Raw genomic sequence first — 42,473 nt, 5'->3', positions numbered from 1 at the left:
GGACATCGACGCGTTCCTCGACGAGTCGATCCGCCGGGGTGACCACCTCGTCAACCCGGCGCTCTTCCCGATGACCGTGCACAACTCCGCCGCCGAGCCCCACCCGCATCGACCCTCCGATTTCCAGTACAGCCCTCACCACACACATCGCCAGGACGGTGCAGATGGACGACCACATCCTCGAGATGCGTCACATCACCAAGACGTTCCCCGGGGTGGCGGCGCTCCAGGACGTCTCCCTCGCCGTACGCCGGGGGGAGATCCACGCCATCTGCGGCGAGAACGGCGCCGGCAAGTCCACCCTGATGAAGGTGCTGTCGGGCGTCTATCCGTCCGGCAGCTACGACGGCGAGATCCTCTTCGACGGCGCACCGGCGAACTTTCGCGGCATCCGGGACAGCGAGGACCGGGGCATCGTCATCATCCACCAGGAACTCGCCCTGGTGCCGTACCTGTCGATCGCCGAGAACATCTTCCTCGGCAACGAGCGTCGGGGCCGTAGCGGCCTGATCGACTGGAACCGCACCAACGCCGAGGCCGCGGAGTTGCTCGCCTCGGTCGGGCTGCCGGAGAACCCGGTGACCCCGGTGGTGCAGCTCGGCGTCGGCAAGCAGCAGCTGGTCGAGATCGCCAAGGCGATCTCGAAGAAGGTCCGGCTGCTCATCCTGGACGAGCCGACCGCCGCGCTCAACGACATCGACTCGGCGCACCTGCTCGACCTGATGCGACGGCTGCGCGACCAGGGCATCACCTGCATCATGATCTCGCACAAGCTCAACGAGATCACGGCCATCGCCGACTCGACCACCGTGCTGCGCGACGGCCGGACCGTGGAACGGCTGGAGATGGCCTCCGGCGAGGTGACCCAGGAGCGGATCATCCGTGGCATGGTCGGCCGCGACCTGGACAGCTTCTATCCCGACCGGGTCTCGTCGCCGGGCGCGGAGGTGCTGCGGATCGAGGACTGGTCGGTGCGGCACCCGACGCAGGACCGGCTGGTCGTCCAGAACGCCGCCCTGAACGTGCGCGCCGGCGAGGTGGTCGGCATCGCCGGGCTGATGGGCGCCGGGCGGACCGAACTGGCGATGAGCGTCTTCGGCCGGTCGTACGGCCGGGACATCTCCGGCCGACTGGTCATGCACGGCCGCGAGGTCCGGGCACGGTCCGTCGCGGAGGCGATCCGCAACGGCATCGCGTACGCCACCGAGGACCGCAAACGGTACGGCCTGAACCTCATCGACGACATCCGGCACAACGTCTCGGCGGCGGGGTTGCGTAAGCTCGCCCACCTCGGCTGGGTGCACGACAACGAGGAGACCAAGGTCGCCGAGGCCAGCCGGCGCGACATGCACATCAAGGCGCCGAGCGTGATGTCGGTGGTGGGCAAGCTCTCCGGTGGCAACCAGCAGAAGGTCGTGCTGTCGAAGTGGCTCTTCACCGACCCGGACGTGCTGATCCTGGACGAGCCGACGCGGGGCATCGACGTCGGCGCGAAGTTCGAGATCTACACGATCGTCAACCAGTTGGTCGCCGCCGGTAAAGCGGTGATCATCATCAGCTCGGAGCTGCCCGAGCTGCTCGGCATGTGCGACCGCATCTACACGATGTCGGCAGGGCGGATCACCGGCATGGTGCCGGTCGGCGAGGCCACCCAGGAGAAGCTCATGGAACTCATGGCGAAGGACAAGGAAACCGTCGGATGACCAGCACCAAGCCCTCCTCGGTGTCGAAGGGCCCGTCGAACGAGAGTGCTCCCGCCGCCGCGCTGCACGTGGGCAGCAGCGACCCTCGTACGCTCATCATGAACAACCTGCGGCAGAGCGGCATCTTCGTCGCCCTCGTCGTCATCGTCGCGCTCTTCGCGTTCCTCACCGACGGACTCTCGCTGAGCCCGGGCAACATCACCAACATCGTCCTGCAGTATTCGTACATCCTGGTGCTCGCGATCGGCATGGTCATCGTGATCATCGGCGGGCACATCGACCTGTCGGTCGGCTCGGTGGTCGCGTTGACCGGCGCGGTCTCCGCCGTGGTGGTGATCCGGCAGGGTCAACCCTGGTGGATGGGCGTGGTGGCCGCGCTGCTGGTCGGACTGGCGGTCGGCGCGTGGCACGGCTTCTGGGTCGCGTACGTCGGCATTCCCGCCTTCATCGTGACCCTGGCCGGCATGCTGCTGTTCCGTGGTCTGACCCTGCGGGTGCTGGACAACATCTCGCTGTCGCCGTTCCCGGCCGAGTACAACAGGATCGCCGCGGGCTTCCTCAACGGACTCATCGGTGGTGACGGGTACGACGCCTTCACACTGCTCATCGGCGCCATCGCGGTGGCCGGTTACGTGGTGAGCTGCTTCCGGACCCGGGTGGCGCGCATCCGCTACCAGCAGCCGGTGGAGTCCTTCGCGCTGTTCGTCGCGCGGATGGCGCTGGTCGGCGCGGTGGTCATGTACTTCGCCTGGCAGCTCGCGCACGCCCGGGGCCTGCCCATCGTGCTGATCATCCTCGCCGCGCTGGTGCTGGTCTACGGCATGCTCACCCGGCGGACGGTCTTCGGCCGGCAGGTGTACGCCATCGGCGGCAACCTGCCCGCGGCGATGCTGTCCGGCGTCAAGGTGAAGACCGTCAACTTCTGGATCTTCGTCAACATGGGCTTCCTGTCGGCCGTGGCCGGCATCATCTTCTCCTCGCGCTCCAACGGCGCACAGCCCGCCGCCGGCAACATGTTCGAACTCGACGCGATCGCAGCGGCCTTCATCGGCGGCGCCGCCGTCACCGGTGGCGTCGGCACGGTCGTCGGCGCGATGGTCGGTGGCCTGATCATGGCGGTGATGAGCAACGGCATGCAGTTGATGGGCGTGGACCAGTCGATGCAGTCGGTGGTGAAGGGCCTGGTGCTGCTCGTCGCCGTCGCCTTCGACGTCTACAACAAGCGGCGTGCCGGCGCGAGCCGTTAGGCCGTGCGTCGACGTCCTCGGCGCGTCCGAGGACGTCGACCCCGGGCTCCGGCGCGGGTCGACCGGTCCACGGTCGACCCGCGCTTGACGTCGTCCCACTGCTTGGACACACTCCCTCCCGTCGGCCGTACGCACCGTCGCTGAAGCCGGAGGTCGGGTTGGTCCAGGAGGAGATCCGTCGGCGCAACGCCGGCACGCTGCTGCGGCACGTGCACCTCGACGGCCCGACGTCGCGCGCCGGGCTGGCCGAGCGGATGGGCGTCAACCGCAGCACCATCATGGCGTTGACCACCGAGCTGAGCCGGGCGGGCCTGGTCCACGAGGAGCTGCCGACCGACACCGGCCGCGCCGGTCGCCCCTCGCTGATGGTCCGGCCCTCGGCCGACCGGTTCTATGTGTTGGCCTTCGACGTGGCGGTGGACCGGCTGGTGGCCGCTCGGGTCGGCCTGGGCGGGGCGATCCTGGACCGCCGCGAGGCGGTTCGCCCGCGCGCCGGGCCGGACCTGCACCGCGTGGTGGCGGTGCTGGCCCGCTTCGGTCGCCAGCTGCACCGTGCCGCGCCGCCGCAGGCGCGATGCGTGGGCATCGGCGCCTCGTACTGCGGGATGATCCGGCCCGGTGACGGGATGGTCCGGTTCGGACCGGACCTGGGCTGGGTGGACCAGGACTTCGGCGCGGAACTCGGCCGCCGCCTCGGGCTGGGCCTGCCGGTCGCGGTCGGCAACGAGGCCCATCTCGGGGCCCAGGCCGAGCAGCGGCGCGGTGCGGGTGTCGGCTTCGACAACCTCGTCTACCTGCACGGTGACGTCGGCGTCGGTGGCGGCATCATCGTCGGCGGGCGGCTGCTCGGTGGCCACGGCGGCTACGGCTGCGAGCTGGGGCACATGGTGGTGAACCCGTACGACGGGCGGCCGTGCGGCTGCGGCTCGTCCGGCTGCCTGGAGGCGGAGGTGGGCGAGCGGGCCCTGCTCGACGTCGCCGGTCGTCCCGCCGAGATGTTCGGCCGGTCGGCCATCCGGTCGGTCGCCGACGACGCCGACCGTGGTGACCCGGCCGCGCGCGAGGCGTTCCGGCGGATCGGGGACTGGCTCGGCATCGGCGTGGCCAACCTGATCAACCTGTTCAACCCCGGCATGGTCGTCTTCGGCGGGATGCTGTGCGACGTGTACCCGGGCGCGGCGGCCCAGGTGCGCAGCCGGATAGCCCGCAACGTGCTGCCGGTCGCCCGGGAGAGCGTGCGCCTGCGTACCGCCGCGCTCGGTGACGACGCGACCCTGGTCGGCGCCGCCGAACTCGGGTTCGCCCCGCTGCTCGACGACCCGTTGGGCATGTGCGCGCCGGTGCCGCACGACACCACCACCGCCGGTCGGTGTACCACGCCGACGACGGCCCGCCGTGAGCCGCCCGCCCGCTGCGGCTGAGCGCCGGGTGGCGGCAACCCGACGCAGCGCCTCGCCTGTCGGGACGTACCCGCTGAGGGGGTCGACGCCGGGCGCGGCGGACCGGGCGGGTGTCGGAGCACCCGCCCGGCCCGTCACCCGGTCGCGCCGGGCGACGGGTCCGCGCCGATGGTCCGGGTCAGGCCCGGCTCCACCGTTGGTTGGCGGCGGTGTGGCAGTTCCAGACCAGGACCGTGGTGCCGTTCGCGGTCCCGTTGTTGTTCACGTCCAGGCAGAGGTTCGGGAACCGGACGCTGCTGACGGTGCCGTTGCCGTTGAAGGTCCACTGCTGGTTGGTGCCCCCGTTGCAGTCCCAGATCTGCACCGGGCTGCCGGCGGTGGCGGTGGTGGAGATGTCCAGGCACTTGCCGAGCACCTGGAGGCTCTGGCCGTTCTGGGTGAAGCTCTGGTTGCTGTTGCTGTGGCAGTCCCAGATCAGCGTGGCGGTGCCGTTGGCGGTGCCGCCGTTGTTGACGTCGAGGCACCGGCCGGAGGACTCGCTGCGTAGCCGGAAGGTGGTCGGCGGGTTGGTCACCCCGCCGCCGCTGACCCGGAAGACCGCCGTGCCGTGCGCCGGCACGCTGGCGGAGATCGCGCCGGTGCTGGTCGAGGTGCCGTTGGTCCAGGCGTCGCGGAGCGTGAACGAGCTGCCGGACTTGCCGATCGCCGCCGCCGTGGTGGACACGGTGGTGGTGGACGATCCCTGGTTGAGCAGGGCCACCGCGACGTCGCCGTTGGCCAGCCGTTTGGCCAGCACCCGGCGGGTGCCGTCGTTGGACACCTGCACGGCCTGCAGGCCGAGCGGGTCCTGGTTGATGGCGATCAGCTGCTGGTTGCGCAGGATGGTCAGGGTCGCCGCGCTGGCGCTGCGGATGTCGTTGCCGGCGATCAGCGGCGACGCCATGATCGACCAGAGCGCGAAGTGGCTGCGCATCTCGGTGTCGTTCATGCCCCCGTTGCCGACCACCATCATGTCCTGGTCGTTGAAGGCGCCCGGTGCGGCGTACGGCGCGAGGGGCACCGTGACGTTGATGATGTTCTGCACGCCCATCGGGTAGCCGTTGGTCTGCCCGGTGTTCCACGAGTTGGTGATGTCCTCGGTGGTCCGCCACATGTTGGCGATGTCGCCCCAGTTGCGCTGCGGGCCGGTCTTCTCGTGGATGCTGTTCGGGTTGATGCTGTAGACGATCGGTCGGCCGGTGGCGGCCAGCGCGTCACGCATCAGGGAGAAGCCCGCGACCTGGTCGTTGATGGTGCCCCACGGGGAGCACCAGTCGTACTTGAGGAAGTCCACGCCCCAGGCGGCGAACTGGCGGGCGTCCTGGTATTCGTGTCCCAGGCTGCCGGTGGAGCCCGGCCACGCGCCGAAGTACTGGGCGCAGGTCTTCTCCCGAGGCACCTGATAGATCCCGAAGAGCAGACCCCGGGCGTGCAGGTAGTCGCCGAGCGCCTTCATGCCGCTGGGGAACCGGCCGGCGTGGGCCCGCAGGTTGCCCTGGGCGTCGCGGTTCGGGTCGAACCAGCAGTCGTCGACGACGACGTACTTGTAGCCGAGGTCGCGCATCCCGGTGGAGACGATCGCGTCGGCCATCTGATGGATCAGGGCCTCGTTGATGTTGCACCCGAAGGTGTTCCAGGTGTTCCAGCCCATCGGTGGCGTACGCGCCACCCCGTTGTTGAGTGCCTGGGCGGGTTTCGGCGAGTGGAGCCCGTCGACGACGACGGCCGTGAGCGTCAACATCAGGACGCTCAGGACGGCCAACCATCGTGGTCGTGCGCGCATGCGGACCTCCTTCAAGGTCATGGGAGCCAACAGGTGTCGTTCGTCGATGACCGACCACGACGTGCCCGTGCGGCGGTGGCGGTACGGGTGCGTGGTGCGTCGCCCGTGGGCGCACCGGTGGTGGCAGGGCACCGGCCGGGCGAGGGTGCGCCGGTGACCGGCGGCAGCGGGCCTGGTCGCCGTCGGCCGTGGCCGCACGGAGTCCTCAGCCGGCCACGCTCAGCATCGATGTCGCGAATGTTATCGCTGACATTCAGTTCTGTAAATCACTTGGGGTGGGGGTCGGAGTGGCTGCGGGAGGTCCGCTGTGCATGCCGTCGACCGCCGTCGGGGTGATCGCGCACGTCAATGGGGAGTTGCGTCTCGCGATCGGGCGGCGTGCACGTGGCCGGGGAGCGCTGACGCCGCCTCGTCTTGATCGTCTGATGAATCCGCGATGTTAACGCTCATTTCGGGGTCCACCGAACGGGTCGGTTTCCGGGACCGGACGGTCCTGCGCCGACTGTCGGGCGGTGGAGTGGGCCGCTCTCCACGTGCCGTCCTGGCGTACGGATGTGCGCAGCTCGTACGCGGCTGCCGGGTGCGCCCGGCGGGGTGTGTCAAGGGCCGGCGTGCGGCGGCCGGTCGCGCCCTCGTCCCGCCCTCCGGTACGGCCCAACCCCGCAGGGCGCGTCGGTGTGGTCCGCGTCCGCTCGCACGCGGGCCCGTGCGCCGATCCACCGGATGCGGCGTGACCTGGGACGGGGGCACCGCCGCGCGCCACCCTTCGGTAACCTGTTGACGGTGGTCTATCCCTCGGTGTACTCCGTTACGGAGCTGTTGCCGGCAGGTGTCTTGACGGCGCAGGATGTGAGCGTTAACACTGAGGTCCGTCATCGGCCGGAGGTGAAGATGAGCGGAGTGGACGAAGCAGGCGACCGGTACGTCGTCGGCGTCGACTACGGCACGCTGTCGGGACGGGCCCTGGTGGTCCGGGTCCGCGACGGTGCCGAGTTGGGGACTGCGGTGCACGAATACCGCAGAGCGGTCATCAGCACCGCCCTACCGGACGGCGGCACCCCGCTGCCGCCCGACTGGGCGTTGCAGGACCCCGAGGACTACCGCGACGTGCTGCGCCACGCCGTTCCGGCGGCGGTGGCCGCTGCCGGGGTCGACCCGGCCGACGTCGTCGGCATCGGCATCGACTTCACCGCCTGCACGGTGCTGCCGACGCTCGCCGACGGCACCCCGCTGTGCGAGGTGCCGGAGCTGCGTCAGCGCCCGCACGCCTGGGTCAAGCTCTGGAAGCACCACGCCGCGCAGCCGCACGCCGACCGGATCAACGCGCTGGCCCACGAGCGGGGGGAACCCTGGATCGGCCGTTACGGCGGCAAGATCTCCGCCGAGTGGCAGTTCGCCAAGGGCCTGCAGATCCTGGAGGAGGACCCGGAGGTCTACCGCCGGGCGGAGCGCTTCGTCGAGGCCGCCGACTGGATCGTGTGGCAACTGTGCGGCGTCGAGACCCGCAACGTCTGCACCGCCGGCTACAAGGGCATCCTCCAGGACGGCAACTACCCGTCGGTGGACTACCTGACCGCGCTCAACCCCGACTTCGGCGACTTCGTGGCCAAACTGGACGGTCCGCTGATGCCGCTGGGCGCGAAGGCGGGCGGGCTCACCGCCACCGCCGCGGCCTGGACCGGGCTGCCGGAGGGCGTCGCGGTCGCCGTCGGCAACGTCGACGCGCACGTGACCGCGGCCTCCGCCCAGGCGATCGAGCCGGGCCGGCTGGTGGCCATCATGGGCACCTCGACCTGCCACGTGGTCAACGGCACCACCCCGGCCGAGGTGGCCGGCATGTGCGGTGTCGTCGATGGTGGCATCAGCGACGGCGCGTGGGGCTACGAGGCCGGGCAGAGCGGGGTCGGCGACATCTTCGGATGGTTCGTCAACCACGCCGCCCCGGCCGGGCTCGACTCGCACGAGCGGCTCACCGAGCTGGCCGCCGCCCAGCCGGTCGGCGCCCACGGCCTGGTCGCGCTGGACTGGTGGAACGGCAACCGGTCGCTGCTGGTCAACCACGACCTGAGCGGGATGATCGTCGGCCTGACCCTGGCCACCCGGCCGGAGGACGTCTACCGCGCGCTGCTCGAAGCGACCGCGTACGGCACCAGGATGATCGTGGAGGCGTTCGTCGGCGCGGGGGTACCCGTCGACGACCTGGTGATCGCCGGTGGGCTCACCTCGAACAAGCTGCTCATGCAGATCTACGCCGACGTCACCAACCGGCCGCTGGGCATCATCGGTTCCGCCCAGGGCCCGGCGCTCGGCTCAGCGATCCACGCCGCCGTCGCCGCCGGGGCGTACGCCTCGGTCCGGGAGGCGGCGCAGACGATGGGCCGCGTGCACGAGGCCGTCTACCAGCCGGACCCGGAGCGGGTACGCGCCTACGACGCCCTCTACGCCGAGTACCGCGCGCTGCACGACCACTTCGGCCGTGGTGCCAACGACGTGATGCTGCGCCTGCGGGCGATCCGCAACGCGGCGGTCGAGTCGACCGGGACGCCGCAGGAGACCGTGGAGGTGCCGGCATGAGCGACGACCTGACCGCCCTGGTGACCGAGTTGCGCGCCAGCGTCGCCCGGCTGCACGGCGAGCTGACCCGCTACGGGTTGGTCGCCTGGACGGCCGGCAACGTCTCCGCCCGCGTGCCGGGCCACGATCTCATGGTCATCAAGCCCAGCGGCGTCGACTACGACGACCTCTCGGCCGAGAACATGGTGCTCTGCGACCTCGACGGCGTACCGGTCGAGGGAGAGTTGTCACCGTCCAGCGACACCGCGGCGCACGCGTACGTCTACCGCGCCATGCCCGAGGTGGGCGGCGTCGTGCACACCCACAGCACGTACGCCACCGCCTGGGCGGCACGCGGCGAGTCGATCCCCTGCCACCTGACCGCGCAGGCCGACGAGTTCGGCGGGGAGATCCCGGTGGGCCCGTTCGCGCTGATCGGCGGCGACGACATCGGCAAGGGCATCGTCAGCACGCTCACCGGGCACCGATCGCCCGCAGTGCTGATGCAGAATCACGGCGTCTTCACCATCGGGCGCAACGCCCGCTCCGCGGTCAAGGCCGCGGTGATGTGCGAGGACGTCGCCCGGACCGCGCACCTGGCGCGCGCGCTCGGGCAACCGGTGCCGATGGCGCAGGCCGACATCGACGCGCTCTACGACCGCTACCAGAACGTCTACGGACAACGCCCCTCGCCTCCGGCGAACTCCTGACCGGTCGCGGGTCCCGGTGACCCGCGATCTGATTCGCACCACCCGCACAGGATCCGCACCACCGACTCAGGCCGCCCGTGCAGCACGGCGGGCGGCGTGGACAACCGCACCCACTCGAGGAGATCCGATGAGGAACATGCGAATGCCGATGGCGCGTCGTCGCGCCATCGCGGTCGCCGCCGCCGTGCTGCTCGCCGGCAGCGTGGCGGCCTGCGGTAACAGCGACACCGGTAGCGACGCCGGTGGCGACGACGGCAAGCTCGTCCTGGGCTTCTCCCAGGTCGGCGCGGAGAGCGGCTGGCGGACCGCCAACACCAACTCCATCAAGGAGTCGGCGGCGGAGGCGGGCATCGAGCTGAAGTTCGACGACGCCCAGCAGAAGCAGGAAAACCAGATCAAGGCGATCCGCAACTACATCCAGCAGAAGGTCGACGTGATCGCCTTCTCGCCGGTGGTGGAGTCCGGTTGGGACACGGTGCTCAAGGAGGCCAAGGACGCCGGCATCCCGGTCATCCTGACCGACCGCGCGGTGGACTCGGCGGACAAGTCGCTGTACAAGACCTTCCTCGGCTCGGACTTCGTCAAGGAGGGTCGTCTCTCCGGTGAGTGGCTGGTCGAGGAGAAGAAGGCCGCGACCGGCGACGTGAACATCGTCGAGCTCCAGGGCACCACCGGCTCGGCGCCGGCCAACGACCGCAAGAAGGGCTTCGCCGAGGCGATCGCCGCCGACCCCAAGCTCAAGGTCATCGCCTCCCAGTCGGGTGACTTCACCCGGGCCGGCGGCAAGCAGGTCATGGAGCAGTTCCTCAAGGCCCACCCGAAGATCGACGTGCTCTTCGCGCACAACGACGACATGGGTCTGGGCGCCCTCGAGGCGATCACCGCGGCCGGCAAGGTGCCCGGCCAGGACATCACCATCATCACCATCGACGCGGTCAAGGACGGCATGCAGGCCCTGGCCGACGGCAAGTTCAACTTCATCGCGGAGTGCAGCCCGCTGCTCGGCCCACAGCTGATGGACCTGGCCAAGAAGGTCAAGGCGGGTGAAGAGGTGCCGCCGCGGATCGAGACCGAGGAGACCACCTTCACCCAGGAGCAGGCCAAGGAGGCCCTGCCCAACCGCAAGTACTGATCGACGCCCGGGGTCGCCGCTGAGGTGGCGACCCCGCAGCGTCGCCCATTTCCCCACGGACTGGGCGCCTGGCCCGACACCCCCGTGCCACGTCCGCCCGGTCGGCCCCACGGCTGACCGGGCGGACGCCACGGGGGCTCCGTGGCCCTTCCGTACCGCGAGAACCCAGAAGAGGATCTGATGGGATGACGGATAGCCGTCCGGTCCTGACGATGACCGGGATCAGCAAGTCCTTTCCCGGGGTGCGCGCACTCCACAACGTCGACTTCCGGCTCTTCCCCGGCGAGGTGCACGCCCTGATGGGCGAGAACGGCGCCGGCAAGTCGACCCTGATCAAAGTGTTGACCGGCGTCTACGGCATCGACGAGGGCACCATCACCCTGGGCGACGAGCAGGTCGCCTTCAGCGGGCCGATGCAGGCCGCCTCGGCCGGCGTCAGCACCGTCTACCAGGAGGTCAACCTCTGCCCCAACCTCTCGGTGGCGGAGAACATCTTCATCGGCCGGGAGCCGCGCCGCTTCGGCGCCGTCCACTGGGGCGAGGTCCGGCGACGGGCCCGGGAATTGCTGACCCGCCTGGATCTCGACATCGACGTCACCGCGCCGGTCGCGAGCTTCTCGCTGGCCGTGCAGCAGATGGTGGCGATCGCCCGGGCGATCGACGTGCAGGCCCGGGTGCTCATCCTCGACGAGCCCACGTCCAGCCTGGACGCCGGTGAGGTGGCACAGCTCTTCCGGATCATGCGGCAGTTGCGCGACGAGGGCATCGCCATCCTCTTCGTCACCCACTTCCTCGACCAGGTCTACGGCATCGCCGACCGGATCACCGTGCTGCGCAACGGCACGCTGGTGGGGGAGTACCCGACCGCCGAGCTGCCGCAGCTCGCGCTGGTGGAGAAGATGATCGGCAAGGAACTCGACGTCCTCGAACGCATCGAGGAGCACCCCCGGCGGGAGCTGGCGGTCCTGGAGGGCGGCACGCCCTTCGTCGAGGTGTCCGACCTCGGGCGCAAGGGCGCGGTGGCCCCGTTCAGCCTGACCATCCACGCCGGCGAGGTGGTCGGCCTGGCCGGCCTGCTCGGCTCCGGCCGTACCGAGGTGGCCCGGCTGTTGTTCGGCGCGGACCGCGCCGACCGGGGCCAGGTGGCGGTCAGCGGCGACGCGACCGGCCTGCGTAACCCGGTGCAGGCCATCGACCACGGCATCGGGTTCTGCTCGGAGAACCGCCGCGCGGAGGGGATCATCGGCGACCTGTCGGTCCGGGAGAACATGATCCTGGCCATGCAGGCGGCCCGTGGCTGGCTGCGGCCCATCCCGCGGCGCCGACAGGACGAACTGGTCGACAAGTACATCAAGGCGTTGAGCATCCGCCCGCCCAACCCCGAGGTGCCGGTGCGCAACCTCTCCGGCGGTAACCAGCAGAAGGTGCTGCTGGCCCGGTGGCTGATCACCGAGCCCCGGCTGCTCATCCTGGACGAGCCGACCCGTGGCATCGACATCGGCGCCAAGGCGGAGATCCAGAAGTTGGTCGTCCAGCTCTCCGACGGCGGAATGGCGGTGCTGTTCATCTCCGCCGAGCTGGAGGAGGTGCTGCGACTCAGCCACAAGATCGCGGTCATGCGGGACCGGGAGATGGTCGCGCACCTGACCAACGACGACACGGTGGACGCCGACCGGGTCATGCAGACCATCGCCAGCGGTACCCAGCGGGATGAGGTGTCGTCATGAGCGAGCGGAGCGAGCGAATCGTCGGGCTCAGTGCGGTGGTGCCTCATGGCGGCACGGAGCGGAGCGGAGTGTCGTCATGAGCGAGCGGATCAAGCCCCTTCTCGGGCACCGGCTGTTCTGGCCGATCGCCGTCCTGGTGGTGATGCTGGCGGCGAACACGATCTATCGCCCCGGCTTCCTGTCGATCGAGATGAACAACGGCCACCTGTACGGCACCCCGATCGACATCCTCCGGTTGAGCGCGCCGCTGATCCTGGTCGCGCTCGGCATGACGCTGGTCATCTCCACCGGCGGCATCGACCTCTCGGTCGGGTCGATCTGCGCCATCAGCGGTGCCATCGCCTGCCTGCACATCAGTCAGGCGCCGGACCAGAACAGCTTCGTCACGGTGGCGACCGCGCTGGCGATGGCGCTCGGGGTGGCGCTGGTCCTCGGTGCCTGGAACGGCGTACTGGTCTCGGTGATCGGTATCCAGCCGATCATCGCCACGCTGATCCTGATGGTGGCCGGTCGCGGACTGGCGCAGCTCATCACCGAGGGCCAGATCATCACGATCAACTCCGGGCCGTACCGGGCGATCGGCCTGGGCCACTTCCTCACCCTGCCGTTGGCGATCTTCATCGCGTTGGGCGCGGCGCTGCTGGTCGCGGCCTTCACCCGCCGTACCGCGCTCGGCATGATCATCGAGTCGGTGGGCGGCAACCGGGAGGCCAGCCGGTTGGCCGGCATCCGGTCGGGCCGGATCGTCTTCCTGGTCTACGTGGTCAGCGCGGCCTGCGCGGCGGTCGCCGGCTTCATGATGACGGCCAACGTGTCCAGTGCCGACGGCAACGCCGCCGGCCTCTGGGTGGAGCTGGACGCCATCCTCGCGGTCGTCATCGGGGGCACCGCGCTGGCCGGCGGGCGGTTCTATCTCAGCGGCACCATTCTCGGGGCGCTGATCATCCAGACGCTCACCACCACGGTGTACGCCATGAACATCTCGCCGCAGACGGCCCTGCTGTTCAAGGCGGTCGTCGTGATCGCGGTCTGCCTCATCCAGGCTCCGGCGTTCCGCGCCAAGTTCAACCGCCGCAAGCGCGGCACCCCACCCCCGCCGGCCCCGACGCCGCAGCGCCAGAAGGAGGAGGCTTCGGCATGAGCAGTACGTCGTTGACCACCGGGCCGAGCTGGGCACGGCTGCCCCGGCGGCACGTGCCGGTGCTGGCCACGCTGGCCCTGCTGCTGGTCATGTACGCCATCGGCGTGTCCCAGTACCGGGCTTTCTCCAACGTCCAGGTCATCTTCAACGTCTTCATCGACAACGGTTTCCTCCTCGTCGTCGCGGTGGGGATGACCTTCGTGATCCTCACCGGCGGCATCGACCTCTCCGTGGGGTCGGTGGTCGCGATGACGGCGATGGTCTCGGCGTGGCTGCTCCAGTCCGGCCTGCCCGCGTTGTTGGTGCTGGTCATCGCGTTGCTCATCGGGCCGGCGCTCGGGTTCCTGATGGGCTGTGCGATCCACTTCTTCGACATCCAGCCGTTCATCGTGACACTCGCCGGGATGTTCTTCGCCCGGGGCATGTGTACGTTCATCAGTGACTCGTCGATCCGTATCACCGACGGTTTCTGGACCACGATGGCGCAGTACCGGATCGGCAATCCGGGCGGCAACTTCGTCTCGGTGAGTGTGCTGGTCGCGTTTGCGGTGGTGCTCATCGGCGCGTACGTGCTGGCGTACACCCGGTTGGGTCGCAACGTGTACGCCATCGGCGGCAACCCGCAGTCGGCGTTGCTGATGGGGCTGCCGGTGGGGCGGACCCGGATCGCGGTCTACACGATCAGTGGCCTGTGTTCGGCGATCGGCGGGATCCTGCTCTCGTTCTACACGCTCTCCGGGGCACCGTTGATCGGGATCGGGATGGAGCTCGACGTGATCGCTGCCGTGGTGATCGGTGGCACGGTGCTCACCGGCGGATCGGGGTACGTCTTCGGCACGGTACTCGGTGTGCTGGTGCTCGGCGTGATCCAGACGCTGATCACTTTCGACGGTAGCCTCAACTCCTGGTGGACCAAGATCGTTATTGGCGGTCTGCTCTTCGCGTTCATCCTGCTCCAGCGCCTCATCGGCATCCGCTACAAGTGACCGCCCCTCTCGCGGAAGGCAACTCCCATGGCAACGCATCCTGAACCCGAGGTCTGGTTCCTCACCGGAAGCCAGGCGATGTACGGCGAGGACACCCTCCGGCAGGTGGCCGAGCAGTCCCGTCAGATCGCCGCACTGCTCGACGACTCGCCGCACATCCCGGCCCGGGTGGTCTGGAAGCCGGTGCTGACCACCAGCGCGGACATCCTGGAGGTCTGTCGGGACGCCGCGGTGCAGGGTGCGGTCGGGGTCATCGCGTGGATGCACACCTTCTCGCCTGCGAAGATGTGGATCTCGGGTCTGGACGCGCTGCGCACACCGTTGCTGCACCTGCACACCCAGGCCAACGTCCGGCTGCCCTGGGACGAGATCGACATGGACTTCATGAACCTGAACCAGGCCGCCCACGGCGACCGGGAGTTCGGCTTCATCCAGACCCGGCTCGGGGTGGCCCGCAAGACCGTCGCCGGTCACGTCAGCGACCCGCGTGTGGTCACCCGCGTCGGCTCGTGGACCCGGGCGGCGATCGGCTGGTCGGCGATGCGTTCGCTGCGCCTGGCGCGGTTCGGCGACAACATGCGCGACGTCGCGGTGACCGAGGGGGACAAGGTCGAGGCGGAGTTGCGCTTCGGCGTCTCGGTGAACACCTACGGGGTCAACGACCTGGTGCGGGTGGTCGACGAGGTCGCCGACGCGCAGATCGACGACCTGGTCAAGGAGTACGACGACACCTTCCGGGTCGCCGCCGAGCTGCGTCCCGGCGGTGAGCGGCACGACTCGCTGCGGTACGCCGCACGGCTGGAACTGGGGATGCGGACCTTCCTGGACGCGGGCGGGTTCCGGGCCTTCACCACGAACTTCGAGGACCTCGGCGGACTGCGTCAACTGCCCGGCATCGCGGTGCAGCGGCTGATGGCCGACGGCTACGGCTTCGGCGGCGAGGGCGACTGGAAGACCTCGGTGCTGGTCCACACGCTCAAGGCGATGTCGGCCGGCGCGCAGGGCGGCACCTCGTTCATGGAGGACTACACCTACGACCTCACGCCGGGCGAGGAGCTGATTCTCGGCGCGCACATGCTGGAGGTGTGCCCGACGATCGCTGCGGACAAGCCGAACGTGGAGATCCACCCGCTCAGCATCGGCGGTCGCGAGGATCCGGTCCGGTTGGTCTTCGACGCCGAGCCGGGACCGGCGGTGGTGCTCGGCCTGGCGGACATGGGGGAGCGGTTCCGCCTGGTCGCCAACGAGGTGGACGTGGTGCCCCCGCCGCACCCGCTGCGGCGGTTGCCGGTGGCCCGGGCGGTCTGGCGGCCCCGCCCGCACCTGGCCGGGTCGGCCGAGGCGTGGATCACCGCCGGCGCCCCGCACCACACCGTGCTCTCGCACGCGGTGGGCGTGGAGGAGCTGCACGACCTCGCCGAGATGAGCCGCACCGAGCTGGTCGTCATCGACGCGAACACCGAGTCTCGCCGGTTCGCCGACGAGTTGCGCTGGAACCAGGCGTACTACCGCCTCGCCCGGGGCTTCTGACCGCGGCATCCGCGGTGCGTCGGTGCCGCCCGTCCGGTGGGCGGCACCGACGCACGCGCCCGGGTCCCCGCATCCCCCGTGGTGCGGGTCGGGTCTAGGTGCGTGCCATCGTGTCCGCCGCCTCGGACAGGACGCGCCGCATGGTCTCGCTGCCGGTGTGCCCCGCGTCCCCGACGACGTGCAGGCGTGCCTCGGGCCACGCCTGCGCGATCTCCCACGGTGTGATCGCCGGTCCGCTCACGTCGTTACGACCGTGCACCAGCACACCCGGGATGCCGGCCAGCTTCGGGACGTTGCGCAGGATCTCGCCGTCGGCGAGGAACGCGCCGTTGCCGAAGTAGTGCGCGCAGATCCGGGTCATGGTGAGCCGCTGTCGTAGCTCCCCGGCGGAGTACTGGCCGGGTCTGCCGTTGTTCTCCTCGGAGATGAGCGCGTCCTCCCACGCGCACCATTCCTCGGCCGCCCGTTCGCGTACCGCCGGGTCCGGGTCGGCGAGGAGTTGGCCGTAGCGCAGCAGGACCGGTTCGATCGGTGGTTGGCTGTCGGTCGGCAGCGCGTAGCCCGGCAGGCCCGCGTGGGCGACGAATCGTTGCCACGCCTCGGGGAAGAACCGCCCGCCTCCCCGGTACAGCCAGTCCACCTCGGACCGTCGGGTCATGGTCACCGCGACGAGCACCATGCCGCGTACCCGATCGGGATGGTGCGTCGCGTACGCCAGCGCGAGCGTCGCGCCCCACGACCCGCCGTACACCACCCAGCGGGCGATGCCGAGGTGCTCGCGCAACCGCTCGATGTCGGCGACGAGATGGGCGGTGGTGTTGGCGCGCAGATCGGTGCTCGGGTCGGCCGCCGACGGTGTGCTGCGCCCGCAGTTGCGCTGGTCGAAGAGCACGACGCGGAACCGCTCCGGGTCGAGCGCCCGGCGGTGCCGGGTCGTGCTGCCGCTGCCGGGACCGCCGTGCAGGACGACGGCGGGGACGCCCTCGGGGTTGCCACTGACCTCCCAGTAGACCTGGTTGCCGTCGCCGACGTCGAGCATCCCGGTGTCGTACGGCTCGATCATGGTGCGCTCCTCACGATCTGACAGCGCTGTTACAGTACCCGCCATGGCAACCCCCGATCCCGGGCCCGGCGTCCTCGGCACGAGACTCGCGACGCTCATGGAGCTGCTCGACGGCGGCATCGGCCAGGTGTACGCCGAGATCGGCCTTCCCGGTCTGCGCGCGCGGTTCGCGCCGGTGCTCCTGGTGGTGGCCGACGACGGGCCGTGCTCGATCCGGGCCGTCGCGACGGCGATCGACGTGACCCATTCGGCGGCCAGCCAGACGGTCGCCGCGATGGCGCGTGCCGGGCTCGTGGAGACGGTCCCCGGCCGCGACGCGCGCACCAGGATGGTCACGCTCACCGACGAGGGGCGGCGGGTCCTGCCGGCGTTGCGGGCCGAGGTCGCCGCCACCACCATGGCGACCCGCGAGCTGGAGACCGAGCTGTCGATGCCGTTGCACGTGCTCGTGGACGAGGCGCTGGCCGCGCTCGCCCGACGCCCGATGCGTGACCGGATCATCGCCGCCGACCCTGGCCTGCTCGGTGTTCGGGGCGGGGGCGCCGGGACGGGCGGTCGCCGCCCGGACGGCCCGCCGGACCCGCCGCCTCGACGGTGATCGGCGCGATCCCTGCCGCCACACCGCCCGGCGTGGACGACACCTCCGCGCCACCCCGTCGGGCGGCGTCCTCGTCGTGTCCGGGTGCGTGATCCGGCCCCGCGCAAGTCGTCGGTGTTACGTCTTGACTAAGGATCTGTTATCGCTCACAGTCGATAGTGAAGACGGACGATATCTGCGGCCGACCGGGCCAGGCGCGTTCCGCTTCGTAGCAAACGATCACGACGCCGCACGTGGGCACGGCGGCGGTTGTTAGCGATCACACCACGCGGGACGCATCTACCCCGCGACCGTCCCCTGTGGTCGCTCCACTCTCTTCTCCCAAGGAGGATCATGGGTACCTTCGAGGTCCCCCGCGTCGTTCCGCGTCGGCGTGGGTGGTTGTCCCGGGCCGTCGCGGCGGTGGCGGCGGTCGTGGTGGGCGGCACGCTGGTGGCGGTGGCACCCTCGCCGGCAGCGGCGGCGACGGTCGACACCAACGCGTGGTACGTGCTGGTCAACCGCAACAGCGGCAAGGCCCTGGACGTCTACAACCTGGCCACGAACGACGGAGCGCGGATCACCCAGTGGACGCGCAACAACGGCAACCAACAGCAGTGGCAGTTCGTCGACTCCGGTGGCGGCTACTACCGGCTGAAGTCCCGGCACTCGGGCAAGGTGCTCGACGTCTACAACTTCTCCACCGCCAACGGCGCGTCCATCGTGCAGTGGAGCGACGGCAACGGCACCAACCAGCAGTTCCGGCTGGCCGACTCCGACGGCGGGTACGTCCGGCTGATCAACCGCAACAGCAACAAGGCGATGGAGGTGCAGAGCGCGTCCACCGCCGACGGCGGCAACATCGTCCAGTACGACGACTGGGGCGGCACCAACCAGCAGTGGCAACTGGTGCGCGTCGGTGACACCGGCAACCCGGGCACCCCCGGCGGCAACTTCACCAACCCGGTGGTCTGGCAGGACTTCGCCGACGTCGACATCATCCGCGTCGGCGACGTCTACTACATGTCCGCCTCGACCATGCACTACTCGCCCGGCGCGCCGGTGCTGCGCTCGTACGACCTGGTGAACTGGGAGTTCGCCGGACACTCCGTGCCCCGGCTGGACTTCGGCACCAAGTACGACATGGCCAGCGGCCAGCACGCGTACGTCGACGGGATCTGGGCCTCGACGCTGAACTACCGACCCAGCAACCGGACGTACTACTGGGCCGGCTGCATCGACTTCGCCCAGACCCACATCTACACCGCCTCCGCCGTGGACGGCACCTGGAGCCGGCACACCACCATCCCCAACTGCTACTACGACGCCGGCATGCTGATCGACGACAACGACACCATGTACGTCGCGTACGGCAACGGCACCATCAGCGTGGCGCAGCTCTCCGCCGACGGGCGTACCCAGGTGCGGGCCCAGCAGGTCTACCAGACGCCGTCGAGCATCGGCACGCTGGAGGGCGCCCGCTTCTACAAGCGCAACGGCGCCTACTACATCTGGCTGACCCGTCCGGCCAACGGCCAGTACGTGCTCAAGTCGACCAACGGTCCGTTCGGCCCGTACGAGCAGCGACAGGTGCTGCTCAACATGCAGGGGCCCATCTCCGGCGGTGGCGTGCCGCACCAGGGCGGACTGGTGCAGACCCAGACCGGTGCCTGGTACTACATGGCGTTCACCGACGCGTACCCGGGCGGCCGGATGCCGACGCTGGCGCCGATCACCTGGACCGCCGACGGCTGGCCGCAGGTGCAGACGGTCAACGGCGCCTGGGGCGTGAACTACCCCAACCCGCTGCCGCTGCGACCGCTCAAGCCGCTCACCGGGGTGGACACGTTCGCCGGTACCCAACTCGGCGTGCAGTGGGAGTGGAACCACAACCCCGATACCAGCCGGTTCTCGGTGAACAACGGACTGCGCCTGCAGACCGCCACCGTCACCAACGACCTCTATCGGGCCCGCAACACCGTCACGCACCGTATCCAGGGGCCCACCTCGACCGCGACGGTCGAGCTGGACTACTCGGCGATGCGCGACGGGGACCGCACCGGCCTGGCCATGCTGCGGGACAACTCGGCCTGGATCGGGGTACGCCGCGACAACGGCGCGACCCGGGTGGTGATGACCAACGGCCTGACCATGGGCAGCAACAACTGGAACACCACGAGCACCGGCACCGAGATCGCCAGTGCCGCGGTCTCCGGCGGCCGGATCTGGCTACGGGCCAACGCGGACATCAGACCCGGCTCCGGGCGGCAGGCGCGCTTCTCGTACAGCACCGACGGGGTCACCTTCGTCTCGCTGGGCAACGCCCTGACGCTCAACAACAACTGGACGTTCTTCATGGGGTACCGGTTCGGCATCTTCAACTTCGCCACCAGCGCTCTGGGTGGTGCGGTGACGGTGCGACGCTTCGAGTTGGCCACGCCCTGACCTCGATGTCAGGTCGCCCTCGGGGCGGGTGCGGCGCGTACCTCCGACCGCGCCGCCCGCCGGTACGGACGGTCACCGCGCTCCGGTGACCGAGGGGGTGGTGCCCGGCGACCGGCCGGGCACCACCCGCGTCCCGGCACAGCACGTCGTACGGGATCCCCGGTGTACGCCGTCGACCGGGTCGGATGCCGAAGCCCTCGGCGCGACGCGGACTCGGCCCACGGCCTGGCACCGATCGGGATCGGCGCTGACGTAGACTGTGCGTGATCGAGCGCTCTCCACTCGGACGGCACGGGCCGGTGTGGGTACCGCGAGAGGGGATCTTTGTACCCTAGCCGTTCCAGTCAGCGTCGACCGGTCTCGGCGCCGACCGACATGCGGGGAGTCTGAGATGGCCGTACGCGATCCTGCGATGACGGACGTGGCTCGCCTCGCTGGTGTCTCGCACCAGACGGTGTCACGAGTGCTCAACGGCCACCCGAACGTCCGCGAACAGACCCGACTGCGGGTCCAGGCGGCCATCGCCGAGCTCGGTTACCGCCCCAACCGGGCGGCGCGCGCGTTGGTCACCGGTCGTTCGCAGGTGATCGGGGTGGTCGCCCAGAACACCACCCTCTACGGTCCGGCATCGCTGCTCACCGCGCTGGAACAGGTCGCCGCCGAGTCCGGCTTCGCGGTCAGCGTGGGCAGCGTGCGGGACCTCGACCACCGGTCCATCTCGGCGGCGGTGGAGCGACACCTGGCCCACCGGGTCGCCGGCATCGTGGTGATCGCGCCGGTGGAGTCGGCCGGCGAGGCGTTGGAGCGCCTGCCGAAGGACGTTCCGCTGGTCACCGTCGACGGTGACCCGCGCCGACCGATGCCGCTGGTGACGGTGGACCAGGCCGCCGGTGCCCGGGCCGCCACCCAGCACCTGCTCGAAGCCGGGCACCGTACGGTGTGGCACGTCTCCGGCCCGTCCGACTGGTTCGACAGCGCGGGCCGGATCGAGGGCTGGCGGGAGGCCCTGCTCGCGGCCGGGGCGGAGATCCCGCCGCTGGTGCCGGCGGACTGGTCCGCCGCCGCCGGTTACCGGTGCGGGCAGATGTTGGCCCGGATGCCCGACGTCACCGCGGTCTTCACCGCCAACGACCACCTCGCGCTCGGCGTGCTGCGGGCGTTGCACGAGCACGGCCGCCGGGTGCCGGACGACATCAGCGTGGTCGGTTTCGACGACGTGCCGGAGGCCGCGTACTTCATCCCGCCGCTGACCACCGTGCGACCGGACTTCGACGCGGTGGCCCGGGCCAGCCTGGAGATGCTGCTCACCCAGATCGAGTCGGCCAGTGGGGGCGCGTTGCGGGAGACCGTCGCGCCGACCCTGGTCTCCCGGCAGAGCGTCGGTAAGCCGCCGGCCCGCTGAGGCGGTCCGGCGCGTACCCATCGGACAGACAGGGTCCGGCCCGGCGATGCCGGACCGGACCCGCTGCCGGTGGGTGGTCAGCTCGCCGTGCAGGTGGGGGTGCCGGACGGGCCCGTTCCGGTGCCCTGGAAGCCGAACTCGGTGCTGCCACCGGCGCCGACCTGACCGTTGTAGCTGACGTTGGCGAAGTTCACCGTGCCGCTGCTGCCGCTGGCCTGGGCGTTCCAGGTGCCGGTGACCGCGGTCCCGCCGGGCAGCGCGACCCGCACCGACCAGCCACGGATCGCGGAGTTGCCGGCGGTGACCTTGACGGTGGCCACGAAGCCGCCGTTCCACGAGTTCAGCGACACCGAGGCGGCGCATCCGCCGCCGGTGGGCGGGGTGGTGGTCGGTGGGGTGGTGGTCGGCGGCGGGGTGGTCGGGTTCGGGGTGACGCTGTTCAGCGCGTTGAGCACCGACTGGTACGCCGGCTTCTTGTTCCCGTTGGCGTCGAACAGCAACGGGTTCTCGTTGCGCCGCCACGAGTCGTTGTCCCGTACGCCCCACACCGTGATGCCGTTGCAGCGGGCCACCGCCAGGCAGGCGCGGGTGACTCGCTCGTAGATGCTCGCCTGGTTGGACCCCTGGGCCACGTCCAACTCGGTGATCTGCACGTCGACGCCCAGGTCGGCGAAGCGTTGCAGGTTGGCCTGGTAGTCGCTGGCCAGACCGGTGCCCAGGTGGGACTGGAAGCCCACGCAGTCGATCGGCACGCCACGGGCCTTGAAGTCGCGCACCATGTTGTAGATGCCGGTCGACTTCGCGTTGACCCCGTCGGTGTTGTAGTCGTTGTAGCAGAGCTTGGCGCCCGGGTCGGCGGCCCGTGCGGTCCGGAACGCGACCTCGATCCAGTCGTTGCCGGTGCGCTGGAGGTTGGAGTCACGCCGGCCGCCGCCACCGCCGTCGGCGAACGCCTCGTTCACCACGTCCCAGGAGTGGATCTGGCCCCGGAAGTGGCCGGCGACCCGGGTGATGTGGTTGGTCATGGCGTTGCGCAGTGCGGTGCCGGAGAGGTTCTGCGCCCAGCCCGGCTGCTGGGCGTGCCAGACCAGGGCGTGTCCGCGTACCGACATGCCGTTGGCGCGGGCGTGCGCGACGAGCCGGTCGGCACCGGTGTAGTTGAAGACGTTCTGCTGCGGTTCGGTGGCGTCCCACTTCATCTCGTTCTCGGCCACGATGGAGTTGAACTCGCGGTTGAGGATCGTGGTGTGCTGGCTGTTCGAGAACATGAACGAGCTGGTGGCGGCGCCGAAGTAGCGACCGCTCTGGGCCGCTGCCGCGCCGAGTGTGCTGGCGGCGGCGTTGGCCGCCGGGGCGACCAGCACGGTGGGAGCGACCAGCGCGGCGCCCGCCGCGAGGGCCAGCAGCAGGGTACGCGGTCGGATCACCGGGCCCCTGTCGTCGGTGGATCTGCGATTCATGACAGACCTCTCTGGTGGTGGTCGGAACGCCTCTCGGTCCGTGTGACGAACGAGCGGCGACCACACCCGGGGGGCGGCCATGGCACGACCCGTCGGGTGCTGGTGTGATCGGTGGTGTTCGCACGCGCGCGGGTGACCCGGCCGTCATGAGCGGGATCGGTGCTGCCTGCGCGGTCCAGGCGGCCCGGTCCACATCAGGTGGCCGGCGCGCGACGCCGTGGCGGCGGACCCGGACAGGTCACCGGCGGATGCTGAGATCGGCTGGCGTGCCCTGCCGGCCGGGTCGGTGACCTCGAAGGAGCGTGCCCTGCACCCCTCGACCGGAAGTTAGCATGTTATCGATAACACGCTCAAGTGACAGTGGTAAATACGCGACGGTCGCCTGTTCGGGCGGCGTCCGCTCGGGCACTGGGCGTGATGCGGGTGAGCACGAGCACAACGAGCGGGCCCGGTGCCGCGGGCGCGGATGGCGCGCCTGCGGCACCGGGCCGCGTACTCGGTGACGGCCGGGTCGCCGTCGGGTGTCGATCAGATCCGGGTGCCACCACCGGTCGACGTCGCCGCGCCCGTGTCGTGGCGTGAGCGGGGCCGCCGACCGACGTCGCTCACTGGCAGCCGAGCCCGTTGAGGGTGAAGCCGGTGGGTGGGTTGTTGGTGCCGCTGTGGGTGGCCTGGAAACCGAAGCTGACGCTCTGGTTGCCGGGGATCGTGGCGTTCCAGGCGACGTTGCGCGCGGTCGCCTGGCTGCCGCTCTGGGTCACCGTGGCGTTCCACGCGCTGGTGACCTGCTGGCCGTTCGGCCAGGTCCACTGCAACGTCCAGCCGTTGACCGGGTTGGGGGTGTTGTTGGTGACGGTCAGCGTGGCGACGAGACCGTTGTTCCACGAGTCGGCCGAGTACTGCACGCGGCAGGTCGTGGCACCCGGCGGCGGGGTGGTCGGCGGCGGAGTGGTGGGTGGCGGGGTCGTGGGCGGTGGAGTGGTGGGCGGCGGCGTGGTCGGGGGCGGCGTGGTGGGCGGGGGGGTGGAGCTCAGGCCGAAGAAGTCGATGGCGACCCGGGCCATGCCCGTCGACGGCAGGGTGTGCCCGGCGCCCTGGATGCTGTACGCCTCGACCTGGACGGTGCCGGAGGAGTTGGCGAACCGGCGTCGGTTCCAGTTGGCCTGCGGGGTGTCCGAGGACGTCGGCGTCTGGCTCAACCCGAAGACGTTGGTCCACTGCTCGACCGCCTCCTGTAGGAGCTGGAACGGGATGAGCGTGTCGTTGGTCCCGTGCCAGAGCTGGATGCGGGGACGCGGACCGCTGTAGCCGGGGTACGCCTGCCGCACCGCGTCGCCCCACTGCTGCGGGGTGCGGTCCATCCGGCCGTTGACGCACTGGCTGTTGGTCGGCGGGAAGTCGGCGGCGTTGGCGAAGCAGTTGAACGGCACGCCCATGAAGGCCGCGCCGGCCTTGAACACGTCCGGGTAGAGGGCGAGCAGGGCCTGGGTGGCCATGCCGCCGGAGGAACTGCCGGTGGCGTAGACCCGCTGCGGGTCGCCGCCGTACTGGCGCTGGGCGTAGCCGACCATCGACATGATGGAGACCGGGTCGCTGCCGCCGTCGCGGCGCTTCGAGGCGGCCGACCACACGTCGAAGCAGTTGCCGAAGCCGGCCTGCTGGGTCGCGGTGGGATAGATGACCAGGAAGCCGTACTGGTCGGCGAGCCGGGCGAACTCGCTGCTGGAATAGAAGCCGGTGCCGGAGCCGCCGCAGCCGTGCATGGCGACCACGATCGGCGGATTGGCCGGCCGGTTGTCCGGCGCGTAGATGTGCATCCGCATGTTGCCCGGGTTGTTGCCGAAGCTGGTCACCTCGACCAGCGACGCGGCGACGGCCGGTGACGGGGACAGGGCCACGCCCGCCACGGCGAGGAGTAACGCGGTGGCCAGGGATGCCAGCAGCCCGGCTCTCGTTCGGGTCATGTTCACCTCCGGTGATAGGGGTCGACGCCGGAACCCGGGCACGGTGGACGTCGGGTCAGCCGACATCGACCGGGGGACGGGGACCGGGCGTCGCGATGCGGGAGGTGCTGCCCTGCGGAGGGGATCCGCTCACCTCGCCGTGACGATGACACTTTCGTGCCGATTCGCGGCTCGCGCGCAAGCCAAAGTATGGAGTCGCGCCGAGAGCGCCAGCAACACGATGAGATTGATCGATATTTTCGGCCGGCTGCTGGTCGTGCCGGGGAGACCCGTCGCCGGGTGGGCGGGCGCGAAACACGCTAGCAACATCAGGGTCATCGATGTTAGCGTTCGCAGGCGGTGGCGATGTGCCGGTGTGGCCATGGTCGATCACCGCCATGTGATCGCCAACATCGCATTGGTCGGATGTCACGGGGTCCGCCGGTTCGTCGGCCGGAGCGGACCGTCGTCACCGACCCGTCATTGATATGACGAATCACCGTCCATGCTGCCCCGTTGCTGGACGAAATCCCGGCAGAAAGCGGATATTGAGGCGTTGACGGTGTGTGCCGACAACGCCTAACGTCTGATGTCTAAGGTGCGTTAGCGCCACCACCCCACACCGTCCGTGTTTTGGAGGGGTCTCCATGTCCCGTCCCCCGATCACCCGTCGTTCGCTGTTGGCCGCCGTCGGCGCGGGTGGGGCTGCCGCCGCTCTCGGCGGCGTCGTTCGCCCACTGCCGTCCCTCGCCGCGATCCCCGGCCCGTCCAACTACTCCGAGACCTGGGCGTCGGTGGGGCAGCATCCCGCCGCGGCTGAGTGGTTCCAGGACGCCAAGTTCGGCATCTACTACCACTGGGGGGCGTTCAGCGTCCCCGCGTACGCCAACGAGTGGTACCCGCGCAACATGTACAACCCCGGCTCGAACGAGAACAACCACCACCGCACGACGTACGGCGATCCGTCGGTCTGGCCGTACCACAACTTCATCAACGGGGCGAACGACCGATCCGGCCGCTTCGTGCAGTTCGCGCCCCGGTTGCGGTCGGCCGGTGGCAACTTCGACCCCGCCGAGTGGGCCCAGTTGTTCGTCGACGCCGGGGCGCGCTTCGCCGGCCCGGTGGCGGAACACCACGACGGCTTCTCGATGTGGAACAGCCAGGTCAACGAGTGGAACTCGGTGGCGCGCGGACCACGCCTGGACCTGCTGCGGCTACACACCGAGGCGATCCGGGCCCGGGGACTCAAGGTCATGGTCGCGATGCACCACGCCTTCAACTTCACCGGCTTCTACCAGTGGGCGCCGCAGCAGTCCGACCCCAGCCTGCGCAAGCTGTACGGGCAGTTGGGCACCGCCGCGCAGGAGCAGCTCTGGTACGACAAGCTCCGCGAGGTGATCGACCAGGCCCGGCCGGACATCATCTGGCAGGACTTCGACCTGCGCCGGATCAGCGACGCGCAGCGACTGCGTTTCCTGGCGTACTACTACAACCGCGCGGTGGCCTGGGACAAGGAGGTCGTCGCCACCTACAAGGACGGCCTGGAACTCGGCGGCGCGGTCTACGACTACGAGCGCGGCGGACCCGCCGAGCTGCGCGAACCCTACTGGCTGACCGACGACAGCATCAGCAGCTCCAGTTGGTGCTACACGGTGGGGATCGGCTACTACTCGCTCAACCAGATGCTGCACTCGCTGATCGACCGGGTCAGCAAGAACGGCAACATGGTGCTCAACATCGCGCCGATGGCGGACGGCACCATCCCCTCCGGCCAGCGCACCATCCTGCTCGGCATCGGCGACTACCTTCGTCGTTTCGGCGAGTCCGTCTACGCCACCCGGGCCTGGACCACCTTCGGTGAGGGACCGACCCGGATGGGCGGCGGCTACTTCGTCGCGCCGGTGGTCGGCACGGCCCAGGACATCCGGTTCACCCGCAGCAAGGACAACCGGGTGCTGTACGCGACCATCCTCGGCTGGCCGGGCAGCTCGGTCACCATCACCACGCTCGCCTCGGGTCGCATCAACCTCAGCTCGCTGGTCGGCGTCCAACTCCTCGGCTCGACCGCCGGCAGCTACGTCAACCTGCCCACGCGTACCCAGGACGCCACCGGACTGCGGATCACCATGCCGTCGGCCGGCGCGCCGTTCAGCGCGTCCGCGTACGTGGTGAAGCTGACCTTCAGTGGGCCGATCCCGACCCTCGGCGGCGGCCCCAGCGTCTCACCCCCGGTCAGCGTCTACGCGCACACCGGCTACGAGGGCGGCGTCAGCCTCTCGGTGGGCAGCTACACGGCGGCCCAGCTCCAGGCGGCCGGCATCGGTCTGCGCACCATCTCGTCGGTCCGGGTCACCGCGGGCCATCAGCTCGTGGGCTACGCCAACGACAACTTCTCGGGCACCAGCTGGACGTTCAGCAGCGACAACAGCGACCTGCGCACCACCGGCAACAACGACGCCATCGCGTCGCTACGGGTGACCTTCAACCCGACCACCTACCAGCGGATCACGAACGTGACCAACGGTCTGGCACTGGACAGCGGCGGCAGCGTCGGTTCCGGCTCACCGCTGAAGCAGTGGAGCTGGGACGGCAGCACCAACCTGCAGTGGCAGCTCGTCGACCTGGGCACCGGCTACCACCGGATCGTCAACCGCACCAACGGCATGGTCATCGACGGTTTCGGCCAGACCGCCAACGGCGCCGCCGCCCAGCAGGCGCCGTGGAACGGCGGCACCAACCAACAGTGGCAGCTCACCGACCAGGGCAACCGGCGGTACCGGATCACCAACCGGACGACCGGGCTGGTGCTCGACGGCGGTGGTCAGGTCGCCTCCGGCTCGACGGTCAAGCAGTGGAGCTGGGACGGCAGCACGAACCTGCTGTGGACCGTGAGCGCGGTCTGATCACACCTTTCCCCGTCGGACGTCTGTCGCCGTGACCCGAGTGGTTGCGGCGACAGACGTCCGACGACACCCCTGACACGGAGGAACCCGCATGACACGGAGAGCACTGCTGAGCGTGGGACTGACCATGCTGCTCGGTGCCTCGGCCACCTTCGCGGCCGGGTGCGGCGACAACGGCGACGGCACCGGCTCGGGAGGCTCGGCGCAGCTCGTCGGCGTCGACTACCCGCGTTCGGACACCGACTTCTGGAACTCCTACATCAAGTACGTGCCGCAGTTCGCCGACGAACTGGGCGTCGAGATCAAGACCACCAACTCGCAGAACGACATCGCCAACCTGATCTCCAACACCCAGGCCTTCATGAGCCAGGGGGTCAAGGGTGTGGTGATGGCACCGCAGGACACCGCCGCCATCGCGCCCACCCTGACGCAGTTGGAGAGTCGGGACATCCCGGTGGTCACCATCGACACCCGACCGGACACCGGCAAGGTGTTCATGGTCGTCCGCGCCGACAACCGCGCGTACGGCATCAAGGCCTGCCAGTTCCTCGGCACCAAGCTCGGCGGCACGGGCAAGGTCGTGATGCTCCAGGGCGGCCTGGACTCGATCAACGGCCGGGACCGCACCGAGGCGTTCAACGAGTGCATGCAGAAGGACTTCCCCGGCATCACCGTCTTCGGCGAGGCCACCGACTGGAAGGCCGACGTGGCGGCGTCGAAGCTGCAGACCCGCTTCGCCTCGGACCCGGACGTCAAGGGCATCTACATGCAGTCCTCGTTCGCGCTGTCCGGCACGTTGCAGATCCTCAAGCAGCGCGGTCTCCAGGTGCCGCCGAGCGACCCGAAGCACGTCTTCGTGGTCTCCAACGACGGCATCCCGGAGGAGCTCAAGAACATCGGCGAGGGCCTGATCGACGCCACCGTCAGCCAGCCCGCCGACCTGTACGCCAAGTACGGGCTGGAGTACGTGAAGGCGGCGATGGACGGCAAGACGTTCCAGCCCGGCCCGACCGACCACGGCAGCACCATCATCCAGGTACGCGACGGCCTGCTGGAGGACCAGCTCCCGGCGCCGCTGGTGACGCTGGACGGTGCGCCGATCGCCGGTGAGCCGACGCTCAAGTTCGACGACGCCTCCCTGTGGGGCAACAACGCATGAGTACCGCCCCGCACCGCGCGGCCGACGGGCCGGCCGGCGACGCCCGGCCCGTCGTCGAGGCGGTGAACATCACCAAGCGGTTCGGATCGACGGTGGCCCTGCTCGACGCGGGCATCGTGGTCCGGCCCGGCGAGACGCACGCTCTGGTCGGACGCAACGGCGCCGGCAAGTCGACGCTGGTCGGCATCCTCACCGGACTACAGGGCGCCGACGGCGGCGCGGTGGCGTTCGACGGTCGGCCCGCCCCGCCGTTGGGTGACCGCGACGCGTGGCGTAAGCGGGTGGCCTGCGTCTACCAGAAGTCCACCATCATCCCCACCCTCACCGTGGCGGAGAACCTGTTCCTCCACCGACACGCCCGGGGCGCGGCCGGTCTGATCCAGTGGTCGAGGCTGCGCCGGCAGGCCGAGGAACTGCTCGCGAACTGGTCGGTCGAGGTCGACGTACGTCAGCCCGCCGCGTCGCTCTCGGTCGAGCAGCGGCAGTTCGTGGAGATCGCCCGGGCGCTCTCCTTCGGTGCCCGGTTCATCATCCTCGACGAACCGACCGCCCAGCTCGACGGCGCGGGCATCAACCGCCTGTTCGCCCGGATCCGGGACCTGCGGGCCCAGGGCGTGACGTTCCTGTTCATCAGCCACCACCTGCAGGAGATCTACGAGATCTGCGACCAGGTGACGGTCTTCCGCGACGCGCGGCACATCCTGACGGCCCCGGTGGCGCAGCTCAGTCGGCCGGAGCTGGTCGCCGCGATGACCGGTGAGGACGTGACGATGCCCGAGGCGGACCACCGCCCGCTCGCGGCCGACGCGCCGGTGCTGCTGTCGGTGCGTGATCTGACCACCGCCTCCGGTGCGCGACTGTCGCTCGATGCCCGGGCGGGTGAGGTGGTCGGCATCGCGGGCGGCGGCGGCAGTGGGAAGGTCGAGGTCGCCGAGGCGATCGTCGGCCTGGCCCGCGCGGCCGGGGGAACCGTCGTGGTGGACGGTCGCACGCTGCGCCCGGGCAGCGTGCCGGACGCCCTCGACGCCGGGGTCGGGCTGGTGCCGCAGGACCGGCACCGGGAGGGGTTGGTGCCGCTGCTGTCCATCGCGGAGAACGTCACGATGACCGTGCCGGACCGGGTCGCGCGACGCGGCCTCATCTCGCCGGCCAGGCGTGACGCGCTGGCTCGCGACACCATCGCCGAACTGGCGATCAAGGCGTCCGGGCCGCAGGTGCCGGTCTCCGATCTGTCCGGCGGCAACCAGCAGAAGGTGGTGATGGGCCGGGCGTTGGCCAGCGCGCCGAAGTTGCTGGTGCTCATCACCCCGACCGCCGGTGTCGACGTCCGGTCCAAGCAGACGCTGCTCGGTGTCGTCGACGAGGTCCGCCGACGCGGGACCACCGTGCTGGTGGTCTCGGACGAACTCGACGACCTGCGGATCTGCGACCGGGTGCTGGTGATGTTCCAGGGCCGGGTGGTCGGCGAGATGGCGTACGGCTGGCGCGACAACGATCTGGTAGCCGCCATGGAAGGGGTGGATCTCCACCATGTCTGAGACGCTCACTCCCACCACACCACCGGCGGCCGCACCACCACCGTCCCGGTCCGCGTCGCGGAGTCTGGCTGTCGCCCGGCTGCGCGACCTGGCGCTGGTGCCGGCGATCATCGCGGTCGCCATCGTCGGGTCGATCGTCAACCCGGTCTTCCTCAGCAGCGACAACATCATCAACGTGCTGCAGAGCATGTCGGAGATCGCCATCGTGGTGCTCGCCCAGACCATCGTGCTGATCACCGGCAAGATGGACCTGTCGCTGGAGTCCACCTTCGGCCTGGCGCCCGGCATCGCCGCGTGGCTGGTCATCGACCCCGCCCTCACCCGGGGTCTCGGGCTCGACGTGGTGCCGGACGCCTGGGCGGTGCCGGTGGTCCTGCTCGTCGGCGCGCTCGTCGGGGCCTTCAACGGTCTGCTCATCGTCCGCTTCGGTCTCAACGGCTTCATCGTCACGCTGGGCATGCTGATCGTCCTGCGCGGTCTGCTCACCGGCATCTCGGGCGGCCAGACCTTCTTCGCGCTGCCGGAGTCGATGACCTATCTGGGTTCCGCGACGTGGGTCGGCGTGCCGGCCTCGATCTGGGTGTCGCTGCTGCTGGTCGCCGTCGGCATCGTGGTCCTCGGCTACACCCGAGCCGGCCGGGCGCTCTACGCCATCGGCGGCAACGCCGACGCCGCCCGGGCGGCGGGCATCCGCACCGACCGGGTGCTGTGGGTCGCCCTCATCGTGGCCAGCGTCCTCGCCGCGCTCGCCGGTCTGCTGATCAGCGGCCGGCTGGCGGCGGTGCCGGCGGCGCAGGGCAGCGGTGCGATCTTCCAGGTCTTCGCGGCGGCGGTGATCGGCGGCGTCAGTCTCAACGGCGGCAAGGGCAGCGTCTTCGGCGCCTTCACCGGCGTCCTGCTGCTGTTCATGATCATCAACGTGCTGACCCTGGCCGGGGTGCCCGCACAGTGGACGAACTTCCTCAACGGCACCGTCATCCTGGTGGCCCTGGTGGTCTCCCGCATCACCGGAGGCAAAGCGCAGACATGAGGCCGGCGGTCCGCCGCACCACAGACCCCGAAGCCGGGCCCGACCCGGCCAGCCGTTCGACCCTCAGGAGTTTCGGTGAGTGAGCGCTTCTCGTCCGTAGAGACCATCGACGTACGGTTCCCCACGTCCCGGCACCGCGACGGGTCGGACGCCATGAACCCCTTCCCGGACTACTCCGCCGCGTACCTGATCCTGCGGACATCGACCGGCGCGGAGGGGCACGGGCTGGTCTTCACCGTGGGGCGGGGCACCGAGATCCAGGTGGCGGCTGTGCAGTCGCTCGCCTCGATGGTGGTCGGTCAGCCGGTCGACGAGGTGCTCGCGGACCCCGGCGCGCTGGCCCGTCGGCTCGTCGGCGACAGCCAGATCCGGTGGCTCGGCCCGGAGAAGGGGGTGGTGCACATGGCGGCCGGCGGACTGGTCAACGCGGTGTGGGATCTCGCCGCCCGCCGAGCGGGCAAGCCGTTGTGGAAGCTGCTCGCCGACCTCGCCCCGGAGCAGCTCGTCGCGCAGGTCGACTTCCGCTACCTGCGCGACGCGCTGACCGAGGACGAGGCGCTGGACCTGCTGCGGGCCGCCGAGGGTGGGCGGGCCTCGCGGGAGCAGCGTCTGCTGGCCGAGGGCTACCCCGCCTACACCACCACCCCGGGCTGGCTGGGCTACGACGACGAGAAGCTCGCCCGGCTCTGCCGGGAGGCGGTCGACGACGGGTACCGGCTGATCAAGCTCAAGGTCGGCGGGAACCTGGCCGACGACGTACGCCGGATGGGCATCGCCCGCCGCGCGGTCGGACCGGACGTCCGCATCGCGGTCGACGCCAACCAGATCTGGGGGGTGCCCGAGGCCATCGGGTGGATGCGGGAGCTGGCGCCGTTCGACCCGTACTGGATCGAGGAGCCGACCTCCCCGGACGACGTGCTCGGGCACGCCGCCGTGCGCAAGGCCCTCGCCCCGGTCAAGGTGGCCACCGGTGAGCACGTGCACAACGCGGTGATGTTCAAGCAACTCCTCCAGGCCGATGCCGTCGACGTGGTGCAGATCGACGCCTGCCGGGTCGCCGGGGTCAACGAGAACCTGGCGATCCTGCTGCTCGCCGCGAAGTTCGGGGTGCCGGTCTGCCCGCACGCCGGTGGCGTGGGGCTGTGCGAACTGGTCCAACACCTGGCCATGTTCGACTTCGTGGCGCTCAGCGGCACCACCGACGACCGGGCGATCGAGTACGTCGACCACCTGCACGAGCACTTCGCCGACCCGGTACGCGTGCATCGCGGACGCTATCTCGCGCCGCGCGTACCGGGCATGAGCGCCGAGATCGTCCCGGCCGCGCTGACCGACTACCGGTTCCCCGACGGCCCGGAGTGGACCACCGCGCCGGTCGTGGCGGGAGCCCCGGCCGCATGATCATCGACGCGCACCACCACCTGTGGCAGCCGGACCACGGCTACCACTGGCTGGACGACCCCGCGCTGGCCGCCATCCGTCGCCCGTTCACCCCGACGGACCTCACCCGCGAGTTGACCGCGACCGGCGTGGACGGCACCGTGCTGGTGGAGGGCGGTCGATGCCACCCCGACGAGGCGGCCGAGTTCCTCGGCCACGCCGCCGACACGCCGCCGATCCTCGGGGTGGTGGCCTGGCTCGACGTCGCGACCGGCGACGTGCCCGCCGCCATCGCGCGTTACCGCCGGCTGCGCGGCGGTGAGCTGCTCGTCGGGGTACGCCCGCAGGTGCAGGGGGAGGCCGACCCCGACTACCTCGACCGGCCCGAGGTGCGGCGGGGTCTCGCCGAGGTGGCCGATGCCGGGCTCGCGTTCGACCTGGTGATCCGGGCCGACCAGTTGCCGGCGGCGGTCCGGGCGGCACGGGCGGTGCCGCAGCTCCGGTTCGTCCTCGACCACCTCGGCAAGCCACGGATCGACGCGGGAGAGGCGGGTCTGCGGGCCTGGCGTGATCCGTTCGCCGCGCTGGCCGCCAACCCGAACGTCACCGCCAAGCTGTCCGGCCTGGTCACCGAGGCCCGACCGGACTGGTCACCGGCCGACCTGAGCCCGTTCGTGGCGGTGGCGATAGCCGAGTTCGGTGCGGATCGTCTGATGTTTGGTTCGGACTGGCCGGTGTGTCTGCTCAGGTCGGACTACCCGGGGGTTCGCCGGGCGTTGGAGGCCGCGTTGCCGCCGCTGTCGGCGCGGGACCGGCAGGAGGTCTTCGCCGGCACCGCCGTGCGGACCTACGGACTGATCCGGCGGTCCGAACCCGCCGGCACGGCCGGGTGACCCGGTCGTGCCGGGATCACGCGTCCGCCGCCTTGGCGGCGAGCACCGTCCGCAGCCACGCCTCGGAGGTGTTCACGTGCATCAGGGCGCTGGCCTGCGCGAGCAGTTGGTCGCGCGACCGCAGCGCGAGATAGATCGCGTGGTGCTCGTCGATCGTCTTGTGGGCGGCGTTGCCCTCTATCAACCCGCGCCACACCCGCGCCCGCAGCGTCCGACTGGAGAGCCCGGCCAGCAGCGACGTGAGGGTCTCGTTCCCGGTGGTCGCGATGACGGTGTGGTGGAAGGCGGTGTCGAACTGGATCAGCTTCTCGGCGTCGTCGGCGGCGGCCCGCATGTCCTCCAGGATCCGGGCGAGCTCGTCGAGGTCGGTGTCGGTCATCCGCAGTGCCGCCAGGCCGGTCGCCACCGGCTCCAGCATCCGGCGGACCTCCATCACCTCCAGCAACGTGTCGTCGCGCAGCAGTTCCACCGCGACGCCGAGGCCCTCCAGCAGCAGGCGCGGGGCGAGGCTGGTGACGTACGTGCCGTCGCCGCGACGCACGTCGAGCACCCGGGCCGACTCGAGCACCTTCACCGCCTCCCGGACCCCGCTGCGCGACAGCCCCATCTGCGCGGCCAACTGCGGCTCCGGTGGCAGCCGTGCGCCCGGCGGCAGCTCACCACTCTGGATCATGCTGCGGATCCTGGCGATCGCGTCGTCGGTCAGTGCCATCCACGCCCCCTTCGGACCGGCCCGCCATGCGGCGTCGACATGGGCCCACCACCGCCTGCGGCAGGCACCGGCAGCCCTCACCACTATAGAGACGTCGGACGTTTGGTGCCCTCGCGGCACCCTCGGCGGCCCAGCGGGGAACCGCTGGCACCGGTGCTCGGTCGGTCCGGCCGAGCGGCCGGCGGGAGTACGACAGCCCACCGGAAAGACCTTCAGGAGGCGGCGTGAACCGCAGTGCGCAGTACGTCGGCGAGCAGACCTTCGTCGTCGAGGAGACCGCCGTGGTGCCGCCCGGCCCCGGCCAGGTACGCCTCGACGTCGCGTACACCGGGATCTGCGGCACGGACCTGCACATCGCGCACGGTGCGATGGACCAGCGGGTGCGCGTACCGGCGGTGATCGGGCACGAGATGTCGGGCCGGGTGGCCGAGGTCGGCGCGGGCGTCGAGGGATTCCGGGTGGGGGACCCGGTCACCGTGATGCCGCTGGACTGGTGCGGTGAGTGTCCGGCCTGCCGTGCCGGGCACATGCACGTCTGCCACCGGCTCGACTTCGTCGGCATCGACTCGCCCGGCGCGATGCAGCGCTCGTGGACCGTACCCGCGCGGCTCCTGGTGCCGCTGCCGGCGGACCTGTCGCTGGTCCACGCCGCGCTCGTCGAACCGACCGCGGTGGCGGTGCACGACGTGCGCCGTTCCCGGCTGGTCGCCGGCGAACACGCGGTGGTCGTCGGCGCCGGGCCGGTCGGACTGCTCATCGCCACGGTCGCCCGGGCCACGGGTGCCGCGGTGACCGTGCTCGAACTCGACCCGCGCCGCCGGGAACTCGCCACCGACCTCGGTCTCACCGCCGTCGACCCGGCGACGGTCGACGTCGCGCGGTACGTCCAGGAGGCGACCGCCGGGGCCGGTGTCGACGTCGTGTTCGAGGTCTCCGGCTCGGCCGCCGGCGTCCGCACCGCGACCGACCTGCTCGCGGTCCGGGGACGGCTCGTCGTGGTCGCCATCCATCCCACCCCCCGCGAGGTGGACCTGCACCGGATCTTCTGGCGCGAGCTGGAGGTGATCGGGGTACGGGTCTACGACCGCACGGACTACGCCGAGGCGGTCCGCCTGGTACACACCGGTCAGGTGCCCGCCGACCGGCTCGTCTCCCGGATCGTGCCGCTGGCCGACGTGGCGCGGGCCTTCGAGGCGCTCGCCGCCGGTGGTGACGTGAAGGTGCTCGTGGACTGTGGAGGAGACGCGTGAACCTGTTCGACCTGAGCGGCCGGTTGGCCGTGGTGACCGGCTGCCGACGCGGCATCGGGCTGGCGATGGCGGAGGCCCTGGCGGCGGCCGGCGCCGATGTGATCGGGGTGAGCGCGTCGCTGGAGGAGACCGGCAGCGAGGTGGCCGACCGGGTGGCGGCGCACGGGCGCGGGTTCGTGCCGTACCGGGCGGACCTGTCCGACCGGGCCGCCGTCCGGGCGCTCGGCGACTGGCTCGTCTCGTACGGCCGGCCCGTCGACATCCTGGTCAACAATGCCGGCACGATCCGTCGTGCGCCGGCCGCCGAGCATTCCGACGCCGACTGGGACCACGTGCTGGAGGTCGACCTGTCGGCACCCTTCGTCCTCGCCCGCGAGGTGGGCCGGGACATGATCCGGCGCGGCAGTGGCAAGATCATATTCACCGCGTCGATGCTCAGTTTCCAGGGCGGCGTGACCGTGCCCGGCTACGCCGCCGCGAAGTCGGCCATCGCCGGACTGACCCGCGCGCTGGCCAACGAGTGGGCATCGCACGGGGTCAACGTCAACGCGATCGCACCGGGCTACATCGGCACGGACAACACCCGGGCGCTGCGGGACCAGCCGGAACGCAACCGGGCGATCCTGGAGCGGATCCCGGCCGGGCGATGGGGGCGCCCCGACGACCTCGCCGGAGCCACCGTCTTCCTGGCCTCCGACGCGGCCGCGTACGTGCACGGCGCCGTCATCCCGGTCGACGGCGGCTGGCTCGCCCGCTGAGTCGGGAGGTCGCCGCACCGGCAACGCATTTACATCTTGCTATGTTATCGCTAACACGTTACTTTTGCCGCAGGAGTGCAGGCTTCGGCCCACTCTCGGCACGCGCACCCGGGTATCGGCGTCCACCGTCCCCACCGGCCGAGCCGGTTCCCGCGACGCCCCCGGTCGGGCCTGTCCGCGCGACAGGATCTCGCGCGCCTGCCGCCCACACCACCACCGGCGGTGCGAACCACCGCCCACGCGTCGTCACGACGCGGAAGGAGATCCTCATGCGCGTGCGAAACACCTCCCCGGGTCGAAGGGGCGTCAGATGGTGAGGCGCAGATCCGTGATCGGGTCGGCCCTGTCGGCGGCACTGCTGGCCCTGACCCTGACCGGCGCGCCCGCGTCGGCCGCACCCACCACCGGTGCCGCCGCGGACGTCGGCACCCTCGCGGCCACCGCCGGATGTGGCCGGGCTCCGGCGCTGGGCAGCGGCACCCACACCATCCAGAGCAACGGCAAGAGTCGCAGCTTCATCCTGCGGGTGCCCGACAACTACCAGAACACCAACCCGTACCGGCTGGTCCTCGGATTCCACTGGTGGGGCGGCACCGCCACCGACGTGGCCACCGGGCAGACCGTGCAGCGTGACGTGTGGTCGTACTACGGGCTCCAGCGGCTGGCCAACAACAGTGCCATTTTCGTCGCGCCGCAGGGCATCGGCAACGGCTGGGCGAACACCGGGGGTGAGGACGTCACCTTCGTCGACGACATGCTGCGGGTGATCGAGCAGGCCCTCTGCGTGGAGACGACGCAGCGCTTCGCGGTCGGCTTCAGCTACGGCGGCGCGATGAGCTACGCCCTGGCGTGTGCCCGGTCGACCGTGTTCCGGGCGGTCGCCGTCTACGGTGCTCCCCGCGAACTCAGCGGATGCAGTGGTGGTACCCAGCCCATCGCCTACTTCGCTGCCCACGGCATCGGCGACAACATCGCCACCGGACGGTCGCTGCGGGACCGGTTCGTCCGCAACAACGGGTGCACCGCGCAGAACCCGCCCGAGCCGACGGCCGGTAGCCTGACCCACCGCACCACCACGTACTCCGGCTGCCGGGCCGGTTACCCGGTGACGTGGGCCGCCTTCGACGGTGGGCACATCGCCGCCCCGCAGGACGGTGCGCCCGGCGACAGCGGTTCGCGCACCTGGCTGCCGGCGGAGACCTGGAACTTCTTCAGCCAGTTCGGGGGCGGCACCCCGCCGCCGGGCAACGGCGGCATACCCACCGGCTGGGCGCGGATCGTCAACGTCGCCACCGGCCTCGCCCTCGACAGCGGCGGATCGGTGCCGGCCCAGTCGATCCTGAAGCAGTGGGGCTACAACGGGAACTCGAACCTGCAGTGGCAGCTCGTGGACCTGGGCGGCGGCTACTACCGGCTGGTCAACCGTACGAACGGCATGGTGGCCGACAGTTGGGGCAACGCGACCAACGGCGCCAACGCGTTGCAGGCGCCGTGGAACGGTCACGTCAACCAGCAGTGGCGGTTGGACGACCTGGGCGGCAGCCGGTATCGGATCGTCAACCGGGGCACCGGCACCGCGCTGGACAGTGGCGGTGACGCCACGGCCGGGGCGCGGGTCAAGCTCTGGGCGCCGGACGCCAGCGCCAACCTGCAATGGACGATCAGCGCGATCTGAGCCGGTAGGGGACCTCCGGACGATCGGGTTCACGGACCGGGGGTGGCGCTCTGCGGGCCACCCCCGGCACGTTCGCCTGGCTTACATCAGATGTGTGTCTGAGCGGGCGCTGCTGTGACAGGTGTCGTGGGCTGGACACTGTTCCCGGTTGACGCCTGTGGTGTGGAAGTTCGACATTGTCCACCTGTGAACGACGCGGTAACCTTCCGGCAATACATCAGATGTCTGACCAGGGGAGGGCTGCCCGTCATGCGACTACCCACCACCGCCGTGTCCGTCGGCGCCCGTATCGACAGGCACCCGGCGCCGAGTCCGGTCCGGTCGTCCGACGCCTCCGTCGTGGCCGAGGGCGCTGATCGAATGGAACGGCTGCTGACCGCGGTGATCGACGAGATCGGTGGTCCCGAGGCTGTCGGGGACGACCGCGCCGGGCCGGTTGACGGGGTCGCCTTCGGTCAGGCGTACCGCGATCTGTCCACCGGTGGGCGCAGGCTGGTGCGATACCTCGGCCTGCATCCGGAGCCCGACTTCGACGCCCACGCGGCGGCCGCGTTGTGCAACCTGACCCTTGTGCAGGCGCGGCGAGGTCTGGGGGAGTTGCGGGAGCGTCATCTGGTCATCCGGTGCGGCGGCCGTTACCGGTTCCCCGACCGATTTGCCGAGCACGTACGGCGACTGTCCCTGATGGAGCCCGCCGTCGATCGCGACGCCGCGCTCGCGCGCCTCGGTGACGCCGCGCGGCGGGCGGCGGGCGGTCGTCGAGCCGAGGTCTGACCGGACCGGATGGTGAGGGGTGTCGTCCCTCTCGAGGGTCGGCACACATACATGTGATGTATCTGCCGGGAGGGTAGTAGGTCGGGTCGGCTCTCCGGTGAGTGGTCCCGGTCGCCGCAGAGCGCCCCGGCGTCGGGCGGCGTTCGCCGCTGGCCCCGTCCTGCCTGCGGGAGTACGTGATCAGGGAGATGTTGCCGGCGGGCGCGACAGGGCATCATCGACCATTGCCTATTTTGTCGCCGCCGGGTAACCTTCGCGAAACACATCAGATGTCTGGCTGTCTCCGTGGCCCTCGGGTTTCGCCCGACACGCCCGCCCGATGTCACCGAGCGGATCCGGCATTTCGACTTTCACCCTGTTCCCGCGCACCGGCGTGACCCCCTCGGGTCACCGGTTGGAGGATCGATGTCAGACCTGACCCGACGGCAGGCTCTCAAGATCGGCGCGGCCGGCGCGGGCGGCGCCCTGCTGCCGCTGCCGTGGACCGCCCTGGCCCGCGCGGACTCCGCCCCACCAGCCCAGGTGCTCGCCGCCGGGGACCTGGCACTGTGGTACGACGAGTCCGCCGGGACCGACTGGCTGCGCGCGCTCCCGATCGGCAACGGCCGACTCGGCGCCATGGTGTTCGGCAACGTCGACGCCGAACGGCTGCAACTCAACGAGGACACCGTCTGGGCCGGCGGCCCCCACGACCCGAGCAACACCCGGGGGCTGGCGGCGCTGGCCGAGATCCGACGGCTGGTCTTCGCCAACCAGTGGACGCAGGCCCAGAACCTGATCAACCAGAACATGCTCGGCAACCCGGTCGGACAGTTGGCGTACCAGCTCGTCGGCAACCTGCGGTTGACCTTCCCCACCTCCGGCGGAGCGTCGCAGTACGAGCGGCAGCTCGACCTGACCACCGCGACCAGCTCGGTCAGCTACGTGATGAACGGCATCCGCTACCAGCGCGAGGTCTTCGCCAGCGCGCCGGACCAGGTCATCGCGATGCGCCTGACCGCCGACCGGACCGGGTCGATCTCCTTCACCGCCACCTTCGACAGCCCGCAGCGGACGACGCTGGCAAGCCCCGACGGCACCACGATCGCCCTCGACGGGGTCTCCGGCAACCAGGAGGGCGTCACCGGCGCGGTGCGGTTCCTCGCCCTGGCCAACGCCACCGTCAGCGGCGGCACCGTGACCAGTTCCGGCGGCACGCTGCGGGTCACCAACGCCACCAGCGTGACCCTGCTGATCTCGATCGGCTCCAGCTACGTCACCTACCGCAACGTCGGCGGTGACTACCAGGGCATCGCGCGGCGACACCTGACCGCCGCCCGGGCCAGCAGCTACGACCAGCTCCGCAGCCGGCACGTGGCCGACTACCAGGCGCTGTTCAACCGGGTCAGCCTGGACCTCGGCCGGACCGCCGCCGCCGACCAGCCGACCGACGTGCGGATCGCGCAGCACAACAGCGTCAACGACCCGCAGTTCTCCGCGCTGCTGTTCCAGTTCGGCCGGTACCTGCTGATCTCGTCCTCCCGACCGGGCACCCAGCCGGCCAACCTCCAGGGCATCTGGAACGACTCGCTGACCCCGGCGTGGGACTCCAAGTACACGATCAACGCCAACCTGCCGATGAACTACTGGCCGGCCAACACCACGAACCTGGCGGAGTGCCACGCGCCGGTCTTCGACATGGTCCGGGACCTGGCGGTCAGCGGCGCCCGCACCGCCCAGGTGCAGTACGGCGCCGGCGGGTGGGTCACGCACCACAACACCGACGCCTGGCGGGCCACCTCGGTGGTGGACGGCGCGTTCTGGGGCATGTGGCAGACCGGCGGCGCATGGCTGGCCACCCTGATCTGGGACCACTACCTGTTCAACGGCGACGTCGAGTTCCTAAGGGCGAACTATCCGGCGATGAAGGGTGCCGCGCAGTTCTTCCTCGACACGTTGGTGACCGAGCCGTCCCTCGGCTACCTGGTCACCAACCCGTCGAACTCGCCGGAGATCGGCCACCACGCGGACGCCAGCGTGTGTGCCGGTCCGACCATGGACAACCAGATCCTGCGGGACCTCTTCGACGGCTGCGCCCGGGCCAGCGAGATCCTCGGCGTGGACGCCACGTTCCGGGCCCAGGTCCGCGCGACCCGGGACCGGCTGGCCCCGACCCGGGTCGGCTCCCGGGGCAACATCATGGAGTGGCTCTACGACTGGGTGGAGACCGAGCGGACCCACCGGCACATCTCACACCTGTACGGGCTCGCGCCGAGCAACCAGATCACCCGGCGCGGCACCCCGCAACTGTTCGCGGCGGCCCGGCGCACCCTGGAGATCCGGGGCGACGACGGCACCGGCTGGTCACTCGCCTGGAAGATCAATTTCTGGGCACGGATGGAGGAGGGCAACCGCGCCCACGACCTGATCCGCTTCCTCGCCACCCCGGCCCGGCTCGCGCCGAACATGTTCGACCTGCACCCGCCGTTCCAGATCGACGGCAACTTCGGTGCCACCGCCGGTGTCGCCGAGATGCTGCTCCAGAGCCACGCCGGTGAACTTCACGTGCTGCCGGCCCTGCCGACCGCCTGGCCGAACGGGCGGGTCTCCGGGCTGCGCGCCCGGGGCGGACACACCGTCGGCATCACGTGGAGCAACGGCCAGGCCGGCGAGGTCCTCGTTCGGGCGGACCGGGCCGGTACGGTGCGGCTGCGCGGCCGGCTCTTCGCCTCCGCGTACACGGTGGTGGACGTCGCCGACGGCACGCCGGCCCGCACCACGCGGATCGAGACGGACCTCGTCGAGGTGACCGTGCAGGCCGGGCGCACCTACCGGGCCACCGGGCAGGGCAGCACCACGCCGACACTGGAGCAGAGCTTCACCAACGCCAGCACCACCAACGACACCAACACCGGCGCCGGAAACTTCGACGGCAACGGCGCCACCCTCTCCGCGCAGGCACTGGCCTCGGCCGGCGTCACCCCTGGTGCCACGCTGAGCCGCAACGGTGTGACCTTCCGCTGGCCCAACGTCGGGCCCGGCGGATCCGACAACGCCATCGCCTCGGGGCAGTCGATCGGCATCAGCGGCACCGGTCGTACGCTCGGCTTCCTCGCCACCGGCACGTACGGTGCGGTGTCCGGCACCGGCACGGTGGTGTACGCCGACGGCACCCGCCAGACCTTCACGCTGAGCACTCCGGACTGGTACGGCGGGCCGCACAGCGGAGCCACCGCGGCCGTGGTCACGGCGTACCAGAACCGGCCCAACAACCAGCGGCAGAACACGGCCGCCTGCGTCTACTTCGTCGGTGTGACGTTGCAGAACAAGGCGGTCGCCCGGGTCGAGCTGCCCAACATCAGCGCCCGGCCGGCCGTCGGGGTGCCCACCATGCACGTCTTCGCGATCGCCATCGCCGCCTGAGGCAGGGCGGTGGCGCGGGGCCGGTGACCTCGTACGCCGTCGGTGGGGGCCGCCGTGTGGCGACCCCCACCCGGTGAGGTCCTACTCGAACAGGGACAGGGTCAACGTCGAGGTGTACTCACCCGCGGCCACGTCAGCCGGGGTACGCAGGAACAGGT

At 70.3% G+C, this 42,473-nt stretch carries 29 protein-coding genes; 23 read left to right on the top strand and 6 right to left on the bottom strand.

The genetic code is table 11. The features are described 5' to 3' along the window. Positions 1-164: 164 nt before the first annotated feature. The 3 genes from mmsA to ACWDVW_RS28790 all read left to right on the top strand — a co-directional run bounded on the left by mmsA (position 165) and on the right by ACWDVW_RS28790 (position 4,371). Positions 165-1,703: a multiple monosaccharide ABC transporter ATP-binding protein gene (gene mmsA, locus ACWDVW_RS28800; protein ID WP_449955019.1), complete on the top strand. Its 1,539-nt coding sequence runs from the start codon at positions 165-167 to the stop codon at positions 1,701-1,703. Beyond that, positions 1,700-2,950 (top strand): multiple monosaccharide ABC transporter permease, encoded by a 1,251-nt coding sequence (gene mmsB, locus ACWDVW_RS28795; protein ID WP_449955016.1) that lies wholly within the window; start codon positions 1,700-1,702, stop codon positions 2,948-2,950. The genes mmsA and mmsB overlap by 4 nt, the downstream gene beginning before the upstream one ends. A gap of 158 nt (positions 2,951-3,108) precedes the next feature. Next, the gene (locus tag ACWDVW_RS28790; RefSeq protein WP_449955013.1) at positions 3,109-4,371 is read left to right on the top strand and encodes an ROK family protein; all 1,263 of its coding nucleotides are present in this window, start codon (positions 3,109-3,111) and stop codon (positions 4,369-4,371) included. Between the two features lie 157 nt (positions 4,372-4,528). On the opposite strand, the gene ACWDVW_RS28785 is transcribed toward ACWDVW_RS28790, so the two are convergent. Further along, positions 4,529-6,172 (bottom strand): glycoside hydrolase family 27 protein, encoded by a 1,644-nt coding sequence (locus ACWDVW_RS28785; protein ID WP_449955011.1) that lies wholly within the window; start codon positions 6,170-6,172, stop codon positions 4,529-4,531. Positions 6,173-7,063: 891 nt separating this feature from the next. Between ACWDVW_RS28785 and araB the strand changes: the two genes are divergently transcribed. The 7 genes from araB to araA all read left to right on the top strand — a co-directional run bounded on the left by araB (position 7,064) and on the right by araA (position 15,951). Continuing rightward, entirely contained in the window at positions 7,064-8,746 is a 1,683-nt protein-coding gene (gene araB / locus ACWDVW_RS28780; RefSeq protein ID WP_449955008.1) for a ribulokinase, read from the top strand. Beyond that, the gene (locus ACWDVW_RS28775; protein WP_350696871.1) at positions 8,743-9,435 is read left to right on the top strand and encodes an L-ribulose-5-phosphate 4-epimerase; all 693 of its coding nucleotides are present in this window, start codon (positions 8,743-8,745) and stop codon (positions 9,433-9,435) included. Before araB ends, ACWDVW_RS28775 begins: the two co-directional genes overlap by 4 nt. A gap of 127 nt (positions 9,436-9,562) precedes the next feature. Further along, on the top strand, positions 9,563-10,567 hold the full coding sequence (locus ACWDVW_RS28770; protein WP_350696870.1) for an ABC transporter substrate-binding protein: 1,005 nt from the start codon (positions 9,563-9,565) through the stop codon (positions 10,565-10,567). Between the two features lie 185 nt (positions 10,568-10,752). Then, positions 10,753-12,294: a sugar ABC transporter ATP-binding protein gene (locus ACWDVW_RS28765; protein WP_396746819.1), complete on the top strand. Its 1,542-nt coding sequence runs from the start codon at positions 10,753-10,755 to the stop codon at positions 12,292-12,294. Positions 12,295-12,370: 76 nt separating this feature from the next. After that, entirely contained in the window at positions 12,371-13,435 is a 1,065-nt protein-coding gene (locus ACWDVW_RS28760) for an ABC transporter permease (protein WP_396746816.1), read from the top strand. After that, entirely contained in the window at positions 13,432-14,421 is a 990-nt protein-coding gene (gene yjfF, locus ACWDVW_RS28755) for a galactofuranose ABC transporter, permease protein YjfF (RefSeq protein ID WP_396746813.1), read from the top strand. The genes ACWDVW_RS28760 and yjfF overlap by 4 nt, the downstream gene beginning before the upstream one ends. 27 nt (positions 14,422-14,448) lie before the next feature. Next, positions 14,449-15,951, top strand: coding sequence for an L-arabinose isomerase (gene araA / locus ACWDVW_RS28750; RefSeq protein ID WP_449955001.1), 1,503 nt, complete (start codon positions 14,449-14,451; stop codon positions 15,949-15,951). 94 nt (positions 15,952-16,045) lie between these two features. Here the strand turns inward: araA and pip are convergent, their stop codons facing one another. Continuing rightward, positions 16,046-17,014, bottom strand: coding sequence for a prolyl aminopeptidase (gene pip, locus ACWDVW_RS28745; protein WP_449954999.1), 969 nt, complete (start codon positions 17,012-17,014; stop codon positions 16,046-16,048). 43 nt (positions 17,015-17,057) lie between these two features. On the opposite strand from pip, the gene ACWDVW_RS28740 reads away from it, so the two are divergent. The 3 genes from ACWDVW_RS28740 (at position 17,058) to ACWDVW_RS28730 (ending at position 21,438) form a co-directional block, all read left to right on the top strand. Next, positions 17,058-17,612, top strand: a complete 555-nt coding sequence (locus ACWDVW_RS28740; RefSeq protein ID WP_449954996.1) for a MarR family winged helix-turn-helix transcriptional regulator — start codon at positions 17,058-17,060, stop codon at positions 17,610-17,612. Between the two features lie 333 nt (positions 17,613-17,945). After that, complete coding sequence (locus ACWDVW_RS28735; RefSeq protein ID WP_449954994.1) at positions 17,946-20,036, top strand: family 43 glycosylhydrolase; 2,091 nt, start codon at positions 17,946-17,948, stop codon at positions 20,034-20,036. Positions 20,037-20,448: 412 nt separating this feature from the next. Then, positions 20,449-21,438, top strand: a complete 990-nt coding sequence (locus ACWDVW_RS28730) for a LacI family DNA-binding transcriptional regulator (protein WP_350696862.1) — start codon at positions 20,449-20,451, stop codon at positions 21,436-21,438. 77 nt (positions 21,439-21,515) lie between these two features. Here ACWDVW_RS28730 and ACWDVW_RS28725 read toward each other — a convergent pair whose 3' ends face one another. Then, the gene (locus ACWDVW_RS28725) at positions 21,516-22,898 is read right to left on the bottom strand and encodes an endo-1,4-beta-xylanase (RefSeq protein ID WP_449954991.1); all 1,383 of its coding nucleotides are present in this window, start codon (positions 22,896-22,898) and stop codon (positions 21,516-21,518) included. A gap of 605 nt (positions 22,899-23,503) precedes the next feature. Continuing rightward, complete coding sequence (locus ACWDVW_RS28720) at positions 23,504-24,862, bottom strand: extracellular catalytic domain type 1 short-chain-length polyhydroxyalkanoate depolymerase (RefSeq protein WP_449954989.1); 1,359 nt, start codon at positions 24,860-24,862, stop codon at positions 23,504-23,506. Positions 24,863-25,488: 626 nt separating this feature from the next. Between ACWDVW_RS28720 and ACWDVW_RS28715 the strand changes: the two genes are divergently transcribed. The 6 genes from ACWDVW_RS28715 (at position 25,489) to ACWDVW_RS28690 (ending at position 33,744) form a co-directional block, all read left to right on the top strand. Beyond that, the gene (locus ACWDVW_RS28715) at positions 25,489-27,744 is read left to right on the top strand and encodes an alpha-L-fucosidase (protein ID WP_449954985.1); all 2,256 of its coding nucleotides are present in this window, start codon (positions 25,489-25,491) and stop codon (positions 27,742-27,744) included. 91 nt (positions 27,745-27,835) lie between these two features. Continuing rightward, positions 27,836-28,903 (top strand): sugar ABC transporter substrate-binding protein, encoded by a 1,068-nt coding sequence (locus ACWDVW_RS28710; RefSeq protein ID WP_449954982.1) that lies wholly within the window; start codon positions 27,836-27,838, stop codon positions 28,901-28,903. After that, a complete protein-coding gene (locus ACWDVW_RS28705; protein ID WP_449954979.1) occupies positions 28,900-30,441 on the top strand; it encodes a sugar ABC transporter ATP-binding protein in 1,542 nt (513 codons plus the stop codon). Before ACWDVW_RS28710 ends, ACWDVW_RS28705 begins: the two co-directional genes overlap by 4 nt. Further along, positions 30,434-31,471, top strand: coding sequence for an ABC transporter permease (locus ACWDVW_RS28700; protein WP_396746787.1), 1,038 nt, complete (start codon positions 30,434-30,436; stop codon positions 31,469-31,471). Before ACWDVW_RS28705 ends, ACWDVW_RS28700 begins: the two co-directional genes overlap by 8 nt. Positions 31,472-31,546: 75 nt before the next feature. Beyond that, the gene (locus ACWDVW_RS28695) at positions 31,547-32,872 is read left to right on the top strand and encodes an enolase C-terminal domain-like protein (protein WP_449954975.1); all 1,326 of its coding nucleotides are present in this window, start codon (positions 31,547-31,549) and stop codon (positions 32,870-32,872) included. Then, the gene (locus ACWDVW_RS28690) at positions 32,869-33,744 is read left to right on the top strand and encodes an amidohydrolase family protein (RefSeq protein WP_449954972.1); all 876 of its coding nucleotides are present in this window, start codon (positions 32,869-32,871) and stop codon (positions 33,742-33,744) included. Before ACWDVW_RS28695 ends, ACWDVW_RS28690 begins: the two co-directional genes overlap by 4 nt. Positions 33,745-33,760: 16 nt before the next feature. Here the strand turns inward: ACWDVW_RS28690 and ACWDVW_RS28685 are convergent, their stop codons facing one another. Further along, positions 33,761-34,456, bottom strand: a complete 696-nt coding sequence (locus tag ACWDVW_RS28685; RefSeq protein ID WP_131052578.1) for a FadR/GntR family transcriptional regulator — start codon at positions 34,454-34,456, stop codon at positions 33,761-33,763. A 224-nt stretch (positions 34,457-34,680) separates the two neighbouring features. Between ACWDVW_RS28685 and ACWDVW_RS28680 the strand changes: the two genes are divergently transcribed. The 3 genes from ACWDVW_RS28680 (at position 34,681) to ACWDVW_RS28670 (ending at position 38,139) form a co-directional block, all read left to right on the top strand. Further along, on the top strand, positions 34,681-35,706 hold the full coding sequence (locus ACWDVW_RS28680; RefSeq protein ID WP_449954969.1) for a zinc-dependent alcohol dehydrogenase: 1,026 nt from the start codon (positions 34,681-34,683) through the stop codon (positions 35,704-35,706). Then, entirely contained in the window at positions 35,703-36,464 is a 762-nt protein-coding gene (locus ACWDVW_RS28675) for an SDR family oxidoreductase (protein WP_449954966.1), read from the top strand. The genes ACWDVW_RS28680 and ACWDVW_RS28675 overlap by 4 nt, the downstream gene beginning before the upstream one ends. A 310-nt stretch (positions 36,465-36,774) precedes the next feature. After that, positions 36,775-38,139: an RICIN domain-containing protein gene (locus tag ACWDVW_RS28670; RefSeq protein ID WP_449954963.1), complete on the top strand. Its 1,365-nt coding sequence runs from the start codon at positions 36,775-36,777 to the stop codon at positions 38,137-38,139. A 255-nt stretch (positions 38,140-38,394) separates the two neighbouring features. Here the strand turns inward: ACWDVW_RS28670 and ACWDVW_RS28665 are convergent, their stop codons facing one another. Further along, complete coding sequence (locus tag ACWDVW_RS28665) at positions 38,395-38,958, bottom strand: hypothetical protein (protein ID WP_449954960.1); 564 nt, start codon at positions 38,956-38,958, stop codon at positions 38,395-38,397. A 360-nt stretch (positions 38,959-39,318) separates the two neighbouring features. Here ACWDVW_RS28665 and ACWDVW_RS28660 point away from each other — a divergent pair, with 360 nt between their 5' ends. After that, positions 39,319-42,315 carry a glycoside hydrolase family 95 protein gene (locus tag ACWDVW_RS28660; protein ID WP_449954957.1) on the top strand — a complete coding sequence of 999 codons (2,997 nt, stop codon included), beginning with the start codon at positions 39,319-39,321 and terminating at the stop codon, positions 42,313-42,315. The last annotated feature ends 158 nt before the right edge of the window (positions 42,316-42,473 follow it).

This window comes from Micromonospora sp. NPDC003241, assembly GCF_053589795.1.
The sequence above is the reverse complement of the archived record's forward strand: the minus strand, read 5'-3'. Positions and strand labels throughout refer to the sequence as shown.

Excerpts from the sequence above, each read along its gene's own strand:
- mmsA (WP_449955019.1), top strand. The coding sequence starts at position 165 with ATGGACGACCACATCCTCGAGATGCGTCACATCACCAAGACGTTCCCC.
- mmsB (WP_449955016.1), top strand. The coding sequence starts at position 1,700 with ATGACCAGCACCAAGCCCTCCTCGGTGTCGAAGGGCCCGTCGAACGAG.
- ACWDVW_RS28785 (WP_449955011.1), bottom strand. The coding sequence starts at position 6,172 with ATGCGCGCACGACCACGATGGTTGGCCGTCCTGAGCGTCCTGATGTTG.
- araB (WP_449955008.1), top strand. The coding sequence starts at position 7,064 with ATGAGCGGAGTGGACGAAGCAGGCGACCGGTACGTCGTCGGCGTCGAC.
- ACWDVW_RS28775 (WP_350696871.1), top strand. The coding sequence starts at position 8,743 with ATGAGCGACGACCTGACCGCCCTGGTGACCGAGTTGCGCGCCAGCGTC.
- ACWDVW_RS28770 (WP_350696870.1), top strand. The coding sequence starts at position 9,563 with ATGAGGAACATGCGAATGCCGATGGCGCGTCGTCGCGCCATCGCGGTC.
- ACWDVW_RS28765 (WP_396746819.1), top strand. The coding sequence starts at position 10,753 with ATGACGGATAGCCGTCCGGTCCTGACGATGACCGGGATCAGCAAGTCC.
- ACWDVW_RS28760 (WP_396746816.1), top strand. The coding sequence starts at position 12,371 with ATGAGCGAGCGGATCAAGCCCCTTCTCGGGCACCGGCTGTTCTGGCCG.
- yjfF (WP_396746813.1), top strand. The coding sequence starts at position 13,432 with ATGAGCAGTACGTCGTTGACCACCGGGCCGAGCTGGGCACGGCTGCCC.
- araA (WP_449955001.1), top strand. The coding sequence starts at position 14,449 with ATGGCAACGCATCCTGAACCCGAGGTCTGGTTCCTCACCGGAAGCCAG.
- pip (WP_449954999.1), bottom strand. The coding sequence starts at position 17,014 with ATGATCGAGCCGTACGACACCGGGATGCTCGACGTCGGCGACGGCAAC.
- ACWDVW_RS28740 (WP_449954996.1), top strand. The coding sequence starts at position 17,058 with ATGGCAACCCCCGATCCCGGGCCCGGCGTCCTCGGCACGAGACTCGCG.
- ACWDVW_RS28735 (WP_449954994.1), top strand. The coding sequence starts at position 17,946 with ATGGGTACCTTCGAGGTCCCCCGCGTCGTTCCGCGTCGGCGTGGGTGG.
- ACWDVW_RS28730 (WP_350696862.1), top strand. The coding sequence starts at position 20,449 with ATGACGGACGTGGCTCGCCTCGCTGGTGTCTCGCACCAGACGGTGTCA.
- ACWDVW_RS28725 (WP_449954991.1), bottom strand. The coding sequence starts at position 22,898 with ATGAATCGCAGATCCACCGACGACAGGGGCCCGGTGATCCGACCGCGT.
- ACWDVW_RS28720 (WP_449954989.1), bottom strand. The coding sequence starts at position 24,862 with ATGACCCGAACGAGAGCCGGGCTGCTGGCATCCCTGGCCACCGCGTTA.
- ACWDVW_RS28715 (WP_449954985.1), top strand. The coding sequence starts at position 25,489 with ATGTCCCGTCCCCCGATCACCCGTCGTTCGCTGTTGGCCGCCGTCGGC.
- ACWDVW_RS28710 (WP_449954982.1), top strand. The coding sequence starts at position 27,836 with ATGACACGGAGAGCACTGCTGAGCGTGGGACTGACCATGCTGCTCGGT.
- ACWDVW_RS28705 (WP_449954979.1), top strand. The coding sequence starts at position 28,900 with ATGAGTACCGCCCCGCACCGCGCGGCCGACGGGCCGGCCGGCGACGCC.
- ACWDVW_RS28700 (WP_396746787.1), top strand. The coding sequence starts at position 30,434 with ATGTCTGAGACGCTCACTCCCACCACACCACCGGCGGCCGCACCACCA.
- ACWDVW_RS28690 (WP_449954972.1), top strand. The coding sequence starts at position 32,869 with ATGATCATCGACGCGCACCACCACCTGTGGCAGCCGGACCACGGCTAC.
- ACWDVW_RS28685 (WP_131052578.1), bottom strand. The coding sequence starts at position 34,456 with ATGGCACTGACCGACGACGCGATCGCCAGGATCCGCAGCATGATCCAG.
- ACWDVW_RS28670 (WP_449954963.1), top strand. The coding sequence starts at position 36,775 with ATGGTGAGGCGCAGATCCGTGATCGGGTCGGCCCTGTCGGCGGCACTG.
- ACWDVW_RS28660 (WP_449954957.1), top strand. The coding sequence starts at position 39,319 with ATGTCAGACCTGACCCGACGGCAGGCTCTCAAGATCGGCGCGGCCGGC.